The sequence below is a fragment of the Pseudomonas sp. TE3910 genome, from assembly GCF_056279025.1.
This window is the reverse complement of record NZ_JBWBQN010000001.1, coordinates 4906124-4960868: the sequence shown is the minus strand read 5'-3', so window position 1 is coordinate 4960868 and position 54745 is coordinate 4906124. Positions and strand designations below refer to the sequence as shown.

The 54745-nt window shown below is 61.0% G+C and carries 51 protein-coding genes (1 of these 51 only partly in view); 25 read left to right on the top strand and 26 right to left on the bottom strand.

Going from position 1 to position 54745, the window contains the following annotated elements; genetic code table 11:
* Positions 1 to 151: 151 nt before the first annotated feature.
* Together xdhC and guaD are read left to right on the top strand one after the other, a co-directional pair.
* A complete protein-coding gene (gene xdhC, locus ACZ9H3_RS22730; RefSeq protein ID WP_065760385.1) occupies positions 152 to 997 on the top strand; it encodes a xanthine dehydrogenase accessory protein XdhC in 846 nt (281 codons plus the stop codon).
* Positions 998 to 1007: 10 nt separating this feature from the next.
* Positions 1008 to 2312 carry a guanine deaminase gene (gene guaD, locus ACZ9H3_RS22725; protein WP_102052440.1) on the top strand — a complete coding sequence of 435 codons (1305 nt, stop codon included), beginning with the start codon at positions 1008 to 1010 and terminating at the stop codon, positions 2310 to 2312.
* Between the two features lie 4 nt (positions 2313 to 2316).
* Here the strand turns inward: guaD and aqpZ are convergent, their stop codons facing one another.
* Positions 2317 to 3015, bottom strand: coding sequence for an aquaporin Z (gene aqpZ, locus ACZ9H3_RS22720; protein ID WP_330523265.1), 699 nt, complete (start codon positions 3013 to 3015; stop codon positions 2317 to 2319).
* A 155-nt stretch (positions 3016 to 3170) separates the two neighbouring features.
* Positions 3171 to 3938, bottom strand: coding sequence for a GntR family transcriptional regulator (locus tag ACZ9H3_RS22715; RefSeq protein ID WP_065760387.1), 768 nt, complete (start codon positions 3936 to 3938; stop codon positions 3171 to 3173).
* Between the two features lie 357 nt (positions 3939 to 4295).
* Between ACZ9H3_RS22715 and ACZ9H3_RS22710 the strand changes: the two genes are divergently transcribed.
* The gene (locus ACZ9H3_RS22710) at positions 4296 to 5645 is read left to right on the top strand and encodes an NCS2 family permease (RefSeq protein WP_065760388.1); all 1350 of its coding nucleotides are present in this window, start codon (positions 4296 to 4298) and stop codon (positions 5643 to 5645) included.
* A gap of 65 nt (positions 5646 to 5710) precedes the next feature.
* Positions 5711 to 6337, top strand: coding sequence for a LysE family translocator (locus ACZ9H3_RS22705; protein WP_065760389.1), 627 nt, complete (start codon positions 5711 to 5713; stop codon positions 6335 to 6337).
* 45 nt (positions 6338 to 6382) lie between these two features.
* Here the strand turns inward: ACZ9H3_RS22705 and ACZ9H3_RS22700 are convergent, their stop codons facing one another.
* The 3 genes from ACZ9H3_RS22700 to uraH form a co-directional block, all read right to left on the bottom strand.
* Positions 6383 to 7858 (bottom strand): hypothetical protein, encoded by a 1476-nt coding sequence (locus tag ACZ9H3_RS22700; RefSeq protein WP_476222651.1) that lies wholly within the window; start codon positions 7856 to 7858, stop codon positions 6383 to 6385.
* Entirely contained in the window at positions 7848 to 11609 is a 3762-nt protein-coding gene (locus tag ACZ9H3_RS22695) for a hypothetical protein (RefSeq protein ID WP_476222649.1), read from the bottom strand. The genes ACZ9H3_RS22700 and ACZ9H3_RS22695 overlap by 11 nt, the downstream gene beginning before the upstream one ends.
* Positions 11610 to 11781: 172 nt before the next feature.
* Positions 11782 to 12135: a hydroxyisourate hydrolase gene (gene uraH, locus ACZ9H3_RS22690; RefSeq protein ID WP_065760391.1), complete on the bottom strand. Its 354-nt coding sequence runs from the start codon at positions 12133 to 12135 to the stop codon at positions 11782 to 11784.
* Between the two features lie 386 nt (positions 12136 to 12521).
* On the opposite strand from uraH, the gene puuE reads away from it, so the two are divergent.
* From puuE to ACZ9H3_RS22650, 8 genes are all read left to right on the top strand, one after another.
* Positions 12522 to 13451, top strand: coding sequence for an allantoinase PuuE (gene puuE / locus ACZ9H3_RS22685; protein ID WP_476222646.1), 930 nt, complete (start codon positions 12522 to 12524; stop codon positions 13449 to 13451).
* A complete protein-coding gene (gene uraD / locus ACZ9H3_RS22680; RefSeq protein ID WP_476222644.1) occupies positions 13448 to 13963 on the top strand; it encodes a 2-oxo-4-hydroxy-4-carboxy-5-ureidoimidazoline decarboxylase in 516 nt (171 codons plus the stop codon). Before puuE ends, uraD begins: the two co-directional genes overlap by 4 nt.
* Positions 13964 to 14053: 90 nt before the next feature.
* Positions 14054 to 15049, top strand: coding sequence for an allantoicase (alc, locus tag ACZ9H3_RS22675; protein ID WP_065760394.1), 996 nt, complete (start codon positions 14054 to 14056; stop codon positions 15047 to 15049).
* A gap of 96 nt (positions 15050 to 15145) precedes the next feature.
* Positions 15146 to 15649 carry an ureidoglycolate lyase gene (locus ACZ9H3_RS22670; protein WP_102052438.1) on the top strand — a complete coding sequence of 168 codons (504 nt, stop codon included), beginning with the start codon at positions 15146 to 15148 and terminating at the stop codon, positions 15647 to 15649.
* Positions 15650 to 15696: 47 nt separating this feature from the next.
* Positions 15697 to 17007, top strand: a complete 1311-nt coding sequence (locus ACZ9H3_RS22665) for a urate hydroxylase PuuD (RefSeq protein WP_330523262.1) — start codon at positions 15697 to 15699, stop codon at positions 17005 to 17007.
* Positions 17008 to 17095: 88 nt separating this feature from the next.
* Positions 17096 to 18451 (top strand): nucleobase:cation symporter-2 family protein, encoded by a 1356-nt coding sequence (locus tag ACZ9H3_RS22660; RefSeq protein ID WP_099773959.1) that lies wholly within the window; start codon positions 17096 to 17098, stop codon positions 18449 to 18451.
* 127 nt (positions 18452 to 18578) lie between these two features.
* Positions 18579 to 19364, top strand: a complete 786-nt coding sequence (locus ACZ9H3_RS22655) for an outer membrane protein OmpK (RefSeq protein WP_099773958.1) — start codon at positions 18579 to 18581, stop codon at positions 19362 to 19364.
* A 507-nt stretch (positions 19365 to 19871) separates the two neighbouring features.
* A complete protein-coding gene (locus tag ACZ9H3_RS22650) occupies positions 19872 to 20657 on the top strand; it encodes an outer membrane protein OmpK (RefSeq protein WP_476222640.1) in 786 nt (261 codons plus the stop codon).
* A 241-nt stretch (positions 20658 to 20898) separates the two neighbouring features.
* On the opposite strand, the gene ACZ9H3_RS22645 is transcribed toward ACZ9H3_RS22650, so the two are convergent.
* Positions 20899 to 21204 (bottom strand): hypothetical protein, encoded by a 306-nt coding sequence (locus tag ACZ9H3_RS22645; RefSeq protein ID WP_065759813.1) that lies wholly within the window; start codon positions 21202 to 21204, stop codon positions 20899 to 20901.
* Between the two features lie 256 nt (positions 21205 to 21460).
* Between ACZ9H3_RS22645 and ACZ9H3_RS22640 the strand changes: the two genes are divergently transcribed.
* The gene (locus ACZ9H3_RS22640; protein WP_476222638.1) at positions 21461 to 23407 is read left to right on the top strand and encodes an LTA synthase family protein; all 1947 of its coding nucleotides are present in this window, start codon (positions 21461 to 21463) and stop codon (positions 23405 to 23407) included.
* 37 nt (positions 23408 to 23444) lie between these two features.
* Here ACZ9H3_RS22640 and ACZ9H3_RS22635 read toward each other — a convergent pair whose 3' ends face one another.
* Entirely contained in the window at positions 23445 to 24353 is a 909-nt protein-coding gene (locus tag ACZ9H3_RS22635; RefSeq protein WP_065759815.1) for a DUF808 domain-containing protein, read from the bottom strand.
* Positions 24354 to 24507: 154 nt separating this feature from the next.
* Between ACZ9H3_RS22635 and ACZ9H3_RS22630 the strand changes: the two genes are divergently transcribed.
* Entirely contained in the window at positions 24508 to 25128 is a 621-nt protein-coding gene (locus ACZ9H3_RS22630) for a TetR/AcrR family transcriptional regulator (protein WP_065759816.1), read from the top strand.
* Positions 25129 to 25185: 57 nt separating this feature from the next.
* On the opposite strand, the gene ACZ9H3_RS22625 is transcribed toward ACZ9H3_RS22630, so the two are convergent.
* Positions 25186 to 25626, bottom strand: coding sequence for a GlcG/HbpS family heme-binding protein (locus tag ACZ9H3_RS22625; RefSeq protein WP_065759817.1), 441 nt, complete (start codon positions 25624 to 25626; stop codon positions 25186 to 25188).
* 257 nt (positions 25627 to 25883) lie between these two features.
* On the opposite strand from ACZ9H3_RS22625, the gene gcl reads away from it, so the two are divergent.
* From gcl to ACZ9H3_RS22580, 9 genes are all read left to right on the top strand, one after another.
* Positions 25884 to 27659, top strand: coding sequence for a glyoxylate carboligase (gcl, locus tag ACZ9H3_RS22620; RefSeq protein WP_065759818.1), 1776 nt, complete (start codon positions 25884 to 25886; stop codon positions 27657 to 27659).
* Between the two features lie 57 nt (positions 27660 to 27716).
* Positions 27717 to 28499 carry a hydroxypyruvate isomerase gene (gene hyi, locus ACZ9H3_RS22615; protein WP_476222634.1) on the top strand — a complete coding sequence of 261 codons (783 nt, stop codon included), beginning with the start codon at positions 27717 to 27719 and terminating at the stop codon, positions 28497 to 28499.
* A gap of 66 nt (positions 28500 to 28565) precedes the next feature.
* On the top strand, positions 28566 to 29459 hold the full coding sequence (locus tag ACZ9H3_RS22610) for a 2-hydroxy-3-oxopropionate reductase (RefSeq protein ID WP_065759820.1): 894 nt from the start codon (positions 28566 to 28568) through the stop codon (positions 29457 to 29459).
* Between the two features lie 143 nt (positions 29460 to 29602).
* Positions 29603 to 30883, top strand: a complete 1281-nt coding sequence (locus tag ACZ9H3_RS22605; RefSeq protein WP_476222632.1) for a glycerate kinase type-2 family protein — start codon at positions 29603 to 29605, stop codon at positions 30881 to 30883.
* On the top strand, positions 30873 to 32288 hold the full coding sequence (gene pyk, locus ACZ9H3_RS22600) for a pyruvate kinase (RefSeq protein WP_065759822.1): 1416 nt from the start codon (positions 30873 to 30875) through the stop codon (positions 32286 to 32288). The genes ACZ9H3_RS22605 and pyk overlap by 11 nt, the downstream gene beginning before the upstream one ends.
* 110 nt (positions 32289 to 32398) lie before the next feature.
* Positions 32399 to 33286 (top strand): urea transporter, encoded by an 888-nt coding sequence (locus ACZ9H3_RS22595; protein WP_330523254.1) that lies wholly within the window; start codon positions 32399 to 32401, stop codon positions 33284 to 33286.
* Between the two features lie 45 nt (positions 33287 to 33331).
* Positions 33332 to 34156 carry an ion transporter gene (locus tag ACZ9H3_RS22590; protein ID WP_330523253.1) on the top strand — a complete coding sequence of 275 codons (825 nt, stop codon included), beginning with the start codon at positions 33332 to 33334 and terminating at the stop codon, positions 34154 to 34156.
* A gap of 92 nt (positions 34157 to 34248) precedes the next feature.
* Positions 34249 to 35247 (top strand): sulfate ABC transporter substrate-binding protein, encoded by a 999-nt coding sequence (locus ACZ9H3_RS22585; protein ID WP_065759825.1) that lies wholly within the window; start codon positions 34249 to 34251, stop codon positions 35245 to 35247.
* Between the two features lie 609 nt (positions 35248 to 35856).
* A complete protein-coding gene (locus ACZ9H3_RS22580; RefSeq protein WP_330523283.1) occupies positions 35857 to 36183 on the top strand; it encodes a DUF3077 domain-containing protein in 327 nt (108 codons plus the stop codon).
* On the opposite strand, the gene ACZ9H3_RS22575 is transcribed toward ACZ9H3_RS22580, so the two are convergent.
* Together ACZ9H3_RS22575 and ACZ9H3_RS22570 are read right to left on the bottom strand one after the other, a co-directional pair.
* Positions 36180 to 37109, bottom strand: a complete 930-nt coding sequence (locus ACZ9H3_RS22575) for a class I SAM-dependent methyltransferase (RefSeq protein ID WP_476222628.1) — start codon at positions 37107 to 37109, stop codon at positions 36180 to 36182. The genes ACZ9H3_RS22580 and ACZ9H3_RS22575 overlap by 4 nt on opposite strands.
* A gap of 31 nt (positions 37110 to 37140) precedes the next feature.
* Complete coding sequence (locus ACZ9H3_RS22570) at positions 37141 to 38049, bottom strand: DMT family transporter (protein ID WP_476222626.1); 909 nt, start codon at positions 38047 to 38049, stop codon at positions 37141 to 37143.
* Between the two features lie 130 nt (positions 38050 to 38179).
* Here ACZ9H3_RS22570 and ACZ9H3_RS22565 point away from each other — a divergent pair, with 130 nt between their 5' ends.
* Positions 38180 to 38617 (top strand): Lrp/AsnC family transcriptional regulator, encoded by a 438-nt coding sequence (locus tag ACZ9H3_RS22565; protein WP_065759829.1) that lies wholly within the window; start codon positions 38180 to 38182, stop codon positions 38615 to 38617.
* 16 nt (positions 38618 to 38633) lie between these two features.
* Here the strand turns inward: ACZ9H3_RS22565 and ACZ9H3_RS22560 are convergent, their stop codons facing one another.
* The 9 genes from ACZ9H3_RS22560 to ACZ9H3_RS22520 form a co-directional block, all read right to left on the bottom strand.
* A complete protein-coding gene (locus ACZ9H3_RS22560) occupies positions 38634 to 39563 on the bottom strand; it encodes a phosphatidate cytidylyltransferase (RefSeq protein ID WP_065759830.1) in 930 nt (309 codons plus the stop codon).
* 1 nt (position 39564) lies between these two features.
* Positions 39565 to 40188 (bottom strand): lysophospholipid acyltransferase family protein, encoded by a 624-nt coding sequence (locus tag ACZ9H3_RS22555; RefSeq protein ID WP_065759831.1) that lies wholly within the window; start codon positions 40186 to 40188, stop codon positions 39565 to 39567.
* Positions 40189 to 40198: 10 nt separating this feature from the next.
* Positions 40199 to 40654, bottom strand: a complete 456-nt coding sequence (locus ACZ9H3_RS22550; protein WP_476222623.1) for a hypothetical protein — start codon at positions 40652 to 40654, stop codon at positions 40199 to 40201.
* Positions 40644 to 41969, bottom strand: a complete 1326-nt coding sequence (locus tag ACZ9H3_RS22545) for a phosphatase PAP2/dual specificity phosphatase family protein (protein ID WP_476222621.1) — start codon at positions 41967 to 41969, stop codon at positions 40644 to 40646. The genes ACZ9H3_RS22550 and ACZ9H3_RS22545 overlap by 11 nt, the downstream gene beginning before the upstream one ends.
* Positions 41969 to 43723, bottom strand: coding sequence for a bifunctional alpha/beta hydrolase/class I SAM-dependent methyltransferase (locus ACZ9H3_RS22540; RefSeq protein WP_476222619.1), 1755 nt, complete (start codon positions 43721 to 43723; stop codon positions 41969 to 41971). The genes ACZ9H3_RS22545 and ACZ9H3_RS22540 overlap by 1 nt, the downstream gene beginning before the upstream one ends.
* 8 nt (positions 43724 to 43731) lie before the next feature.
* On the bottom strand, positions 43732 to 44358 hold the full coding sequence (locus tag ACZ9H3_RS22535; RefSeq protein WP_099773944.1) for a CDP-alcohol phosphatidyltransferase family protein: 627 nt from the start codon (positions 44356 to 44358) through the stop codon (positions 43732 to 43734).
* Between the two features lie 206 nt (positions 44359 to 44564).
* Positions 44565 to 44975, bottom strand: a complete 411-nt coding sequence (locus ACZ9H3_RS22530; RefSeq protein ID WP_102052423.1) for a hypothetical protein — start codon at positions 44973 to 44975, stop codon at positions 44565 to 44567.
* Between the two features lie 49 nt (positions 44976 to 45024).
* Positions 45025 to 45366, bottom strand: coding sequence for an FKBP-type peptidyl-prolyl cis-trans isomerase (locus ACZ9H3_RS22525; RefSeq protein WP_065759838.1), 342 nt, complete (start codon positions 45364 to 45366; stop codon positions 45025 to 45027).
* 1106 nt (positions 45367 to 46472) lie between these two features.
* On the bottom strand, positions 46473 to 47405 hold the full coding sequence (locus ACZ9H3_RS22520) for a DMT family transporter (RefSeq protein ID WP_409278252.1): 933 nt from the start codon (positions 47403 to 47405) through the stop codon (positions 46473 to 46475).
* Positions 47406 to 47563: 158 nt separating this feature from the next.
* Between ACZ9H3_RS22520 and ACZ9H3_RS22515 the strand changes: the two genes are divergently transcribed.
* Positions 47564 to 48457: a LysR substrate-binding domain-containing protein gene (locus ACZ9H3_RS22515; RefSeq protein ID WP_476222615.1), complete on the top strand. Its 894-nt coding sequence runs from the start codon at positions 47564 to 47566 to the stop codon at positions 48455 to 48457.
* Between the two features lie 14 nt (positions 48458 to 48471).
* Here ACZ9H3_RS22515 and ACZ9H3_RS22510 read toward each other — a convergent pair whose 3' ends face one another.
* From ACZ9H3_RS22510 to ACZ9H3_RS22480, 7 genes are all read right to left on the bottom strand, one after another.
* A complete protein-coding gene (locus tag ACZ9H3_RS22510; RefSeq protein ID WP_330523244.1) occupies positions 48472 to 49338 on the bottom strand; it encodes a TylF/MycF/NovP-related O-methyltransferase in 867 nt (288 codons plus the stop codon).
* A 98-nt stretch (positions 49339 to 49436) separates the two neighbouring features.
* Complete coding sequence (locus ACZ9H3_RS22505; protein WP_476222613.1) at positions 49437 to 50375, bottom strand: 2-hydroxyacid dehydrogenase; 939 nt, start codon at positions 50373 to 50375, stop codon at positions 49437 to 49439.
* Between the two features lie 48 nt (positions 50376 to 50423).
* On the bottom strand, positions 50424 to 50837 hold the full coding sequence (locus tag ACZ9H3_RS22500) for a hypothetical protein (protein ID WP_476222611.1): 414 nt from the start codon (positions 50835 to 50837) through the stop codon (positions 50424 to 50426).
* A gap of 12 nt (positions 50838 to 50849) precedes the next feature.
* Complete coding sequence (gene ccmI, locus ACZ9H3_RS22495; RefSeq protein ID WP_330523242.1) at positions 50850 to 52058, bottom strand: c-type cytochrome biogenesis protein CcmI; 1209 nt, start codon at positions 52056 to 52058, stop codon at positions 50850 to 50852.
* Positions 52051 to 52527 (bottom strand): cytochrome c-type biogenesis protein, encoded by a 477-nt coding sequence (locus ACZ9H3_RS22490; RefSeq protein ID WP_330523241.1) that lies wholly within the window; start codon positions 52525 to 52527, stop codon positions 52051 to 52053. The genes ccmI and ACZ9H3_RS22490 overlap by 8 nt, the downstream gene beginning before the upstream one ends.
* Complete coding sequence (locus ACZ9H3_RS22485; protein WP_065759845.1) at positions 52524 to 53060, bottom strand: DsbE family thiol:disulfide interchange protein; 537 nt, start codon at positions 53058 to 53060, stop codon at positions 52524 to 52526. The genes ACZ9H3_RS22490 and ACZ9H3_RS22485 overlap by 4 nt, the downstream gene beginning before the upstream one ends.
* Positions 53057 to 54745, bottom strand: partial view of a heme lyase CcmF/NrfE family subunit gene (locus ACZ9H3_RS22480; RefSeq protein ID WP_065759846.1) — the 3' portion only. 300 nt of this gene lie beyond the right edge of the window; 1689 of the gene's 1989 nt are visible here — the last part of the coding sequence; its start codon lies off the right edge, out of view; its stop codon occupies positions 53057 to 53059. Before ACZ9H3_RS22480 ends, ACZ9H3_RS22485 begins: the two co-directional genes overlap by 4 nt.

Here is a 54745-nt window from a genome sequence, read left to right as displayed (position 1 = left end):
GACGCCCCGGCCACACCGGAGCGCGTGCTCTGGGGCTGCGAGCAAATGCGCAAGGCGATGGCGGCGCACCCGAGCACCGAAGCCGAGACAGCAGCACCATGACCGCCCTATCGCCCGCACAGCCTTACGGTCACCCAGGAGGTCACTGAACATGCACACCTGGATCAACGCCCTCGCCGACCTGCAGGCACGCGGTGAACCCTGCGTACTGGTCACCATCATCGAGGAGCGCGGCTCGACCCCGCGCAACGCCGGTTCCAAAATGGTGGTCAGTGCCGAGCAGTTGTTCGACACCATCGGTGGCGGCCACCTGGAATACAAAGCCCTGCACATCGCCAGGCAGATGCTCGCCGAGGGGCGCCAGGCGCCCCATCTGGAGCGTTTCAGCCTCGGCGCCAGCCTCGGCCAATGCTGTGGCGGCGCCACGGTGTTGCTGTTCGAACCGATGGGCCGGGTTCAGGCGCAGATCGCGGTATTTGGTGCAGGCCACGTCGGTCGGGCGCTGGTACCCTTGCTGGCCGCCTTGCCGTGCCGGGTTCGCTGGATCGACTCACGCGAGCAGGAGTTCCCCGAGGCGATCCCTGCGGGGGTCAGCAAAATCGTCAGTGAAGACCCGGTCGATGAAGTCGACGACCTGCCCGTCGGCAGTTACTGCATCGTCATGACCCACAATCATCAACTGGACCTGGAGCTGACGGCGGCCATCCTTAAACGCAATGACTTCACCTGGTTCGGGCTGATTGGCTCGAAAACCAAACGGGCCAAGTTCGAGCACCGCCTGCATGAACGTGGTTTCACCCCGGAGCGGTTGCAGCGGATGCGCTGCCCGATGGGGATTGCCGAGGTGAAGGGCAAGCTGCCGATCGAGATCGCCGTGTCCATCGCCGCCGAAATCATTGCCACCTACAACGCCAGCTTTGGCCAGCACGACGCTGCCGCCAATGCTGGCCCCATTGCCCAACTGCTGCCGCCCTCGCGGCGCAGCCAAGCCAATTGACGAGAGCCTCATGAGCGCAAAACCCAACGCCTACCGTGCCGCCATCCTGCACAGCCTCGACGACCCCGCCGAAGTCGGTGTGGACGCGTCCTACCAGTACTTTGAAGACGGCCTGCTGGTGGTCGAAGATGGCAAGATCAGCGCCATTGGCCACGCCAGTGAATTGCTGCCTACACTGCCGGCCGACCTGAACGTGGTGCACTACGAGAATGCCCTGATCACCCCGGGCTTTATCGACACCCATATCCATTTCCCGCAGACCGGCATGATCGGCTCCTACGGCGAGCAGCTACTGGACTGGCTCAATACCTACACCTTCCCCTGCGAACGGCAGTTCGCCGACAAGGCCCATGCCGAGCAGGTCGCGAAGCGTTTCATCAAGGAACTGCTGCGTAACGGCACCACCACGGCGCTGGTGTTCGGCAGTGTCCACCCCGAATCGGTGGACGCCTTCTTCGAAGAGGCGCAGCGCCTGGACCTGCGGATGATCGCCGGCAAGGTGATGATGGACCGCAATGCACCGGATTACCTGACCGACACCGCCGAGTCCAGCTACCTGGACAGCAAGGCCCTGATCGAGCGCTGGCACGGCAAAGGTCGCCTGCACTATGCGGTTACCCCGCGCTTCGCCCCGACCAGCACGCCAGAACAACTGGCCTTGGCCGGGCAACTGCTGGGCGAGTATCCCGACCTGTACCTGCACACCCACCTGAGCGAAAACCTCAAGGAAATCGAATGGGTCAAGGCACTGTTCCCGGAGCGCAAGGGCTACCTGGATGTCTACGATCACTTCCAGTTGCTGGGCGAGCGCTCCGTCTTTGCCCATGGCGTGCACCTGTGCGACGACGAGTGCAAGCGCCTGGCGGAAACCGGCTCCGCCGTGGCCTTCTGCCCGACCTCCAACCTGTTTCTCGGCAGTGGCTTGTTCAACTTGCCGCAAGCCGAACAGCACAAGGTGAAGGTCGGCCTGGGCACTGACGTGGGCGCCGGCACCAGTTTCTCGCTGCTCAACACCCTCAACGAAGCCTACAAGGTCATGCAGCTTCAGGGCGCACGGCTCAACCCGTTCAAATCGTTGTACCTGGCTACCCTGGGCGGCGCCAGGGCCCTGTGCCTGGAGGAGCGCATAGGCAACCTCACGCCGGGCCGTGATGCCGACTTCGTGGTGCTCGACTACAACGCGACACCGCTGCTGTCCTACCGCCTGCAGCAGTCGAACAGCATCGAGGAGACACTGTTCGTGCTGATGACCCTGGGCGACGATCGCACCGTCCGCGAAACCTTTGCGGCCGGTCGCAGCGTGCATCAACGCTGAGCCGCTAAGGCTCGCGCGCCAGGCCGCGATACAGTGCGCCGCCGATCACTGCACCGATCAGCGGCGCCACCCAGAACAGCCAGAGCTGCTGGAGTGCCCACCCACCGACGAACAACGCCGGCCCGGTACTGCGTGCCGGGTTGACCGAGGTGTTGGTGATGGGAATCGAGATCAGGTGAATCAGCGTCAGTGCCAGGCCAATGGCGATGGGCGCAAAACCTGCCGGCGCCCGTGAGTCGGTCGCGCCCATGATGATCAGGATGAACATGGCGGTCATCACCACTTCACTGGCAAAACCGGCAGCCAGCGAGTAGCCGGCAGGCGAATGTTCGCCATAGCCGTTCGAAGCCAGGCCCGATGCCACATCAAACCCGGCCTTTCCACTGGCAATGTAGTAGATCAGCGCGGCCGCGATGACGGCACCAATCACCTGAGCAATGATGTAGGGCAGCAGTTCCTTGGCCGGAAATCGCCCACCCACCACCAACCCGACCGATACGGCGGGGTTCAAGTGACAGCCAGAAATGTGACCGATAGCGAAGGCCATGGTCAGCACCGTGAGCCCGAAGGCCATGGCGACACCGACCAGACCGATACCGCTGGGAAGAGACGCAGCAAGCACAGCACTGCCACACCCACCCAAAACCAGCCAGAACGTCCCGACCAGTTCAGCGCCCATGCGTTTGCTCAGGGGCATCGACATAGATCAATCCTCAAGTAGTTGCACGCGTAAAGCGCAAGCCCAACTGCTTGATGAAGGTTTGCGGTGAAGTTCAGTTGAGAATCTAGCAGAGGATGGCGTGAGCGCCAGTAATCACAGGCGTGCTGAAATCACTGGCGCCCACCCTGGCAGACGCATCAGCCTTTGGTCGAGGCCGCGCTGCCACGTTTCTTGGTCTGCAGCAGGTGCGAGAACACCGCATGCAGGTCATCGGACGCGCTGTCCTCATCGAGGTTGAGCTTGCTGTCGATATGGTCCATGTGGTGCATCATCAGGTTGACCGCAAGCGTCGCATCACGGGCTTCGATGGCGTCGATCAACTGCATGTGCTCGTCATAGGAGCAGTGCGAGCGGTTGCCGCTTTCATACTGGGCAATGATCAGCGAGGTCTGCGACACCAGGCTGCGCTGAAAGCTGATCAGCGGGGCATTGCCAGCAGCCTCGGCCAGCTTGAGGTGAAACTCGCCAGACAGGCGAATACCGGCGCCGCGGTCGCCCCGGGAAAAGCTGTCGCGCTCATCGCGCACCATTTGCCGCAGTTCGTTCAACTGCTCGACGGTAGCGTGTTGAACCGCAAGCTCGGTGATCGCCCGCTCGACCAGACGCCGGGAAAAGAACACCTGGCGGGCTTCTTCTACCGTGGGGCTGGCAACCACGGCACCCCGGTTGGGCCGCAGCAGCACCACGCTTTCATGGGCCAGACGCGACAGCGCGCGGCGAATGATGGTGCGGCTGACACCGAAAATCTCGCCCAGGGCTTCCTCGCTCAACTTGGTACCCGGCGCCAGACGCTGCTCGAGGATAGCCTCGAAAATATGTGCGTAAACGATGTCGTCCTGGGTGCCGCTGCGGCCGGCCTTGCCAACACGCGCGGGTTTCTTGAGGGGTTGCAGCTGTTCGTTCATGGATTCTCGGGCAGATAACCGGCAATTGGATCCGAACTGTAATACCGCACAGTAGGTCGTTGGCAAGCCGTGAATAGAAAATTTAAGGGAATCGGTACTGCCACATTGTACACAGCCAGCAGCAATTCTGCAGGTAGCGATAGCCTTTATAGCTGTATTGCCAAATAATATGCACACACAACATAAAACATTATTTGATTTATTTGTATACAAAAGCATAATCGCAGCGTGCAACTTCCTGACTTCAAGGTCAATAAAGCAGTCCGGTCGCCTGCCACCCTACCCTCTCACAGAGCCCCCCAGTGCGTGCGCAGGCCTGGCTCTGCAAAACAAGAAAAGACTTGAGGAGTACATGCTGTGGAAAGCCGCAAATCCGAAGCCCCTACGCTGGATCTTGCCCCACCGCTCGAAACGAGCTGGCTGGAGCGGATTTTCAAACTCAAGCTGCATGGCACCACCGTCAAGACCGAGCTGATTGCCGGCATGACCACCTTCATCACCATGGCGTACATCATTTTCGTCAACCCGAACATCATGGCCGATGCTGGGATCAACCATGGTGCGGCGTTCGTTGCCACCTGCATCGCCGCCGCCCTGGGCTGCCTGTTGATGGGCCTGTACGCCAACTGGCCGGTCGGCCTGGCACCGGGCATGGGCCTCAATGCATTCTTTACCTACACGGTCGTCGGCACCATGGGTTACACCTGGGAAGCGGCCCTGGGGGCGGTGTTCGTTTCCGGCGTGCTGTTCATGCTGCTGACCTTGTCACGCGTGCGCGAGTGGCTGCTCAACAGTATCCCGGTCAGCCTGCGCCACGCCATGGGTGCCGGGGTCGGGCTGTTTCTCGGGTTGATCGGCCTGAAAACCGCCGGCATTGTCGTCGACAGCCCTGCCACCCTGATCAAGCTCGGCTCGCTGCACGAACCCGCACCCCTGCTGGCCGCAGTGTGCTTCCTGATGATCGCGATACTCAGCTATCGACGGGTGTTCGGCGCCATCCTGATCAGCATCATCACTGTCACGCTGGCCGGCTGGGGCCTGGGGCTGGTCGAATACGGCGGCGTCTTCTCGTTGCCTCCCAGCCTCGCCCCCACCTGGATGGCCATGGATGTGGCCGGGGTGTTCAACGTCAGCATGATCAGCGTGGTCCTGGCGTTTCTGTTCGTGCACATGTTCGACACCGCCGGCACCCTGATGGGCGTCGCGCAGCGCGCCAACCTGGTGAACGCCGAGGGCCGCATCGAAAACCTTTCCCGCGCACTGAAAGCCGACAGCGCCTCCAGCGTCTTCGGCGCGGTGGTGGGTGTGCCACCGGTGACCAGCTACGTGGAGAGCGCGGCCGGGGTGGCCGCAGGCGGGCGCACCGGCCTGACGGCCGTGGTCGTTGGCCTGCTGTTCATCACGGCCATGTTCTTCGCCCCTCTGGCGGGCATGATCCCGGCCTATGCCACCGCTGGTGCCCTGATCTACGTGGCCATGCTGATGATGGGCAGCATGGCCCACATCAACTGGGATGAAGCCACCGACAGCATCCCGGCGATCGTCACCGCAATCATGATGCCCCTGACCTTTTCGGTTGCCGATGGCATTGCCTTGGGCTTCATCACCTATGTCGCCCTCAAGGCCGGCACCGGGCGATACAGGGAAATCTCGGCGAGCCTGTGGGTGCTGTGCGCCATTTTCATCGCCAAGTTCATGTTTTTGTAACGGTTGTACCGCAGTAAAAACGGCCTCGCCTTCGGGTGAGGCCTTCGCACATAAGGAGAAAATAAATGAGTGTGGAAACCTGGCTGTTGTTCTGTGGCGCGGCACTGATCGTCATTGCGATCCCCGGCCCGTTGTCCTTGCTGATGATCAGCAACAGCCTGAACTATGGCCTGCGTCGCTCCTACCCTGCGTTTCTCGGCGGTGTCATTGCGTCGATCTGCCTGCTCAGCGCCTCGGCACTGGGGCTGGGGGCGCTGTTGATGGCTTCGGAGCAGCTGTTCAGCGTCTTGAAGATTGTCGGTGGCCTTTACCTGTTTTACCTCGCCTGGCAAAGCTGGCAGCAATCGCGCCAACCCTCGCAGGGCGCCAATGTGCCTGAGGCCATGCCGACGCCAGGCTTTCGTGGCCTGTTTCTGCGCGCCTTTGCGCTGGGCGCGAGTAACCCGAAAGACATCCTGTTCTTCGCCGCCTTCCTGCCGCAGTTTCTCAGTGCAGAGCAGCCATTGCTCAGTCAATTGCTGGTCTTGATCGCCACCTGGACGGTGCTCGACCTGGGGTGCAAGCTGGCCTACGGCCTGGGTGCGCAAGGTGCCGCCCGCTACCTGCGCTCCGGCAAGGGGCAGAGTGGATTCAACCGGATCAGCGCCGGGCTATTCGGGGGCGCGGGCGTCGCCGCACTGCTGAGCCGCTAAACCACTGCCTGCCCCGCTGCCGCCTGGCGGCAACGGGGCAGAACCTCAGGCGAACTGCGGCCTGATAAAGACCAGCCCTTCATCCCTGCCAGAAGCACTGACGCGCTTGCCCGCCATCAGCACGACCAGCTCTTTCGCCGCCCGGGCCTGGCGCAACGCCTGGCGCGTCTCGGCATCCATCGACGTCATCAGTCGTTTCAGCGTGCTGGACGAGAGCGGGTACACATGCGACGCGTGCGTTGGCCTGACGATCACCAGGTAGAGCCGGTCTGAGCCGTTGCAACGCACCAGCAGTTGCCCCGGCCCGAAGGCCTGGTCACTGAAGACCTGGCCCACAGTGTAATAGTTTGCCGTCAGCACATCCCGGACAACCGCATGCAGCGGGGCCCGTGCAAACTGTTCCTCTGAAACCACAAACTCCACCGCGGTAAACCGGGCCGTTTCACTGTGCAAACTGAACCCTGCCCCTGCTGCCACCTCCGGACGACCGCGCAGCCACCCGAACGGGTCGACGACGGATGCGCCATTTTTAGTCAGCGGGTTATCCAGCACACCCAACAACAGGTCCAGCTTGAGGACGCCGGCAGCGGTCAGCTTGCCGTTTATGCTGGCCGACTCCATCAGGCGCCGAGAGAACTGCTTGGTGCTCTGATCGGTCAATTGCGGGAAACGGCGCTTGATGGTGTACATCATGTGATCAACGCGAAGCCCTGAACCGAGCGACCAGACGCCATTGACGCGCTGCATCCGATGATAACGCGGCAGAACGCCGTCCAGGCTCGGAGGCGGCTTGAGTACCGCACAGTCGGCCACGAGCTCAACCCCGTCGTCGAGCACCTCGTAGTACGCATTATCCACCTGGATCACACGCCGCGCTGTGTTTTGAGCGCTCACGAAAATGCCCGAGTTGCTGGCAGTTTCAATCAGCGGGCCATCAACCGGGGTACTCCAACTGCGCCAGTCGAACATCTGTTGAACCCTGGAAACCCCGTGAAGGGGTGCAATGACGGGTACTGTCGCGCCTGTCGCTGGCGGCAGATGCTCGATGCTCCAGAATGGCAAGTAGCCTCGGCTTTCGAAGTGCAGCGCAAGCGCCCACTCCTTTGCGGCTCGCTCGCCCTCGGTGAAATTGAAACGACGCAGGAACGCCTCGGCTGCTGCCTGCGATTGCCCGGGCTCCGCGCGCTGAATCATCTTCCAGGCCGGGTCCGGTGTGCGACCTGGCAGGAACTGCAAGGCCCACTCAGGAAAGCGTTTGTGCTGAACAAACTGATCGGCCAGCAAACGTGCCAGGTCGGGATCATCGGCCGGCAGGCTGAAACGCCGCAAGACCTGCGCGGCCTCATCAAGGGTAAAGCGACGGAAAACCTCCAGGATCGCCTCCAGCGTCCATTGCGATGGCAGCCCGAGCTGGTTTGCAAGCACTTGCACGTCTTCGCGCGTCACCGTCTGCAAACCTTGCTGGATAACTTCAGCCGGAGTTTGCGGTGCACCGCCGCGCAACCCCACGTCAAACGACACTTCTCCAGTGTCCCAAGATATTGCGCCGCACCGCAGGACCGTAGCCACGGCGTCGCGTTTCGACGATGCGCCAGGGTTCAAGGGCCACGCCACCCTTGTACTGGACCTGATAATAGCGGCCCCGCGTATCGGTAATGTAGTAGTGCGGGAAGCCGTCCGCGCCAACCTCACCCTCATACACGCCGTTAAAATCGCCATCGGTGCGCAAGGTCAGGTCTTTAGGCCGCTGCTTGAGCGCAAACGAGCGATCAATGACCCTGTTCGACAGCGGCGGCGCAGCACCGTGCAGCGCATCGTTACCCGCCAAGGCGATCCGCGTGGTGCTGACGTCAGAGGCATGAGGCAGCATTTTCCAGAGCTTGCCCAGCCCCTTGAACCCGTGCTTCATGTCACCCAAGGCCCCCAAGGTATTGAAGGCCGACGACAGTGCGTGCTGCACGGCCTTGGCGCGATCACCATCGGCCAGTGCCTTGATCGCCGAGGCCGACTCCTTGAGGGCAAAAAACGCACCCACCGCAAAGCTGGCCGGTGGAAATGGCAGTGTTACTGCCGTGGCAACCAACTCGACCCCAGTCCAGGTAATACGGCTGATCATGTCGGCCCGACCGAGCTCCAGGTCCGCCACATCGGTCATCTTGCGTTCGATTCGCTGGTCGTGGAAGGCCTTCTGCAGGTTCATGATCGGCGCACTCGACAGCACCGGCCCCGCAGCTGCGCCACGCCTGACGGCGTGCAGCCTGTAGGACATCCAACGACCCAGCTTGTGGCGCATGCGGTCCTTGTAATAATCCCCCATGCCGGCATGGGCCAGGGACGCCTCGAATGACTGGAACTCACGGAATGCCAGGCCATCCGGCGCATCGGGGGTGTACAACAAGGCGGGCTGCCCGGTGTTCTCCGGCGCCAGCATGACGTAGTTGCCTTCTACGGTTTCCACCGTCCCCAAGTGCTCGTTCATCCACGACAGATGGCCCAGGTACGCCAGCCAGGGGTACTCAGCGGTATTGAATACCGCCTCAAGATTGAAGTTCAGCAGATGCACCGGATGCGCCAGGCGTGTCGGCGCATCCTCGCGCTGAAAAGAACTCAATGTTTGACTCAACCAGGCGTACTGCTCGCCAGTGATCTGCCCCATCAGCTTGCTGCGCAGGGCTGCAACCGACATCTGCAACTGTGTCAGCGTGACACTGGCCTGTCGGCGGGTGGCATAGCCCTCGTGCTCAGGGTTTAGCAGCGTATCGCGCAGCACTTGAATGTAGCGGTCCGCCACCCATTGGCCGCGAATAGCGCCCGAGACGTTCTCCGGCCGCAGGGGCGAGAGGTCAACACCTTCCGGGCCTTCAAACGTCGCAGAAGTATCCAGCGTGGCTTGCGTCAGGCTGATCGAGTCGTCATAGCCATTGCGCAACAAGTGGGTGAACGTAGCCCGCTCCCGGGGCGAGGTGATAATGATCGTGTCCGGGTCGACCGTGCCCGCGGGTGTACCCAGCAGCTGATTGATTTTTTCCGTGGCCTGGGCTTTGACGAAGCTTTCAAAATCCGGAACCTGCAGCAAGGACTGCTCGGTAAACCGTTGCGAGGCAGCGGCGACCTGAGTCTCCAGTGCATGCAACTGCTGCCGCTCAGCCAGCGGCGCATCGCGGTACCAGGCCGGCGTGTGGGCGTCAAAGCGCGCCTGGGTGAGCTCGACATCTAGCGCGACCAGGCGTTGCAAGGCAGTCGGATAGTCGACCTGAGGCGAGAGCGTAAGAAAATCGGCCTCGGCAGCCGGCTTCTGCGCCAGGGCACTCAACACGTTGTCCAAGGCGTTACGCGCGGCTTGTGGAACGCGTGCCAACAGGTAGTCGCGCAGTGCCGGCACAGCGGTCCAACCGACAATTTCGTGCAACAAGCGGCGCTCATCCAGCACCTTCAGCCACGGCTCGCGGCCAGGCACATCTGGGGCATAAAGCAACAGGCCGGCAGCTTCGCCATCGGCCTGGGTCAAGCAAAAGACCATGACATCCGCCAACTCGGCGCCGTTGATCTTTAACAGGTAAGCCGTCGCACGAAGCGCCGTCTGCTCGACAAACGGTGTGTGCAACACCCCGACTGCCTGAACCTGATCCTCGGCCAGGATGCCTTGAAAACCCGCAGCGCAGAGCGAGGCCTGTAGCCGTAGCGACATCACGACCTGCATGCGCTGGAGAACACCTGGCGTGATCGCTTCACGCCACTGTCGAGAAAATGTGCTCCTCAGTTGCAGCGGGGCAAGCACTGGGGCAAGCGTTGCAGGGGTCAACCCTTCGAACACCTGCTCAACCGGCAGGCCTTGATACTGCAAGGTGCTGCCCGTGATGAAATCAGAGGCCTGGGCTTCATCCCCAGGATGCAGCCCGTACAGGGCCAGGCTGCTCAACGATGCCTGCTCGGTATAGACCTCACGGGTTACCGGCAAACGACGCTCGGTGGTGACCCACAGTTGATCGGGGTCCAGGTCAACGCCCAGCGCTTCGCGCAGGCGCAACGCCACCGTGACACGGGCAAATTGCTCTGGCGACTCGGCTTTACCCAGCGCCTGACACAGATCCTCCTGGGCGTATTGATAGGCCTGCAATTTGTCGACGTAGCGCTGCCGCTCTTCGGTACTGCACAGTTTCATCCAATACGGTAACTGCCGGTAGGCCTCATAGGCCGCGTGCTCTGCGTGCCACACCACGGCCATGCCGGGTGGGCCGTTGACGATGATCCGCTGGGTAGCCGCTGCCAGCGCTTCGAACAGCACCTGATACGACGCGAAGGTCGTGCGGCGGGTTTGCAGAATGTCGATGATATCTGCCTGCTGACACTTCAGTTGGGCCTGTACAACGTCAGTCAGCAGGTGGCCGACGATCTCCCGGCACTGCCATTCGATACGACGCTGGCCGTCCAGTGCGCGTTGATGGCTCAAGCTCAGCAAGCCCACCCATTGTTCACGGCGCGGCAAGAGTGCATCGAACAGTTCGCCCAATGAGCCATGGCTGGAAAGCCCGTCACCCGGCAGGTACAGCAGCGTCGGAACAGCGTCCGCCTGCGATGCATCGGCCACCGGTTGCCTGCGAAGAATGAATGCACCGGCCAGGTGCGCGGCCTCTGCCCCCTCGAACAACAGGCTAAGGCTGTAGGCAAAAAAAGCCCTGCGGCTGTCCGCCGGGGTCGAAAGCGCGCTGCTCAACAACGCCTGCTCGTCCTTACTCAAGCGCCGTGCCGCGTCGAGGTGCAACGCCTGCGCCAGGGCATCAGCCAGTTGCTGGTCGCGTGAGGTGTGCTCCGCTGTCGCGGCGTTCCAGTAGGCAGTGACTGCATCCCGATACAGATAACCCAGCTTGAGCGTCAACGTGTCGATGGCCCCCTCCAGCCCGCGCGTGCCGGCCATGCGCGTTCCGGGTTGATCATCCTCGCGACCATCGGCGTAAATCCCTGACAAGCCCTCGTCATACACCGTTGCGGCACCCACCAGGCGCTCGCGCATTACCTGCTCGAGGGTCTTGTTCGTCTGCAAGGTGCAGTGCTCCGGGTTATCCGTGAGCGAAAAGGTTTTTACCCAGGTGTTTCGCGCATCCAGTTCAAGCTGCGGGTATTGACGCTTGAGCTCATCATCAAAGGCCGTTGCGAGCAGCGGCACAATGTCCGGCAGCGCGTTGCCGTGTTGTGTCCAGAGCGCCGCAGCCTTTTCCAACGCTGCCAACGCCTCAGTGTTGCTGAGCAAGTGAGGAGGAATTGCTACATCCATGGTCTGTGTCCCTGCTATCGAATGGCGCCTGCACACCCTGCGCAAGCGACCCAGCCGACATTTCAAAACAGCCGCTCAAACCATGTGAGATAAATAATGCTTTTCCTTCAGGCAAAAAAAAGCCCGCAGTGTGAGCGGGCAAGGACCTACGAAGATTCTGTTGGCTGACCTGCTAGCTTCCGCGGTAGGTCGAGTAGCTGTAAGGCGAAATCAGCAATGGAACGTGGTAATGATCCTGCTCGGCACTGATGCCAAAACGCAGAACGACCACATCGAGGAACGCAGGCTCTGGCAACTTCACGCCGCGTGCACGGTAGTAGTCACCGGCACTGAACTGCAGCTGGTAGACACCGCTGCGGTAATCGTCACCCTGGAGCAACGGTGCGTCGCAACGACCATCGCTGTTGGTCAGGGCAGTGGTCACCAGCTCTAGCTGCTGGCCTTCGACGCGGTAGAGCTCGACCTTGATCGAGCTGCCAGGGCAGCCATGCGCGGCGTCCAGTACATGCGTGGTCAAACGTCCCATAAGGTTGCTCGCCTCTTCTTGATCTGTGGGCAAAAAATACCCGTATCGCACCGCATGCAAGCACGGCAGCGTACGGCTGTTGGATTATTAAGACATTTTTATTGAAAATTGTACACAATAATTCCGACTTCTTTGTTAGCTTAGCCGCCTCGCCCAGCAAAGAGGCCATCAGTCGCAAACCCAAGCAGAACAATGACGAGCACGTCATTATCTGACCATTCCGGCAGATTTATTGCAGGGGCATGGGGTGGCGGGCCAGGAAAGAAATGCGAAAAAACAGGCTTACAAACTGACAATAAAGTTGTATACAATCACTCCATCAGCGTGGTCGATACACCACACAGGCCACTCTACCCCCGTTTTCACGTACAAGAAGGAAGACTGCAGTGAGCGCTGATTATCCTCGCGACCTGATCGGTTACGGCAATACTCCACCCCATCCGCGCTGGCCGGGGAACGCCCGCATCGCTTTGTCTTTCGTGCTCAATTACGAAGAAGGTGGCGAACGCAACGTCCTCCACGGTGATAAAGAGTCGGAAGCATTTCTGTCTGAAATGGTTGCCGCCCAGCCGCTGCAGGGCGCACGCAACATGAGCATGGAATCGCTCTACGAGTACGGCAGCCGCGCAGGCGTCTGGCGCCTGCTCAAACTGTTCAAGGACACCGGCATTCCGCTGACCGTGTTTGCCGTGGCCATGGCCGCCCAGCGCCACCCGGACGTGATCCGTACCATGGTTGAAGCCGGCCATGAGATCTGCAGTCACGGCTACCGCTGGATCGACTACCAGTACATGGACGAGGCCCAGGAGCGCGAGCACATGCTCGAAGCGATCCGCATCCTCACCGAACTGACCGGCGAGCGCCCATTGGGCTGGTACACCGGCCGCACCGGGCCAAACACCCGCCGCCTGGTGATGGAGGAAGGTGGCTTCCTCTATGACAGCGACACCTATGACGACGACCTGCCCTATTGGGAACCCAACAACCCGACCGGCAAGCCACACCTGGTGATCCCCTACACCCTGGACACCAATGACATGCGCTTCACCCAGGTTCAGGGTTTCAACTGTGGCGAGCAGTTCTTCCAGTACCTCAAGGACGCGTTCGACGTGCTGTATGCCGAAGGTGCCGAGGCACCGAAGATGCTCTCCATCGGCCTGCACTGCCGCCTGGTCGGCCGCCCTGCCCGGTTGGCAGCCCTCAAGCGCTTTGTCGAATACGCACAAAGCCATGAGCAGGTCTGGTTTGCCCGGCGCGTGGACATCGCCCGCCACTGGCATGCCACCCACCCTTTCAACGCCGAGAACGCAAAATGACCGACTTCAAGACGCTGAAGCCTTCGATCCTCGACCGCACTGCGTTCGTCGAAGCTTTCGCCGATATCTACGAACATTCGCCATGGGTTGCCGAGAAGGCATTCGACCTGGGCCAGCGCCAGGAGCTGGACCAGATCGAAAATCTGCACCAACGCATGAGCGATATCCTGTTGAGCGCCGACCCTGCCAGCCAGCTGGCACTGGTCAACGCTCACCCGGACCTGGCCGGCAAAGCGGCCGTCCAGGGCCAACTGACCGAAGCCAGCACTCACGAACAGGCTGGCGCCGGTATTCACCAATGCACGGCCGAAGAGTTCCAACGCTTCACCGAGCTGAACGACGCCTACAAAGCCAAGTTCAAGTTTCCCTTCATCATGGCGGTAAAAGGCAGCAACCGGCATCAGATCCTCGCCGCGTTCGAAACGCGCATCCATAACTCGGTCGAGGCCGAGTTCAAGGAAGCGCTGGCGCAGATCAACCTGATCGCCCTGTTCCGATTACTGCAGCTTTAGTGAGCGTGGCCCGAGTGCGCTCATGAACGCAGCGCGTACCCAGGGCCTTGCAAACATCCCCAGCCACCCATTCAAGGCAGACAAGAAAAAATGAAAGCATACGCCGTACCCTTCGAGAAATTCGTCAACCTGGCCGACGCGCGCCTGGGCACCAAGATCGTTTCGGTCACCGATGAGTGGTTCGCCGCTGCCGAGCGCCTGTTCCAGCCGACACCGGCCGTGTGGAAGGAGGGTGTGTTCGACGACAACGGCAAGTGGATGGACGGCTGGGAAACGCGCCGCAAGCGTTTCGAAGGCTTCGACAGCGCGGTGATCCGCCTGGGCGTTCCCGGCACCATCAAGGGCGTCGACATCGACACCTCGTTCTTCACTGGCAACTTCCCACCTTCGGCGTCCCTGGAAGGCTGCTTCGTCGCTGAAGGCGACCCGACCGAACAAACCCAGTGGGTTGAAGTGCTGTCGGCCGTCGAGCTGCAAGGCAACAGCCACCACTACCACGAAATCAACAACGACCAGGCCTTCAGCCACCTGCGCTTCAACATCTACCCGGACGGCGGTGTTGCCCGTCTGCGTGTCTACGGCGTGCCATTCCGTGACTGGTCGGCAGTAGGCGACAACGAGCAAGTCGACCTGGCAGCAGCGTTGAACGGTGGCCGTGCCCTGGCCTGCTCCGACGAACACTTCGGCCGCATGAGCAACATCCTCAACCCGGGCCGTGGCATCAACATGGGCGACGGCTGGGAAACCGCGCGCCGCCGCACCCCAGGCAATGACTGGGTCATCGTTGCCCTGGGCCATGCCGGCGTGGTCGAGCAGGTTGTCGTCGACACCCTGCACTTCAAAGGCAACTACCCCGACAGCTGCTCGATCCAGGGCGCATTCGTCAAGGGCGGTACCGACAGCCAGATCGAAACCCAGAGCCTGTTCTGGCGCGAACTGCTGCCAAGCCAGAAGCTGCAGATGCACGCCGAGCACAGCTTCCAGGAGCAGATCAATGACCTGGGGCCGATCACCCACATCCGGATCAACGTGTTCCCGGATGGCGGTATCAGCCGTCTGCGCGTACTGGGCAAAGTCGCGAAGTAAGCGCTGCCCCTGATCACCCACAACGCCGGCTCCCGAGAGCCGGCGTTGTGGGCAAGAGCGACAGCCCCAACAACATAGAATTAGAGACAGATCCGCATGCGCACTTTAGTGATTGAGCCCTTGACCAAAGAAGCCTTCGCCCCCTTCGGTGACGTGATCGAAACCGACGGCAGCGACCACTTCATGATCAACAACGGCTCGACCATGCGCTTCCATCGTCTGGCCACGGTAGAAACCGCGCAGCCCGACGACAAGGCGATCATCAGCATCTTCCGCGCCGACGCGCTGGAAATGCCCCTGACCGTCCGCATGCTGGAGCGCCATCCGCTGGGCAGCCAAGCGTTCATTCCGCTGCTCGGCAATCCCTTTCTGATCGTGGTCGCGCCACTTGGCGATGCACCTGTATCGGGCTTGGTCCGTGCCTTTGCCAGTAATGGCAGGCAGGGCATTAATTACCATCGCGGCGTCTGGCACCACCCGGTGCTGACGATCGAAAAGCGGGATGACTTCCTGGTGGTTGATCGCAGTGGTTCCGGCAACAACTGCGACGAACATTTCTTCAATGAGGATGAGCTGCTGATCCTCAACCCCCACCAATAAGAGAAGACTGATCATCGGAAATCGGTGATCGGAAAGAGGTACATACTGTGGAAGCACATCTGTTCGAGTGGCTAAACCTGAGCGTGCGCTGGGTTCACATGATCACCGGTATCGCCTGGATCGGTGCATCGTTCTACTTCGTCTGGCTGGAAAACAACCTGAACCGCGCCAACCCGCGCGAGGGCCTGTCGGGTGACCTTTGGGCCATCCACGGCGGTGGTATCTACCACCTGGAAAAATACAAGCTGGCTCCACCGAAAATGCCGGAGAACCTGCACTGGTTCAAATGGGAAGCGTATTTCACCTGGCTGTCGGGCGTGGCCCTGCTGTGCGTGGTGTTCTACTCCAACCCAACCCTGTACCTGCTGGCACCGGGCAGCGGCCTGAGTGGCGCAGAAGGCGTGGCCATTGGTGTCGGCTCGTTGATCGCCAGCTGGTTCATCTACGACTTCCTCTGCGACTCGCCACTGGGCAAACGCCCTGCCCTGCTGGGCCTGGTACTGTTCGTGCTGGTTATCGCGGCCTGCTTCGGCTTCAGCCAGGTGTTCAGCGGCCGTGGTGCGTACCTGCACACCGGTGCGATCATCGGCACCATCATGGTCGGTAACGTGTTCCGCATCATCATGCCGGCCCAGCGTGCGCTGGTCGCGGCCATCGAGCAGAACCGCACCCCCGATCCAGTGCTGCCGGCCAAGGGTCTGTTGCGCTCGCGTCACAACAACTACTTCACCCTGCCGGTGCTGTTCATCATGATCAGCAACCACTTCCCGAGCACCTACGGCAGCCAGTACAACTGGTTGATCCTGGCGGGTATCGCGGTGGCTGCGGTGTTGGTACGTCACTACTTCAACACCCGTCACGACAGCAACAAGTTCGCCTGGACCCTGCCTGTCGGCGCCCTGGCAATGATCTGCCTGGCCTATGTCACCGGCCCTTCGCCGATGCCGAAAGCGCCTGAGCAGGCCGCAGCGAAAATCGAGTACCAACCGCTGCCGGAAACCGCACTGGGCGGCAAGACTGCTGCTGAGAAAGCCGCCGAGCCGGCGCCAGCCAAAGTCGAGGAAGCGGCCAAGCCTGCCACCGCCTCGGTAGAAACCTCGAACTTCGACAAGATCCACAATGTCATTCAGGAACGCTGCACCGTGTGCCACTCGGCCAAGCCGACCAGCCCACTGTTCAGCACTGCGCCGGCGGGCGTGATGCTCGACACCCCGCAACAAATCCAGCAACTGGCACCGCGCATCCAGGCCCAGGCCGTTGCCAGCCAGATCATGCCGTTGGGCAACATCACTCAGATGACCCAGCAAGAACGTGAACTGATCGGCGCCTGGATCGCCAAGGGCGCTCCAACCAACTGATGCACCGGGCGGCTCGCAAGAGCCGCCCACCGGCGTCCTGCTCGGCGTCGCAGAACAATGAACAATAAAAACAAAACCGAGGTGTTGCATGTCAAAGTCACGCAAGGCGTCCATACCCGTTGCGCCCCCACGACAGCCACTGCCACTGCCGCAACTCATCCTGGTGGGTCTGCAACACGTATTACTGATGTATGGGGGCGCCATCGCGGTGCCGCTGATCATTGGCCAGGCCTGTGGCCTGACCCGTGAAGAAGTCGCCTTTCTGATCAATGCCGATCTGTTGGTTGCCGGTGTCGCTACCGTCATTCAGTCGTTCGGCATTGGTGCCGTGGGTATCCGCATGCCGGTCATGATGGGCGCCAGCTTCGCCGCCGTCGGCAGCATGGTCGCCATGGCCGGAATGCCCGGTGTAGGCCTGCAGGGAATATTCGGTGCGACCATCGCTGCCGGCTTCTTCGGCATGCTGATCGCGCCGTTCATGTCCAAGGTGGTGCGGTTCTTCCCGCCTCTGGTAACCGGTACCGTGATCACCTCCATCGGCCTGTCGCTGTTCCCGGTCGCGGTGAACTGGGCCGGTGGCGGCGCCAGTGCCGCACCCTTCGGCTCACCGGTCTACCTGATGGTTGCTGGCCTGGTGCTGGCAATCATCCTGCTGATCAACCGTTTCATGCGTGGTTTCTGGGTCAATGTGTCAGTGCTGATCGGCATGGGCGTTGGCTACATGCTGGCCGGCTCCATCGGCATGGTCGACCTTTCCGGGCTGGACCAAGCGCCGTGGCTGCAGGTGGTGACGCCCCTGCACTTTGGCATGCCGACATTCAGCCTGGCGCCAATCCTGTCCATGTGCCTGGTGGTGGTGATCATTTTCGTTGAGTCCACCGGCATGTTCCTCGCACTGGGCAAGGTCACCGACCGTGAAGTCACCCCGGGCATGCTCCGTCGCGGCCTGTTGTGTGATGCTGGTGCGTCCTTCATCGCGGGTTTCTTCAACACCTTCACCCACTCCTCGTTTGCCCAGAACATCGGCCTGGTGCAAATGACCGGTGTGCGCTGCCGGTACGTCACCATCGTTGCAGGCGCCTTCCTGATCATGCTCAGCCTGCTGCCCAAAGCTGCATTCCTGATCGCCTCGATTCCGCCCGCCGTTCTGGGGGGGGCCTCCATTGCCATGTTCGGCATGGTAGCCGCCACGGGTATCAAGATTCTTCAGGAAGCCGACATCGGCGACCGCCGCAATCAGTTGCTGGTGGCCGTCAGCGTCGGCATGGGCTTGATCCCGGTGGTACGTCCGGAGTTTTTTGCACAAATGCCACAGTGGATGGAGCCCATCACCCACAGCGGAATCGCCATGGCCACCGTGAGTGCGCTGATCCTGAACCTGCTGTTCAACATCCTCGGTGGTGTCGAGCGCGCAGCCCATAACGAAACCGCCCACCAGCATTGAACCGGCGGGCGGCGCTCGCCGCCCGGCATACCTCGAGCACGACCGTCGACCCGTAGAAGCGGGTCGATCGGGGCGCTTTGCGCCAAAAAACCGCAAACAAACAATAACAACAGCCGGGAATCACACCATGAAACGGATCACTTCATCTCTCCTGCTGGGCGGCGGACTGCTGGCAGCCTTGCCTGCAGTCGCGGGAGACATGCTGCTCTGGCAAACCAACAGCATCAGCTACCTCTACGGCAAAGACTTCACCGTCAACCCCGCCATCCAGCAAACGGTGACCTTCGAGCACGCCGACAAATGGAAATACGGCGACAACTTCCTGTTCGTCGACAAGACCTTCTACAACGGCGCAACCGACCGTAACAAAGGCAACAACACCTACTATGGCGAATTCAGCCCTCGCCTGTCGTTCGGCAAGATCTTCGACCGCAAATTCGAGTTCGGCCCAATCAAGGACGTGTTGCTGGCCATGACCTATGAGTCTGGCGAAGGTGATAACGAGGCCTACCTGATCGGCCCGGGCTTTGACCTGGCAGTTCCCGGCTTCAACTACTTCACCTTGAACTTCTATCAGCGCAACACCGAGGGCAGCCGCCCAGGCGATCGCGTATGGCAGATCACACCGACGTTCTCCTACACCATCCCCGCAGGCAAGTCCGACATCCTCGTCGACGGCTACATGGACTGGGTCGTTGACAACGACAGCACTCGCCGTGGCACCTACCACGCCAACCTGCACCTTAACCCACAGGTCAAATACGACCTGGGCAAAGCCTTGAACCTGGGCGCCAAGCAGCTTTACGTGGGCGTGGAGTACAGCTACTGGAAAGACAAGTACGGCATCGAGGACACCCAGCGCTTTGACACCAACGAGAGCGTCACCAGCTTCCTGGTGAAAATGCACTTCTAAAAGCTGACTGAGTGCACAGTATCAACCCCTTGCGCCCCTGAACAGGACACTCAAGGGCCGGCGCGCCAGCCCCACGCTGCGCGCCCTTCAATCGAGGGCAGGCCGCATCCTGCCCTCGTTTGCTGACGGCTCAGTCAATATCGCCGTCAGTCGGCGCCTCTGCGCACCTCCACCTCGCGGCATCCATCACTTCAGCGTGGACAGCTATCCGCCCAGCCAGTAATCTGCGCGCCCTTTTATACAGGGCAAGACTGCATGCGCCCGGGTTTGCTGAGCCACCCGTCAACAAATACAGGCGCTCGACAGACGCCTCGCCCGCTTGAAGCGCCTCTTTTCCATCGGTTCACAGCACGGTCGAACACGCTGATTGCGCGCGCCCCGAAAGGTTGGCGCAACCCTTGCTGTATCGCTGCACCGAACCGAAAAACCGACCATTAAGTCAACAAACGGCATCACTCGAGAATGCCGACAACAGAACAACGAGAAATCAACCTTTGGGAGCACACCATGCGTACCCGTAATAGCCTGATCCTCGCCGGTGGCCTGCTGGCTGCCAGCAGCGCCATGGCCGGCGACCTGCTGCAATGGCAGAACAACAGCCTGACCTACCTGTACGGCAAGGATTTCACCGTTAACCCGGAGATCCAGCAAACCTTTACCTTTGAACATGCGGACGCCTGGAAGTACGGCGACAACTTCCTGTTCATCGACAAGATCTTCTACAACGGCAAGAAAGACTCGAACGCCGGCCCTAACACCTACTACGGCGAATTCACCCCTCGCCTGTCGTTCGGCAAGATCTTCGACCAGAAACTTGAGTTCGGCCCGGTGAAGGACGTGCTGCTGGCCATGACCTACGAGTTCGGTGAAGGCGACAACGAGTCGTACCTGATCGGCCCGGGCTTCGACCTGGCGATTCCAGGCTTCGACTATTTCCAGTTGAACTTCTACCAGCGCAACACCGAAGGTAGCCGCGCAGGCGATAACGTCTGGCAAATTACCCCGGTATGGTCCTACACCATCCCGATGGGCAAATCCGACGTTCTGATCGATGGCTACATGGACTGGGTCGTGGACAACGACGAAACCCGCAACCGTGGCACCTACCACGCCAACCTGCACTTCAACCCACAGATCAAATACGACCTGGGCAAGGCCTTGAGCCTGGGTGAGAAGCAGTTGTACGTGGGTGTCGAATACGACTACTGGAAAGACAAGTACGGTATCAAAGACACCCCAGCCTTCGACACCAACCAGAACACCACCAGCCTGCTGGTCAAAGTGCACTTCTGATCGGTTGAGCCGCGACAGCCAGGGCCAAAGCGTTTAACAGCGCAGCCCTGGCACGTATCCAGATAATTGCGGCACGCCCAAGCACATGCTGTCATGAGCATTTAAAACGAACGGCCAGACAACTGGACGCTGTAAAAACACAAGTTTGTCTTTTCAGTTATACGCTTCCTGCCAATGTACAACTCACGACAATAGTCAAACACGTTACATAAATAGCGCGCGAAATGCGCCTGCGCATGATTTACCAGACAGTGCGCAAACGGCGGTATGCCACTCCGAATGCCAGCGTCGGCAACAATAGGCCGACGACAATCAAGCCAGTCATCACGACGGGTTTATCGAGTAATTTCAGGACATCGATCACCAGCGATCCAAGGCAGACTGCGAGCGCCAGTATTGGCACTGTCCAACGGCTAAACCTTTCCCATTGCGGAAAAAGCAAATGCGCGTTGAAGGTCAATAGCAAACAAAGGCACAACCATGCCAATGCCGCAAACATATAAATGCTCAAATGAACTACACCGTAGGCCACGGCACTACCGAGCATAAGAGGCTCCCTGACGCGACACGATATCGCGAACAACTTTTATTATCATTCACGCCATCCATGTGCGTGTGTTGCAGCCGCCGAGCGTAGTTCAGTTTTTCATCCATGCCTAGCAATGCATTGACGTTTTTTTCTCTTTGAGCCTGTTATGTTTCACCGCTGCCATGAACACACGACACAACACCGCCGCTGATGCGGCTGCAATACTGCTTTGCCTGCAAAGGCCAGGGCTTCAAGAAAGACAAAAGGAATTCATATGCGCGTTCCACAATCAGCGCCCCAGCGCTACCTCTTGCTACTGACCTCAGTATGGCTTGCGGTTTTTCTGCTCACCCGAGGCGTGCTGTTTTTCAGCCACTTGAACGAGGCCGGGAGCAATGTCTTCTCGATCTTCGGTATCGGGCTGCTGTACGACCTGAGCTTCCTGCTCTATGCCGCACTGCCACTGGGCCTTTACCTGCTGCTGTGCCCTGCGCGGCTGTGGCGCTCGCGAGCACATCAGGGGTTCCTGCAGGGCATCATGGTGTTGAGCGTGTTCGTGATGCTGTTCACTGCTGTTGCCGAATGGCTGTTCTGGGACGAGTTCGGCGTGCGCTTCAACTTTATTGCTGTCGACTACCTGGTCTATTCCGATGAAGTGTTGAACAACATCCTCGAGTCCTACCCGATCGGCCTGCTGCTGAGCATCCTGGCCGTTATCGCCATTGCCCTGAGCCTGGCACTGCGCGCACCGCTCAAGCGGGCCCTGAATGCACCGGTGCCCGCTTTTCGCCAGCGCCTGATGAGCTTTGCCGTACTGGCCGTGCTGGCAGGGCTGTGCGTGCAGGTGATCGACCAGGACCGCCCGCGTGGCCAAGGCGGCAATGCCTACCAACATGAATTGGCCAGCAACGGCCCTTACCAGTTCTTCGCCGCGTTCCGCAACAACGAACTCGATTACCCGCAGTTCTATAGCAGCCTGCCTGAGCAGGATGTCAACGCGCAGATCCAGAGCGAGCTGCGCCAACCCGATGCGAGTTTCGTCGGCAAGGAACCCCTGGATATTCGCCGTACCATCACCAGCAACGCACCGGCGCGTACACCCAACGTGGTCCTGGTGACCATCGAGAGCTTCAGCGCCAAGTACATGGGCAGCAACGGCGATAACCGCAACCTGACCCCAAACCTGGATGCGCTGCGCAAACAGAGCCTGTACTTCAACAACTTCTATGCCACTGGCACCCGCACCGACCGTGGCCTGGAGGCCATTACCCTGTCGATTCCGCCAACCCCTGGCCGCTCGATCGTCAAGCGCGTGGGCCGTGAAAGCGGCTTCGCCAGCCTTGGCCAGCACATGAGTGAAGCGGGCTACGACAGCGTGTTCGTCTATGGTGGCCGTGGCTACTTCGACAACATGAACGCGTTCTTCAGCGGCAACGGCTACCGGGTTGTTGACCAGAGCAGCGTGAAAGAAAGCGACATCAGCTTCAAGAACGCCTGGGGCATGTCCGACGAAGACCTCTACAACCAGGCCATGCAGCTGGCAGACGCCGATTTCGCCAATCAGGTGCCGTTCTTCCTGCAACTGATGACGACCTCCAACCACCGCCCGTACACCTACCCCGACGGCCGTATCGATATCCCGTCTGGCGATGGCCGTGAAGGTGCGGTGAAATACACCGACTACGCCATCGGTCGTTTCCTTGAGCAGGCCCGCAGCAAGCCGTGGTTCGACAACACCCTGTTCATCTTCGTTGCCGACCATACCGCTGGCAGCGCAGGTAAAGAGGACCTGCCGGTGCGCAACTACCAGATCCCGCTATTCATCTACGGGCCGAAGTTGATCGAAGCGCGTGAGGAATCGAAACTGGCCAGCCAGATCGACCTGGCGCCTACCCTGCTTGGCCTGTTGAACATGAGCTACACCTCGACGTTCTTCGGCCGCAACCTGATGCTTGAAGACACACTGCCACCGCGCGTACTGATTGGTAACTACCAGCACCTGGGCCTGTTCGATGGCCAGGACCTGGCCATCCTCAGCCCTCGCGACGGCCTGCGCCTTCATGAGCAGGCCCTGGGCGAAAGCCGTGAGGTGGTGGGGGACAGCAACAACCCGCTGATCAAGCGCGCCATTACCTACTACCAGGCAGCCAGCTACGGCTTCAAGCACCACCTGCTCGACTGGGTGCCTGAAGACAGCGAAAAGACAGCCGGTAAAAACTGACTGAGCTGACGCGGCGCCCGAGAACAGGGCGCCGCCCTTAGCCTCTTGCAGCCCGCCAGAGCTTGCTGGCCAGCGATACCACGGCCAGTACGGCGGCACCGGCAAGAATACCGATGCCAGCATTGAGCAGGCTTGAGGTCAGTACCCCGCCCCGCCCTTCACTGAAGGCTTCGACGGCATGATGCAGCGGCGCAACGCCATGCACCAGAATCCCGCCCCCGACCAGAAACATCGCCGCCGTGCCAACGACCGACAGCCCCTTCATCAAGTACGGTGCTGCCTGCAGAATGCCCTTGCCGATCGTCTGGGCGGCACGCCCGGTTTTGTGCGTGAGCCACAGGCCAAAGTCATCCAGCTTGACGATACCGCCAACCAGCCCGTACACCCCTACGGTCATGACAAAGGCAATACCCGACAACACGACGATTTGCTGTGTCAACGGCGCGCCAGCGACCGCACCCAGGGTAATGGCGATGATTTCCGCCGACAGGATGAAGTCGGTACGCACGGCACCTTTGATCTTGTCCTTCTCATAGGCCACCAGATCGACTGAAGGGTCGGCCACCGCTTCACTCAGGGCGGCATGCCCGGCATCGTCCTCGGCTGCACTGTGAAGAAATTTATGCGCCAGCTTCTCGAACCCCTCAAAACACAAGTAGGCGCCGCCGACCATCAACAATGGGGTCACCGCCCACGGAATGAAGGCGCTGATTGCCAACGCCGCAGGCACCAGAATCACCTTGTTCAGTAGCGAGCCCTTGGCCACGGCCCATACCACGGGCAACTCCCGGTCGGCGCGCACGCCACTGACCTGCTGAGCATTGAGCGCCAGATCGTCACCCAAAACCCCGGCGGTCTTTTTCGCCGCTACCTTGGTCATCACCGAGACATCGTCCAATACGGTGGCGATATCATCGATCAGCACCAGTAGACTGCTTCCTGCCATGCTTGCGTATCCAGAGAGTTGAAAGGCCCAAAGCATAGCGTGACTGTGCGTGAAAGTGGCAGCCTTGAGCCTCGCGCAAACCCGGTGCTACCATGCGCCACCGCCTGCCCAGGCCTGGGCCGCCTGCGGCCCGACACAAGGAACAGCGCCAATCATGAGCAGCATTCGCGAGCGCAACAAAGAGCTGATCCTGCGCGCAGCCAGCGAAGAATTCGCCGAAAAGGGCTTCGCCGCCACCAAGACCAGCGACATCGCGGCCAAGGCCGGGCTACCCAAGCCCAACGTCTACTACTACTTCAAGTCCAAGGAAAACCTCTACCGCGAGGTGCTGGAAAGCATCATCGAGCCAATCATGCAGGCCTCCACCCCGTTCAATGCCGAGGGTGAGCCTGAGGAGGTGCTGAGCGCCTACATTCGCTCAAAAATCCGCATATCGCGCGACCTGCCCTTTGCCTCCAAGGTCTTCGCCAGTGAAATCATGCACGGTGCGCCGCACCTGAGCCCGACACAGGTCGAGCAACTCAACCTGCAGGCCCGGCACAACATCGCGTGCATTCAGCGCTGGATCGACCGCGGCCAGATCGCCCCGCTCGACCCACACCACCTGATGTTCAGCATCTGGGCCGCAACCCAGACCTACGCCGATTTCGACTGGCAGATCTCCGTCGTCACCGGCAAAGCCAAGCTGGACGATGCCGACTATGAGGCCGCGGCACAGACCATCATTCGCCTGGTACTCAAGGGCTGCGCCCCCGACGCGCACACCACCGGTTGATCTGGGAGCAGTTCACCAGACGGGCGCCGCGCACGCGCTGACAACCCTCCGCTACCCTCAGGCTGCCACGCCCGCATCCGCGGTCAGCCCAACCTCCTCGATCGCACTGATCGCGCACTGTTCGTCGATGTCCGAGGTATCACCGCTGATACCGATCGCTCCCAGCACCACGCCCCTCTGATCACGGATCAGCACCCCACCCGGCGCCGGAACCACGGCGCCCTGGCCCAGGCCATTGAGCGCCGCGAAAAACGCCGGGCGCTGCTGCGCGTCCAGCGCCAGCAAGCGCGAGCCCTTGCCCAGGGCAATGGCGCCCCAGGCCTTCCCCATTGCCACCTGCGGACGCAGCAGGCTGGCACCGTCTTCACGTTGCAGGGCCAGCAGATGACCACCGCTGTCGAGCACCGCAATGGTCAAGGGTGCAGCCGAGATCTTGCGCCCGGCGGCAATGGCGCCGTTTACCAGGCTGACAGCGACTTTCAAGGTCAGAGCGTTCATGGACAGGTCCTCTTGTTGTTAGAAGCCCAGAGGGGCAAGTGAAAATCCAATACGACAAATAGAACACAATGGAGAATATTTTTGTATACAATAATTTTCGCCAGATGATCACAATCGGACAAAATGCCTTTTCTAGCGGCACGACGAGCAAAGCACTGGCAGCCGATGAAAATGGATTGACCAGAGCCACATACCGTGAATACACTCTGACGCAAAGCAATTTGTATACAATTACAAAACCAATGAGGCACAAAACCATGAGCAAAATGAGAGCAATTGATGCAGCCGTTCTGGTGATGCGCCGCGAAGGTGTTGAAACCGCTTTTGGCATCCCGGGCGCAGCGATCAACCCGCTGTACTCGGCGTTGAAAAAAGTCGGCGGTATCGATCACGTCCTCGCTCGCCACGTTGAAGGCGCCTCGCACATGGCCGAGGGCTACACCCGTACCAAGGCCGGCAACATCGGCGTGTGCATCGGCACCTCCGGCCCAGCCGGTACCGACATGGTCACCGGCCTGTACAGCGCCTCGGCAGACTCGATCCCGATCCTCTGCATCACCGGCCAGGCACCTCGCGCTCGCCTGCACAAGGAAGACTTCCAGGCCGTCGACATCACCAACATCGTCAAGCCGGTAACCAAGTGGGCGACCACCGTTCTGGAACCCGGCCAAGTGCCTTACGCCTTCCAGAAAGCCTTCTATGAAATGCGTTCCGGTCGCCCAGGCCCGGTACTGATCGACTTGCCGTTCGACGTGCAGATGGCCGAAATCGAATTCGACATCGAGGCCTACCAGCCACTGCCCGTGCACAAGCCTGCGGCCAACCGCGTGCAGATCGAGAAGGCCCTGGCCATGCTCGACAGCGCAGAGCGCCCACTGCTGGTCGCCGGTGGCGGCATCATCAACGCCGACGCCAGCGAGAAACTGGTTGAGTTCGCTGAACTGACCGGCATTCCCGTGATTCCAACCCTGATGGGCTGGGGCATCATCCCTGACGATCACCCACAGATGGTCGGCATGGTCGGTTTGCAGACCTCGCACCGCTACGGCAACGCCACCCTGCTGAAGTCCGACATGGTGCTGGGTATCGGTAACCGCTGGGCCAACCGCCACACCGGTTCCGTGGACGTCTACACCGAAGGTCGTCGCTTCATCCACGTCGACATCGAGCCCACCCAGATCGGCCGCGTGTTCAACCCGGACCTGGGTATCGTCTCGGACGCGGGCGCCGCGCTGGACATGTTCCTGGAAGTGGCCCGCGAGTGGAAAGCCGCCGGCAAGCTCAAGTGCCGTGGCGAGTGGCTGAAAGACTGCCAACAGCGCAAAGCCAGCCTGCACCGCAAGACCCACTTCGACAACGTGCCGGTCAAGCCACAGCGCGTATACGAGGAAATGAACCAGGTGTTCGGCAAAGACACCTGCTACGTCAGCACCATCGGTCTGTCGCAGATCGCCGGCGCCCAGTTCCTTCACGTCTACAAGCCACGTCACTGGATCAACTGTGGCCAGGCCGGCCCACTGGGCTGGACCATTCCGGCCGCGCTGGGTGTGGTCAAGGCTGATCCGACCCGCAAGGTGGTCGCACTGTCCGGCGACTATGACTTCCAGTTCATGATCGAAGAACTGGCCGTCGGCGCGCAGTTCAATCTGCCTTACGTCCACGTACTGGTGAACAACTCCTACCTGGGGCTGATCCGTCAGGCCCAACGTGGCTTCGAGATGGATTACTGTGTACAGCTGGCGTTCGAGAACCTCAACGCGCCGGAGCTCAACGGCTACGGTGTTGACCACGTTGCTGTGGTTCAAGGCCTGGGTTGCAAGGCGATCCGCGTCTTTGAGCCGGGCGAGATTGCACCAGCCCTGCTCAAGGCCCAGAAGATGGCCGAAGAGTTCCGGGTACCGGTTGTGGTCGAGGTGATTCTCGAGCGTGTGACCAATATTTCCATGGGTACCGAAATCAACGCCGTCAACGAATTCGAAGACCTGGCGCTGGTCGGCAACGATGCACCGACTGCGATTTCGCTGCTCGACTGATCGCACAAGCGGCCCCTGCCCTCGTGGCAGCGGGCCCTACTTTGCAAGGAGACAACCATGCCACGTTTCGCCGCCAACCTGTCCATGCTGTTCACCGAACAGGACTTCCTCGACCGCTTCAAAGCGGCCGCCGATGCCGGGTTCACCGGGGTCGAATACCTGTTCCCGTACGATTACAGCTCGGCTGAAATCAAGCAGCAACTGGACGCCAACGGCCTGACCCAGGTGCTGTTCAACCTGCCGGCCGGCGACTGGGCCAAGGGTGACCGCGGAATCGCCTGCGACCCGGCCCGTGTTGAAGAATTCCGTGCCGGTGTCGACCTGGCCATCGCTTACGCCAAGGTACTGGGCAACACCCAGGTCAACTGCCTGGCCGGCATTCGCCCACAAGGCCCGGATTGCGCCACGGTGAAGAAAACCTTCATCGACAACCTGAAGTACGCGGCCGACAAACTCCAGGCCGAGGGCATCAAGCTGGTGATGGAGATGATCAACACCCGCGACATCCCCGGCTTCTACCTGAACACCACCCAACAGGCGCTGGAAATCCAGGACGCCGTGGGCAGCAGCAACCTGTTCCTGCAGTACGACATCTACCACATGCAGATCATGGAAGGTGACCTGGCGCGCACGATGGAAACCCACCTGGCGCGCATCAACCACATCCAGTTGGCCGACAACCCGGGCCGTCACGAACCGGGTACCGGTGAAATCAACTACCGCTTCCTGTTCGAGCACCTGGACCGTATTGGCTACCAGGGCTGGGTCGGCGCTGAGTACAAGCCACTGACCACCACTGAAGCAGGCCTGGTCTGGCTGAAGACCCACAACGCACTCTAACGCGCACTCACGCCCCAGGGGCGCTGCGCGCCGGCCGTATGCATACAACTACAAGAGGCATTTCTCATGGCTAAAATCGGATTTATCGGCACAGGTATCATGGGCCGCCCAATGGCTCAGAACCTTCAGAAAGCGGGCCACAGCCTGTTCGTCTCCACCCACCACGACGCGGCCCCGGCTGAACTGCTCGCCGCTGGCGCCGTCGCCCTGGCCAACCCGAAAGAAGTGGCTCAGGAAGCTGAATTCATCATCGTCATGGTGCCGGACACCCCGCAGGTCGAAGCCGTCCTGTTCGGTGAAAACGGCGTAGCTCAGGGTGTTGGCCCGAACAAAGTCGTCATCGACATGAGCTCGATCTCGCCGACCGCAACCAAAGTCTTCGCAGAAAAAATCAAGGCCACCGGCGCCACCTACCTCGACGCACCGGTCTCCGGCGGCGAAGTCGGTGCCAAAGCCGCGACCCTGAGCATCATGGTCGGCGGTTGCCCGAATGCCTTCGAGCGCGCACTGCCACTGTTCCAGGCCATGGGCAAGAACATCACCCGCGTCGGCGGCAACGGTGACGGCCAGACCGCCAAGGTTGCCAACCAGATCATCGTCGCCCTGAACATCCAGGCCGTTGCCGAAGCGCTGCTGTTCGCCGCCAAGAACGGCGCAGACCCTGCCAAGGTGCGTGAAGCCCTGATGGGCGGTTTTGCCTCCTCGAAGATCCTCGAAGTGCATGGCGAGCGCATGATCAAGGGCACCTTCGATCCAGGCTTCCGCATCAGCCTGCACCAGAAAGACCTGAACCTGGCCCTGCAAGGCGCCAAAGAGCTGTCGATCAACCTGCCAAACACTGCCAACGCCCAACAGGTGTTCAGCACCTGTGCCGCCATCGGTGGTGCAAACTGGGACCATTCGGCACTGATCAAAGGCCTGGAGCACATGGCCAACTTCTCGATCCGTGGCGACAAGTAAGACCTGCTCTACCGTGAGATGAGGTGTCGTCACTACGGCCCTCACCGCCGCCAAGGCCGCCCTACCTGCGCCGGCCCTGGCGGCGATTGCAGACGACACCGCCCTCTCAGACAGACACAGAACAACACGATTGGGAGCCTGCCATGTCGGTCGATCCGCAACACTTTCTGCGCGAACTGTTCGCCACGGCCATCGAAGCCGCCCACCCGCGCCATGTCCTTGAGCCCCACCTGCCCAGCGATCGCAGCGGTCGCGTCATCGTCATCGGTGCTGGCAAAGCCGCCGCCGCCATGGCCGAAGTGGTCGAAAAAAACTGGCAAGGCGACGTCTCAGGCCTGGTCGTCACCCGTTACGGCCACCGCGCCAACTGCTCGAAAATCGAAGTAGTCGAAGCCGCCCACCCGGTACCCGATGCCGCCGGCCTGGCAGTGGCCAAGCGTGTGCTGGCGATGGTCAGTGACCTGAGTGCCGACGACCGGGTGATATTCCTCCTGTCTGGCGGTGGTTCGGCCCTGCTCGCACTGCCAGCAGACGGCCTGACCCTGGCCGACAAGCAACAGATCAACAAGGCCCTGCTCAAATCCGGCGCCACCATTGGCGAGATGAACTGCGTGCGCAAGCACCTCTCGGCGATCAAGGGTGGCCGCCTGGCCAAGGCCTGCTGGCCGGCCACGGTGTACACCTATGCGATTTCCGATGTACCGGGCGATCTGGCCACGGTCATCGCCTCCGGCCCCACCGTGGCCGACCCCAGCACCTCGGCAGAAGCGCTGGCGATTCTCAAGCGCTACAACATCCAGGCACCGGCCGCGGTCATCGACTGGCTGAACAACCCCGCCTCGGAAACCGTCAAAGCCGGTGACCCCGCCCTGGCCCGCAGCCACTTCCAGTTGATCGCGCGCCCCCAGCAGTCGCTGGAAGCGGCCGCGGTCAAAGCCCGCCAGGCCGGTTTCAACCCACTGATCCTAGGCGACCTTGAAGGCGAGTCGCGGGAAGTGGCCAAGGTTCACGCCGGTATCGCCCGGCAGATCGTCCAGCATGGTCAGCCATTGCCGGCACCGTGCGTGATCCTCTCTGGCGGTGAAACCACCGTGACCGTGCGCGGCAATGGCCGTGGCGGGCGCAATGCCGAATTCCTCCTGAGCCTGACCGAAAGCCTGAAGGGCTTGCCTGGCGTCTACGCCTTGGCGGGCGACACCGACGGCATCGACGGCTCGGAAGACAACGCCGGGGCCTTCATGACCCCCGACAGCTATGCCCGCGCCGAGACCCTGGGCCTGTCGGCTGCCGACGAGCTGGACAACAACAACGGCTACGGCTACTTCGCAGCGCTCGATGCCTTGATCGTTACCGAACCGACCCGGACCAACGTCAACGACTTCCGCGCCATCCTGATTCTTGAGACTGCCCAACATGACGCCTGACAAAAAAGTCAAAATCCTCGCCACCCTCGGCCCTGCGACCAATGGCATCGACGACATTCGTCAACTGGTCGAGGCCGGGGTGAATATCTTCCGTCTCAACTTCAGCCACGGTGAACATGCCGACCACGCTCAACGCTACCAGTGGATCCGCGAAGTCGAGCAACAACTGAACTACCCGCTGGGCATCCTCATGGACCTGCAGGGCCCCAAGCTGCGTGTTGGCCGCTTTGCCGAAGGCAAGGTCCAGCTGCAACGCGGCCAGGCCCTGCGCCTGGATCTGGACCCAACCCCGGGCGATCAACGCCGGGTCAACCTTCCACACCCGGAAATCATCGCCGCGCTGGAACCGGGCATGGACCTGTTGGTAGACGACGGCAGATTGCGTCTGCAAGTGACCGCCAAGCACGCCGACGCCATCGAAACCCAAGTGCTCAACGGTGGCGAGTTGTCCGACCGTAAAGGCGTCAACGTGCCACAGGCCGTGCTGGACCTGAGCCCGCTGACCGCCAAAGACCGCCGCGACCTGGCCTTCGGCCTCGACCTGGGTGTGGACTGGGTGGCCCTGTCGTTCGTACAGCGTCCCGAGGACATCCGCGAAGCCCGCGAACTGATCGGCGACCGCGCCTACCTGATGGCCAAGATCGAAAAGCCCTCGGCAGTCACCCAACTGCAGGCCATCGCCGAACTGAGTGACGCGATCATGGTTGCCCGGGGAGACCTGGGTGTAGAAGTGCCCGCCGAAAGCGTGCCGCACATCCAGAAACGCATCATCGGCACCTGCCGACAACTAGGCAAACCCGTGGTTGTGGCCACGCAGATGCTCGAGTCGATGCGCTTCTCTCCGGCACCGACCCGTGCGGAAGTCACCGACGTTGCCAATGCGGTAGCCGAAGGCGCCGATGCGGTGATGCTCTCCGCCGAGACCGCATCGGGCGACTACCCACTCGAAGCCGTGCAGATGATGAGCAAGATCATCCGCCAGGTGGAAAGCGGCCCGGACTACCAGGCGCAGCTCGATGTTGGCCGGCCCCAGGCCGAGGCGACCGTGTCCGATGCCATCAGCTGCGCAATCCGGCGCATCAGCAGCATCCTGCCGATTGCCGTTCTGGTGAACTACAGCGAGTCGGGCAACTCGACCCTGCGCACGGCCCGCGAGCGGCCACGCTCACCGATCCTCAACCTGACCCCGAACCTGAACACCGCACGCCGCCTGACCGTTGCCTGGGGCGTGCATTCGGTGGTCAACGACCGCTTGCGCCAGGTTGACGAAGTCTGCTCCACCGCATTGGAAATCGCCCAGGCGCAGGGCATGGCCGAGCGTGGCGACACACTGTTGATCACCGCCGGTGTGCCTTTCGGCAAGCCAGGATCGACTAACTCACTGCGGATCGAAACCCTGATCTGATAGCAAATCGCAGGCAAGCCAGCGCCTACCTGTGTGTTGGCGCTGGCTTGCCTGCGAGGCTTGTCTGCGATAGAGCAACCCCAAAATACGTTTCACCCAGACCGACTGCCATGTACACCAAGAATTTCGTGAACCCGTGCCCCGACTGGGCCACGGCCTTGCTCAACGGCTTCAGCCAGGTACTGCTGCAGCGCAACCCGCTGTGCGGCCTGTTCTGCCTGCTGGCCATCCTGCTGACGGCCCCCGACCTGATCGGCGGCGCCCTGCTGGGAGCGCTGGCCGGGCTGCTCACTGCCCAGCGCCGTGGCTACACCCGCAGCGACCGCCAAGCGGGCCTGTACAGCTACAACGGCGTCCTGATTGGCCTGCTGCTCAGCCACGCGTTGCCCTGGACGGCGATCCTGCCGCCACTAATCATTGCCGCAGGCGGCTTGAGCAGCATACTCGTTCACCAGTGGCTCAAGCGCGCGGGCCCCAACAGCTGGCTGCCAGCCTATACCGCACCGTTCGTACTGCTCGGCTGGGCCACACTGGCGCTTAGCGAGCCGGCCGTGAGCAACACAGCCGTCGATAGCAACCCGTTGTTCGCCCTCGCCCGTGGCATGGGCCAGATCTTCCTGCTCGACCAGCCTCTGGCCGGCCTGCTGATTGCCCTCGGCCTGCTGATCGCCAACCGTTACGCCGCTGCCTGGGCCCTGCTCGGCTCAGCCCTCGGCGGCAGCGTGGCACTGCTTGCTGGCGGTGAACCCCATGCGGCCTTCAATGGCCTCTATGGCTTCAACGCCGCACTCGCCGCGCTCGCCTTCAGCCAGACCCGAAGCCAGCCCTGGCGCCCACTGCTGGCCATCGCCCTGGCGATTCTGCTGCAACCGGGCTTCACCCACCTCGCTGTACCGGGCCTGACTGCACCGTTCGTGCTGGCGTGCTGGCTGCTGCATATCGGTATTCGTGTAGTGCGCCAGCCGCTTGCCCACGGCTCACGCCGCTTGCACAGCTAAGTACCAGCTCCTAGGCTCTGCTCCATACTTCACTGGATAGAGCCTATGGACACCCCTACGCGCTGGCGCGAACAGCTCTTCATCATCGTTTTTAAAACCGATACTGCCGCTGGGCGACGCTTCGACAGCATCCTGCTGCTGGTCATCCTCGCCAGCCTGGTGACGGTTATACTGGACAGCATCGACGCAATCCACCGTGACTACGCGGGGCTACTGGCGGGTATCGAGTGGGGCTTCACGGCCATCTTCCTGATCGAGTACGTGGTGCGCCTTTACTGCTCGCCGAGACCGCTGCGTTATGCAGTCAGCTTCTATGGCCTGGTCGACCTGTTGGCGATACTGCCGGGGATCATGGCCCTGTACTACAGCGATGCGCAGTACCTGCTGATCATCCGCATCATTCGCATGCTGCGCATCTTTCGTGTACTCAAGCTGAGCCCGTACCTGAAGCAAGCCAACTACCTGCTCGCGGCATTGGAAGGCAGCCGGCAGAAGATCATTGTATTTCTGCTCAGCGTTTCAACCCTGGTGACCGTCTTCGGCACATTGATGTATGTGGTCGAAGGCCCGGCACATGGTTTTACCAGCATTCCCACCAGCATCTACTGGGCCGTCGTCACCCTGACCACGGTAGGTTTCGGCGACATTGTGCCCAGGACGCCATTGGGCCAGGTACTGTCAACGTTGGTGATGATCACCGGCTACTCGATCATTGCCGTCCCCACCGGCATCTTCACCGCCGAACTGGCCAACGCCATGCGCGGTGAAAAGCTGCAACACCGCTGCCCGGTCTGCCAAAAAGACAACCACGAACAAGACGCCGCATTCTGCTCACGCTGTGGCAATGCACTGTTCAAGAAAAGCGAATAAACAAATCACTTTTTAATCTTTTATCGACTAAGGCCGAACCGCTATAGTCGCAGGCATAATGCCGCTAACCCCACTAGAACAAGGAATGCGCAGTGAAAAAACTCTTCAGTGCCTCGCTTCTCGCCGCAGGCCTGGCCTTGGGCAACCTGGCCCAGGCCGCGCCACCCCTGCTCAACGTCTCCTATGACGTGATGCGCGACTTCTACAAGGACTACAACAGCGCCTTCCAGAAGCACTGGGAAGCCGAGCACAAAGAGAAAATCGCCGTACAGATGTCCTTCGGCGGCTCGAGCAAACAAGCACGCTCGGTGATCGACGGCCTGCCTGCCGATGTCATCACCATGAACATGGCCACCGACATCAACGCCTTGGCCGACAACGGCAAACTGGTCCCGGACAACTGGGTGACCCGCCTGCCGAACAACAGTGCGCCCTTCACCTCGGCCACCGTGTTCATCGTCCGCAAGGGCAACCCGAAAGCCCTGAAAGACTGGCCAGACCTGCTCAAAGACGGCGTACAGGTCATCGTGCCTAACCCGAAAACCTCGGGTAACGGCCGCTACACCTACCTGTCGGCCTGGGGCTATGTGCTGAAGAACGGCGGCGACGAGAACAAGGCCAAGGCCTTTGTCGGCAAACTGTTCAAACAGGCGCCAGTGCTCGACACCGGCGGCCGTGCCGCAACCACCACCTTCATGACCAACCAGATTGGCGACGTGCTGGTGACCTTCGAGAACGAAGCCGAGATGATTGCCCGTGAGTTTGGGCGCGATCAGTTTGAAGTGATCTACCCGAGCGTTTCCGCCGAAGCCGAGCCACCGGTGAGCGTGGTCGACAAAGTGGTCGACAAGAAAGGCAGCCGTGCCGCCGCCGAAGAGTACCTGAAGTACCTGTGGTCGCCCGAGGCCCAGGAAATTGCCGCCAACAACTACCTGCGTCCACGCGACCCTGCCGTACTGGCCAAATACACCGACCGCTTCCCGAAAGTCGACTTCCTCTCGGTAGAGAAGACCTTCGGCGACTGGCGTACCGTACAAAAGACCCACTTCAATGACGGCGGCGTCTTCGACCAGATCTACACCGGGCAGTAAGCTAAGAACACTGCATTCTGTGTGAGCAGGCTTGCCTGCAAGTACGCGGCGCCTGTATCGCGGGCAAGACCCGCTCCTACAATCCCTGTTGGAGCTGGCTTGCCTGCGATGGTTTCGGTGGGGTGCCAATGAGTTCGCGGCGCCTGCATCGCGGGCAAGCCCGGCTCCTACAATCCCTGTTGGAGCTGGCTTGCCTGCGATGGCTTTGGCGGGGTGCCAACGAGTGCGCGGTGTCGGCATCGTTGGCAAGCCAACTCCAACAGGGTGCGTATCTGCCCTCTCACCTTATTGGCTGAACCCAGCCATAGGAATTATCCTACAACCTCTGTCCACCTCGAATGATTGCACGGGGAAGCGCTTCGCACGTAGTCTCGAACGGTCGCTGACGTTTCAGCGATCGGGTTTGGCGACCCGGGAATATATGCAGAGATGCCCCGATTTCGATGGTTGGCGTGTTAGACGTCTGCGTCGTTTTTATGGTGGCTGTGCGCGGGAGGGCTTAGGCCCTGCCGGATTTCCTGTGTTGACCGGTTCGCCAACCTGCGTACAGCTGCCACCCTTTCGTTTGGCGACGATTCAGGTGGTAGCTCCAGTTCAATACAGGAGTTCATCGTGAAAAAAATCGTCCCCGATCCCCCCGCGTTTCTTTTCGCCAAAACAGCCGAAACCACCTTTGGCGAGTGCGAAGGCCACCCGCCGTTGTTCACCGTGCGACCGGGCATCAGTGCTGAAGACGCACTGGTCCATGCGGCGCTTTACCTCAAGTGCGCCATCGACACGTGCCCTCAGGCCGTGCAGTACACCGACGAAACGGGCCGTGGCTTTGCCTGGAGCACGCTGCATTCCGTGCAAATGGCCAAAGGGCTGGTCGATGCCGTGCTAGACGGCATCGAAACCCACAACCTGAACGCGCACCGTGACGCGCAAAACCACTAGACGCCTCGGGTAAACACCAGTGCCTTGAGGCCGCCCGCCGGATCATTGTCGGGAAACTCCGGCGGGTTGCTTAGGCGCTCGACGAAATGCAGGTGTGGCGCTTCGGCGGCCATGCCTTCGATGAGAAACTCAGGGCCAATGGCTGGGTCGTTGACGCACGCCAGCACCACGCCCTGCTCTGTCAGCAGTTCTGGCAAGCGGCGCAGGATCTTGCTGTAGTCGTGGGTCAGGACAAAGCTGCCACGCTGGAAGGTCGGCGGGTCGATGATGATCAGGTCATAGGGGCCACCCTTGCGCACCTTGCCCCAGGACTTGAACAACTCGTGGCCGAGGAAGCTTACCCGCGCCAGTTCATGCTCATTCAACCGGTGGTTCTCGCGCCCACGGCTCAAGGCGGCCTTGGCCATGTCGAGGTTGACCACCTGTTCGGCGCCACCGGCAATCGCCGCCACAGAAAAACCGCAGGTGTAGGCAAACAGGTTCAATACGCGCTTGCCCGCAGCCTGTTCACGTACCCAGCGACGGCCATGGCGCATGTCGAGAAACAGCCCGATGTTCTGCTTCAGGCCCAGGTCGAGCTTGTAGCGCAGGCCGTCTTCGTCGATCAGCCAATGCTCGCTCGGTGTCCCCAGCAACCAATGCCCCGGGGTGTCCGGCAGATAGCGGTGTTGAATCAGAATCGCCTGCCCGGGCCACTGCGGGCCTGCCGCCAGCGCCAGCAGCATCTGCTCGAGGGCCGGCAACTGACCCTCAGGCGGTTCGCGAAACAATGACACCAACAACACGCCCTGCAACCAGTCGACGGTGATCTGCTCAAGCCCCGGCCAGCAGCGACCGCGGCCATGGAACAGGCGCCGGGTTTGCGCCGGAGCGGGGTTGAGGGCGTCGAGCAGGTGTTCGCGCAGGGTTTCGATAACAGAAGTCATGGCAAGGATCGAGGCTGTAAAGCGGCCTATTCTAACCCGACTCCCCCACCCCGGGCGCTGGCCTTGCCGGCTTGAACCACCAGCCCTGCTGCATACCGGCCGCCGCCAGCAAGATCGCGGCGACACCCAGCCACTGCAGCAGGCTCAGGCGATGGTCAAAGGCCAGCCAGTCAACGAAGATCGCCGCAATCGGGTAGATGAACGACAAGGCACCGGTCAGGGCGGTCGGCAGTTTTTGAATGGCGCCGTACAGCAGCACGTACATCAGCCCGGTATGAACCATACCCAATGTCACCAGGCTGGCCAGCTCGCTCGCTTCGTGCGGCAACCCGCTGGTGTTGGCCCAGGGCGCCAGCAGCAACACGCCGGTGCCGACCTGAATCAACGCGATCAGGTGCGGTGGCGTGCCGCTCAGACGCTTGATGATCAACGCGGCAACGGCATACAAGAATGCTGCCCCCAAGGCCAGGCCAATCCCCGCCAGGTAGTCATCTCCCGAACCTTGCTGAGCACCATGAGCGCTGACAATCGCCAGCATGCCGGCAAAGGCAATGCTCAACCAGAACACTTTCGGCAGGGTAATTTTCTCGCCGAGAAACACTGCGGCCAGTGCCACCAGCATGAACGGCTGGACGTTGTACACCGCTGTACCAATGGCAATCGACGCCCTTGAATAGGAGGCGAACAGCAACACCCAGTTGCCGACGATGGCCACGCCACTGAGCACCGCCAAGGCGAAGGTAGCCCGGCTGAGGATACCCGGGCGCAGGAAACCGAACAGCGCGCAAATCACCAGCAAGGTGCCGGCACCGAACACGCAACGCCAGAACACGACATCCAGCACCGGTTGCCCGGACACCAGCACAAACCAACCGATGGTCCCCGAAATCAACATGGCGGCGACCATTTCCAGCGACCCACGACGTATTGAACTGTCCATCACTCACCTCCGATACGATGGACAAAGTATGACGAGCGCCGAGGTGGCCATTCCAGCGGAAAAAGCAGGCTAAACTTGGCGTTAACCTTTTTTATCAAGGCACTTTTCCTTTTTGCCTAACGAGGCGGATATGACTGACGACATCGACCAACTGCTGATCAACGCCCTGATGGAAGACTCTCGACGCTCGCTCAAGGCACTGGCCCAGCTCAGCGGGCTGTCGGCGCCGAGTGTCAGTGAGCGCCTGCGCCGCCTGGAGGAGCGCGGCGTACTGAAGGGCTATACGGTGGACGTCGACCCACGCAGTTTTGGCTACCAGTTGCAGGCCATCGTGCGTATCCGCCCCCTGCCGGGCCAGTTGCAGGAGGTCGAACGGCAGATCCAGGCCATCCCCGAGTTCACTGAATGCGACAAGGTCACGGGTGACGACTGCTTCATTGCCCGCCTGCATGTGCGCTCGATGGAACAGCTCGATACCCTGCTTGACCGCCTCAACAGCCATGCCGAGACCAACACCGCCATCGTCAAGAAGACCCCGGTCAAGCGCCGTTTACCGCCGATGAATTGAATGGCCAATGGCCGGTTCAACTCCAGCCGTAGCGCACCAGGTGGAAAAACACCGGGGCGGCAAAACAGACGGAATCCAGCCGGTCGAGCATGCCACCGTGGCCTTCGATCATGTGCCCCCAGTCCTTGACGCCACGATCACGCTTGATGGCCGACATCACCAGGCCACCGGCAAAGCCCAGCAGGCACACCACCAACGCAAGCAGCGCGGCCTGCCAGGGCGCAAACGGGGTAATCCAGTACAGCGCCGCACCGATCAGGGTCGCCAGCGCGATGCCGCCGAAGAAGCCCTCGGTGGTTTTCGATGGCGACAGGTTGGGCGCAATCTTGTGCTTGCCCCACAGCTTGCCGCAGACGTACTGCAACACGTCCGACAGCTGCACCACGAGGATCAGCCAGGCGATCAGCAACAGGTTGCGCCCCTCATAGCCTGGAATATCCAGGGTCAGCAACGCGGGCACGGCGGACACGCAGTAGACCGCAATCGTCAGGCCCCATTGGACTTTCGAGGTGCGCTCCAGAAAGTGCGTGGTGTCACCGCCCAGTGACGACAGGATCGGCATCAGCAGGAACAGGTAGACCGGGATGAAGATCGAGAACAGCCCGTACCAGTCCATCCCGATCAACAGGTACTGCACCGGCAAGGCAAAGTAGAACGCGGCCACCAGCGCCGGATAGTCGCTACGCCGGGTAGGCGTCAGGGTCATGAACTCGCGCAGGGCATAGAACGACACGCCATAGAACAGCAGGATCACGCCAACCTGACCGATCATGAAGGCGATGCCGATCACCGCGACCATCACCCACCAGGCATTGATGCGGGCATTAAGGTTGTCGATCACCGGGTTCGGTGCCGAGGCCCGCCATTTCAGGAGTTGGCCGACGACCGTGGCCAGGACCAGAATGCCGCCAATACCGGCAAACAGTTGCAGTGTTGTGCTGTCCATTTCAGACCCCCTCCTTTGCCAGGGCCAACAAGGCGTCCCGTGATCGTTCAAGGAACATGGCCTTGCTCTCATCCGCCGCCAGCGAGATCGGTTCGCCGAAGTTCAAGGTGCATAACAGTGGCAACGGCAACACCCGGCCTTTGGGCATCACACGGTTGAGGTTGGCGATCCACACCGGAATGATCTCGATGTCTGGCCGTTGCCGCGCCAGGTGGTACAGGCCACTTTTGAACGGCAGCAAGGTTTCATCGCTGAGGTTGCGCGTGCCCTCAGGGAACAGGATCAGTGAGTCACCCTGCTCCAGCGCATCGAGCATCGCCTGCAACGGCTGGCTGTCTGGAAGCGCATGCTGGCGGTCGATCAGCACGCCGTTGAACACCCGCTGGATCAGGAAACGCCGCAACCGCCCGGTTAGCCAGTAATCGGCACCGGCCACAGGGCGGGTACGCTGACGCAAATGGGCGGGCAGCGAGGCCCAGAACAGCACGAAGTCACCGTGGCTGCTGTGGTTGGCAAAATAGATACGTTGCACCGGCTCAGGGCTACACCCCAGCCAGAGTGCACGTGCGCCGGTCAGCAGCCGCGCACCGGAGGTTATGGCGAAGGCAACCAGAGAAACAAGCATCGAGAATTCCTTACGCGATGAGGGAAAGCCACGGCATGCACAGGCACGCCAGGAGCACGATCAGGCATTGCGCACACACCCAGAACGCCTGGAACCGAAGCAAGCGCAATGCGCCCCGGCTACGTTCAAACAGGCTTCTGGAACCCGTTGCCGCGGGCTGTAAGCCCAGCTCGTACAGTGCGCTATCAAGGGCCTCGGCCTTCAGGTCAAAGGCCTGTGGCGGCTGTGCCAGGCAGGTGAACAGGTCGGCATCCAAGGCAACCCGCAGGGCGAAGTACTTTTGTACCAACCCACAGAACAGCAAGGCTGAGGCCAGCAGCGCAGCAAACAACGAAGGTGCAACCCCAAACAACGGCGCCAACCCGACAAGCAGCGCCACCCCTGTCAGCACCGTGGAAAACCGGTCCAGGTCACGCCCCCGGCGCAGCAGGTTGACGACCAGCTTCAAGTGCATCTCAGTAGCCATCGGACACCACCGTTGCAAGAGGCATAAGGGCCTGGCGCTGAGCCTGGGCCAGCACCACCTGCGGTCGTGCCTTGCGCACACAGGCCAGGGCGCTGTCGATGTCGCGGCAACGGCGGGTGTACAACAACCAGGCCGCCACCGCCGTTGCGCTGCGCGAGTAACCCAGCGCACAGCACACCAGTACCGGCCCCTGTTGGCGCAAGGCCTCGATGGCCTGCGCCGCCGCCTCGCAGCGGGCTGCGCTTGGCGCCGTCAGGTCGAGCACCGGGAAGCTGCGATAGGCCTTGCCACGGCTGTCGACCGGCAATTCCGCACACAGGTCTACGATCGCAGCAAACGGCTGGGCCTGCCCGGCGGCTGGAATTCGCCCAAGCCAGACGTTGTCAGCGACCTGAACGGGATGTGGGTGCTGCCGCGTCCATACCCGGGAGTTGACCCAGGCAGCCAGCAGGTAAGGCGCCAGTAACCCTTGCGCAGCGGCTGACAGCCGCCCGTCCGCACGCTTCTGAAAGCCTTCGGCACCGAACAGGGCGTAGTTCAGCGCCACCAACAGCAACGACAGCGCCGGCCACAGTAGCCACAGTGCGCTGCCTTTCAGGGTCAAGGCCAGCGCCACCAGCACCGCGCTGCCCAGACCGTAGCGCACAGCCAACAGCCGGCGTTTCGGGTCGGTCGCCAGTTGCAGCGTACGCAAGGGGCTTTGCCCCTCGCTGGGCCAGAGCCACAGGCAGAACAAGCCCGCGGCCACACCGGTCGGCACATCAATGAAATGGTGTTGCCAGGTAGTCAGGACCGACAGACCAATCAGCACGAACCAACCGTGCAACAGAACGCGCCAGACGCCACGGGTATACCGGGCAAAGCAGGCCCAGAGCACGACCAGTAAGGTGATGTGCAGCGAAGGCGCCTGATTGAAGGGTTTATCGAAGCCCATCAGCAGGTCGAACATCAGCCCGAACGTCCCTTCCAGTGGCGGGCGCTCGAAGGTGAAACGCAGGGGCCAGAGAAGAAAACAGGCAATGCAGATCACCTGCGCACTGAGCAGCCGCAGACCATGCCGGTCCATTTCGCGGCGACTGGCCGGTAGCAGGAATGACAAACCGTACAGCAGGTCAATCGACCAGTAAGGCACGATTGTCCAGGGCCATAACGGCAGGTGTTGTTCCCAGGCAAAGACCAGGCTACCAACATCATCACGCTGGCCGGTAAACCGGTTGGCGAAGCCGTAACTGGCGAAAAACAGTGGCCCGAGCAGTAACAGCCAGAGCACACCGCGCTTCCAAAGCCCGGCCTCCCTTGCCTCAACAGGCGCCATCACGACCCCCGTTGAGCCAGAGACACGGTGAAGATACCCCACTCGTCCACACGCTGGGTCACCTTGCGGAAACCGGCACGCTCAACCAGTTGGTCCATTTCAACCTGGCTGCGCCGACGCATCACCCAGGCCTGCCCTTCACGGTGGCTGGTCAAGGCGCGGGCAATGAATTCCAGTTGCGGGTGCCAAGGCTGCCCGGTGTACACCAGGTACCCCCCCTCTTCCACTGCAGCGGCCAGACCGGCCAGCGAATCACTCACCATGGCATTGCTGGCGAACAGCTCATAGAGCCCGGAAACCACGGCCAGGGTCTTGGGTTCCAGCGCGGCTAGGTCCTCGCGGTCGAAGGCATCGCCTTTGACGAAGCGGGCGATATCACCCAGCCCTTTCTGCTCGATCAGGGCCGAACCATCACGTACGTTGAGGTCGCTGTAGTCGCGCAGCAGGATCGACTCTGGCCGTTGCGCGCCCTGCTCCAACGATTCGAGGATATAGCGACCATGCCCGGCAGCAATGTCGACGATATGCACGGGGCGCTGCTGTTCACGCAACGATGCCATCGCCTGGCGCAACAGCTCCTCGACGTGCACCTTGCGCTGACGGATACCGCGCCAGCCAATAGCGTTCAGGTAGTTGCGGTCGATCAGGCGGCCCAGCGGCGAGTTGCCGGTGGGCTGGTTACGGTAGACGTAGTCCAGGGTACTGCCCGAATCGAAGCCAGTGTCGAAACCCAGCTTGACCCCGGCACTGAGGGTGGCCCCCAGTTTCAGCCCGGCGCGAGTCGCCCGCCAATACAGTTCACGCGGCGAGTTCAACGGCAGGGGTGCGGCCAGAGCTTCGGACTCGGCGCAGCTCCAACCGATCTGGTCGGCGTCGAGCAATGACGGCCTGACGATGGGCTCGGCGAAGTTGCGCAAAATGAAACGGCGCATACGCTGGGTAGCCTGTGCGCGCTCACGCTCCCCCAGGGTGTCGTGGAAAAAGCCTGGCAGGATGTGTTTTTCCTTGCACACGCTGCCCAGCCGGTCGAAGAACTGCTCTTGCGGTTTGCGGTGCACGACAAAGTCGGCACCGGAGATCAGCAGCTGGGTCGGTGTCTGGATCGACTGCGCATCGGCCACCACCCGCTCGGCGGCGTCATACAGCCCCAGCAGCATGTTGACCGAAATCGGCCGGGTAATCAGGGGATCGCTCTCGTAAGAGGCAATGCGTTGCGGGTCATGGCTGAGGAACTTGGCCTTGACGTAGCTGTTGACGAAGAAGTTGCCGCGCCAGGCGCGCATCAGCTTCAGGCCCGTACGGGCAAACGGTACATACAGCTTGACCTTGAAGGCCGGCGAAGCCAGAACCAGTGCACGTATTGGCGGCGCATAGTCGTGAACCCAGGTCGCGATCAATACCGCACCGACGCTTTGCGCAACCACCGCCATGTGGTCAACCGCAATACCGTACTGGTCACGGATATGCTCGATGAAGGTCTGTACATCGCGCACGCTGGTGGCAAAGCCAGGGCTGTCGCCTCGCGCACCTGGCGACTCGCCATGACCACGTGCATCCCAGGCAAACACATCGAAGTCCGGCAGGTCCAGCTCATCGGCCAGGTGAGCCATCCGGCCACCGTGTTCATGCCCTCGGTGGAACAGCACCAGCGCTCGGCGAGGCGTGGCCTCATCGCGCTGAACCGCCGGCCAGTGGCGGTAAAACAGGCTGACGTTGTCATGGGTACTGAAGGACTGCTGCAGGGCTTCGCGCATCAATTGATTCATTCCGTTGGATTGATGGAGGTGCAAGGATGTGCCAGCCCCTGGCGGACACGGTTGACGATGGTGTACACGAGCAGGGCCAATACCAGGGCCAACAGGCCGTTGATCCAGACGCTGCTCAACAGGCCGCTGGCGACACCTGCGCCCAGCACGCCAAAAACAAACGCACGGTCACTCTTGCCCATCGGCCCGTCGTAACGGCGCTCAGCCCCGACCATCAGGCCCAGTACCCCGGCGTATTCACTGATCACGGCCAACACCACCACCAACACCACCAGCAATGGCGACACCCCAACCAGCAGGGCAAACGGCAGGTACAAGGCACTGTCGGCGATCACATCGCACAGCTCATTGAGGTAAGCCCCCAGCCTGGACTGCTGACCGAACTCACGGGCCAGCATGCCATCCACGGCATTGAGGGCCATGCGCAGGAACATCCACACCGGTATCAGGGCAAACAGCCAGGCCCGGCTGGCAAACAGTGCCACCAGCAACCCAATGAGCAAGGAAACAACTGCCGCCGTCACAGTGACCTGATTGGCCGTCACGCCGCGCTGGTGCAAGCGGGTGACGAACGGACGCAGTACGCGCTGGAAGCGCGGTTTGAGGTGGTAAATCGAAAGCATCAACACTCATCCTTTAACTGATGCAAAACGACCCTGAAACCCTGCCTCGGCCGTACGCTGCCCTCTTGGCAACTGCCCGTAATGCCGCACAAGGTGTTGTTTCACGCCCCGAGTAACCTGGCGAGATCGCCAACAAGGGAAACAATTCCCCCATTCGACATTCCTGACACACTAACGGTCACAGAACAGGCAAAGGGCCATCAACCTCAACGAGGCACCGCGATGTACCACTTGGGCTTCATGCGCCCGAAATCCTGGCGCCGGTTGTGCTTGAGGGCTTTTTTTGAGTCCAGCACAAAACAGCCCTCTGCATCGCGCACGAAGACAACCCAATGCCAAAAAGGCCGGCCAGCCACCAGCCGCCACTTGATCGCCAACAGGGCGCGGTCGGGCAACGCCTCCCACCCGTCAAAGGGGTGCTGCTCAGGGGCCGCAACGATACCCAGTTCGCCGAGCAGACGGCGAACATAGTGGGTGTCCGACCACAGCGCGCGGTCCTCGGCAAAGATACCCAGCGCATTGGCCACCTGCCGCGCCTGGCCATAATCAATCTGTGCCAGGGCGGCACAGGCGGCAATGCCGCATCCGGTAGGTTCCTGCTGTACAACTGCGTCCATGCACGGTTTCTGCCTGCAAAAAAGTGTGGGGTGACCTTACGCTAGCCAATCAATCGTCGCGGGTCAGTACTTCCAGCAATTCGATCTCGAAGACCAGGTTCGAGTGCGGCTTGATCACCGGGCCCATCTTGCGTGCGCCATAAGCCAGGTGCGATGGCACGAACAGCTTGCGCTTGCCGCCAACCTTCATGCCCATCAGGCCCTGGTCCCAGCCCTTGATCACGCGCCCGGTGCCGATGACACACTGGAACGGCTTGCCCCGCTCATAGGAAGAATCGAACGGTGTGCCGTCTTCGAGAAAGCCGCGGTACTGGGTGGTGATCAAGGCCCCCTTGACCACGGCCTTGCCTTCGCCCACCTGGATATCGGTAATTTGCAGTTCGCTGCTCATGCTTGTCCTCGTTGAAACGTACGTACGCTATTGCCGCAGCCTTTTCTCAGGAATGCGCACGTTTGGCAAGCACCGACAAAAACCAGGGGCGATACAGGTTTGTAATTTGTGGCACCTGTCTCGCGAACTTATCCATTCCCTGAAGTGGCACCAGCGGCTGGTTTCGCCTCTTACGGCGACCCACTTTTGAACGGCACAAAAGTGGGCAAAACGCCCTGTCCCAACATCCGGCCCTCCGCTGCGCTTCGGGTTCCTTCCTTACGTCATCGCTCCCGCGTGGACGCGCCGACGGGCCATCCATGGCCCATCAGCACTTGCGAGGCATCCATGCCTCGCACCCCACTACGCGACGGCTCCACTCAGCCTACTGAAGGGACGACCTGCAGCGCCTGCTAATTCGCGCGCTGACAAAAAAAGCCCACGCAGAAAATCGACGCTATCCACTAAGGCGTCAGCCTTTCCGGCAATGCTTTTTTATGCGCTGAACCTGCAGGCACCGCCAAATCGTCCCTTCAGGAGGTCGAACGCAGGCCGTGCGTAGTCGGGTGCCAGGCAAGGATGCCTGGCAAGGGCTGAGGGCCAGGAAGGCCCTTCAGCGCGGCCCCGGCGGGAGCACTGCCGGAGTGAGAGGACCCGCAGCGCAGCGCAGGGCCGGATGTTGGGACGAGGGGTTTTGGTCACTTTTGCCCCGACAAAAGTGACACGCCGTAAAGGCGGAACGGGGTATCGGGCCCGACATCGCGAATGGATATGCCTGTTTGCATCAGCGGCGATACACGCTTGTGATGTGTGGCATTCACTTCGCGAACATATCCATGTCCTGCAGCGGCACCACCGGCTGGTTTCGCCTTTTACGGCGACCCACTTTTGAACGGCACAAAAGTGGGCAAAACCCTCGTCCCTACATCCGGCCCTGCGCTGCGCTTCGGGTTCCTTCCTTACGCCATCGCTCCCGTGTAGACGCGCCATACATGGCCCATCAGCACTTGCTACTTCGCGCACTGAAAAACAAAGCCCACGCAGGAAATCCACGCTCTGCACGAGTGCCACCATCCCCCATTGTCCCAGCCGATCTCGGCAATCTGTAAACCGGCAACACCCTCAGTTCAGGCAACGCTTACCGCCCGCTGGGGCTCATGCTGACGCATCGACCAGCACACGCCGCCAATCACCAGCACAATCGCGGCGGCTTCCAGCACGCTCGGGCCGCTGTGCCGCCAGATGAAGGCATACAGCAGGGCAAACAGCGTTTCGAATACGATCAACTGGCCGCTCATGGTCAACGGCATCCGCTTGGACGCGGCGTTCCACAGCAAGGCGGCCAACCACGAGCCAAACAAGGCGCTGCCCAGGCTGTAAAGCCAGAACAGGTTCCAACGACCAGCCGGCGCCTCGACGTGCAACTGAGCCGGTTGCCACAGCCAGATCGCAGCGACCAGCAGCAAGCTGAACAGGCCCGTGGCCACACCACAGAACACCGACCACTGGTGGCTGTCGAAATGCCCGGACTGCTTCAGGTAGCGGCTGTTGTGGACGGCGTACCAGGTCCAGCTCAGCAGCGCACCCAAGGCGTACAGCACACCAATAAACTTGTCAGCCATGGCGCCCGGCTCTACGGCGAAGGTTTGCAGGTTGATACAGAGCATGCCGGCGAGGATCAAACCTAACGGGCCGGCCAGCCGCGACAAGGCGATTGCGCCGCTGTCATGGCGACCGTACAGGGTGATGGTCAAGGGCAGTACCCCGACAATCAGCGAAGCTGGCGCCACGCCCAGGCGCTGAATCGCGGCCACCAGGCAGATGAAGTAGATCAGGTTGCCGATCACCGATAGCCGCGTGAGCATCCACAGGTCGCTCAGGGTCAATTTGCGCAAGGCCTGACGCAGGGGAATGGCAAGCACCAGCGAAATCACCCCGAACAGTACGAAGCGTGCGCAGCTGAGCAGCACCGGGCTGAACTCCGGCAACAACTGCGGCACCATCAGTACCATTCCCCACATCGCTCCGGCCACGCCGGCATAGGCCACACCCCGTTTCACCGCACACACCTCTTGATGGATTGATGCGCGCAGGCTAGCCGCTCACACGCCCCTCGACAAAAGATCATTCGGCATGCAGCCATTCCCATACGGAATACCTTTCCCCCTTCAGCCTTCGATCTTATGATCAGGGCATTCCGTAAACGCAGGCCTGGAACATGAGCCGCTTCAACCGACACTTGCCACCTCTCGACACCCTGATTGCCTTTGAAGCGGTCGCCCGCACCGGCAGCTTTACCCGCGCCGCCAGCGAGCTATGCCTGACGCAAAGCGCAGTCAGCAAGCAAATCAAGGTGCTGGAGGATCACTTGTCGGCGCCGTTGTTCGAGCGGCGCGCACGCGGTATTGCCCTGACCCAGGCCGGTACTGCCTTCAATGCCATCGTCGAGCCTATGCTGGAGAGCCTGCTGGCTAATGTGCTGCGGCTCAAGAGCGGCCATGGCAGCCGCAATGTCAGCGTTATCTGCACGCACGCTGTGGCGCAGTACTGGCTGTTCCCGCGCCTGTTGCGCTTCAACGAACAACACCCCGAACTGACGGTGAACATTCACGCCAGCAACGAGATCAGCGAGAGCGTGATCACCGACTACGACTTCGGCATCCTCTACGGTCATGGCCGCTGGCGCTCGCTGCAGGCCAACAAGCTGTTTGACGAATGCATCTATCCGATTGTCAGTGCCCAACGCCCACTGCCAGCGGTGCACTCACTCAGTGAGCTGCAGGCCTTGCCCCTGATTCAACTGGACGCCTCAGCCTGGAACTGCCTGGACTGGCACGACTGGTTCAACCATCAGGGCGTGCGCTACAAAGCACCGGCTGACGCAGTGACGTTCAACCAGGTCAATCTGGTGTTCGATGCAGTGATGCAGGGCATGGGTGTGGGATTGGGCTGGGAGTTCATGGCGCGCGAGCGGATCGACAGTGGGCAGATCCGCACGGTTTCGGACTTTGTCGTGCATACCGGGCAGGCTGACTACCTGGTGCACGACAAACAGGTGATGCCTTCGCCTGCGGCGAAGGTCTTTGCTGACTGGCTGATGGCGAACGGTTGACCCCGCCTAAGGCATCAAGGCTTGATGAGCAGGCCCTGACCGGTCGGCAAACTGGCAATAGAAAGGTCCATTTTCTTTGCCCAGGCATCCATCCCTTCCTTCTGCGGCTGATAGCCGAAGTAGGCGTAATCGTCGAGCAGTACAAAGGCACCGGGGACCAGGCGGTCCCAAAGATAATCGATAGCCGCCACTTCAGGTATCGTGCAGTTAAGATCAATGTGCAGAAACGCAATGCGGGTGGCCTCGATGTGCTCCAACGTATCAGGAATGCTTCCCGGGACGATGCGCACATTGCGCCACTCGGAGAAATTCTTTTTCACCGAATCGAGGTTGGTGGTGTAAAAGCCCGATTTGATTTCGCTCTGATTGCGTTCGATGACACCGCCGTTTTTTTCATTATCGGACAGGTAGCGCTCATCCAACCCGGTAAACGTATCCAGCAAGTAGAACTGCCTGCCAGTAGTATCCCAATCCAGGTCCTTCATGATTGCCGAACTCAGAAAGCCATAGTTGACACCGCACTCGACAAAATCGCCTTCGTGCTTGGCTGCCGAGCGAGCGGCCCACAGCCCGATATGGACGCGCCAGTACCACTTGTAATCAGACCCTGTCGCTTCGATGCCACGCTGATAGGCAGCAACGTAGGACGGGTCGATCATGAAGTCATGGTTGTGCTTCGAGGCAAGGCCGTCGTACTGATAATGACCTTCGAGCTTAGGGTGGAGCAGGCTTTTGTCACGGGTGGCAACAGCGCCATGCTTGTAAGGACGACCTTCACTTTTGCCAAATTTAAGGTAGTGCTGAGTCGGGTCCATGCCAGCGGCCCGAACATCGGCATGCAGCTCCAAATATACTTCGGGCGAAAAATCATCCGGCAACATCAGCAGACACTCCAGTCTAAAACTCGTTGAATATCAAGGCATAGAACGTATCGGCCACCATCAAAAAACCTTAAGCGACGGCCCATCAGCCAGCAATATCAGACGGTGACCGGGGTCAGAACAGGCTTGCCGGAAAAGAACGCCTGCAGGTTCTGCAGCACCAGACGCACCGTGTCACCCGCCGCTTCCGGCGACTGCCCGGCCACGTGCGGGGTCAACACCACATTCGGCAGTGCCTTGAGCGCTTCAGGTACCGCAGGCTCTTCATCGAAAACGTCCAGCGCAGCACCGGCGATGCGCTTTCGCTGCAACGCATCGACCAGGTCGGCGGTACAGACCACGCTGGCCCGGGCGATGTTCACCAGGAAGCCCCCTTCACCCAATGCCTCCAGCACCGTGGCGTCGATCAGGTGCCGGGTACTGGCACCACCCGGCGTGGCAACCACCAGAAAATCCGAGGCCTGTGCCAACGCCAGCACACTGTCGCAATAGGTGTAGGACAGGCCGCTACGTGGCTGGCGGCTGTGATAACTGACCTGCATGTCGAAACCAAGAGCGCCACGCTTGGCGATGGCCTGGCCAATCGCCCCCAAGCCGAGAATGCCCAGGCGCTTGCCGGCCAGCGACGGGCTTATTACCCGGTTCCACTCACCACGACGGGTTGAAGCATCGGCACGGGGGATATCACGAACCACCGCGCACAGCAGGGCCATGGCATGGTCAGCCACCGTCGATGCATTGGCGCCCGCCCCATTGGTGACGGTGATACCGCGTGCTGCCGCTGCCGCAAGGTCAACCTGCTCATAGCCGGCACCAATCACACAGATGATTTTCAAGTGTGGCAATGCCGCCATTTCATCGGCATACAGGCCCAGCGGCCCGCGCGTAAGCACCGCATCGATTTCACTGCCATGGCGAGCAATGGCCTCGCGCCGTAGCGCCGGCGTCTGCGCAAGAATCAGGTTGAAACCGTTGTTGCGCAGCAGGGGCAGGTAGTCGTCGACCGTTTCTACCAGCACCAATACCGTCTTTGTCATGCCTTGCTCCAGAACTGTCCGCGAGGGCGCATTGTGCGCCAGCACGGACTAGTTGGAAAAGGCCCGTCCCAGACCACCCGGAACACCGCTGCTATCGGTTTCCTGCCAAGGCCCCTGGAGGCTGGTCGACCAGCTCCAGCCGTTATTCCAGCGGTAGTAGGTGCGCTGCCGGTAGAAGGTGTTGGTCTGGCCTTCGAGCACGTAAACCCCGAGGCGCGGGTCCCAGTGGCTGGCACCGCCGGGTGGCGGTGCGAAGCTGGCCGAGGTGCGCGGCATCGGTTTCTGCGAAGGGGTAACGGTCGGCTTGCTCGGCACTGTGCCCGGGCGCGGCGTCGGCTTGATCACCGGGCTTGGTGGCTGGCGCTCAATAGGTGGTTCAGGGTAAGTCGAAGGCTGCTGCACCGTACACGCACTCAGGCCCAGAAACAGGGTAATCAGGGTGAGGCGTACGGTGCTGTTCATGAGGCTACTCGCTTAAGGATCCGGGCTGTCGATGGTCAGGTGCTGCTGCGCCTCGGTACTGCTGGCCAGCGGCGAACTGCGGCCGATCCACTCGCCCTTGGTCGGCTGGCCTGCGCGAGAGACGCGCGCAACCAGTTGGACTTCAGGAAAGTTCGACAGTTTCATGCTCGGCATCATTGCGTCGCTATCCGCCAATTCGACCTCGATGGGCAACTGGGCCACCGTCACCCGCTTCACTGCCAACGGCATGGGCGGGCCTTCACTCGCACGGGCAAAGATAAACACGCTGTCACCTGGCTGAACCTTATCCTTCAGCGCTGCCGCCAGTTCGACCCTTACCTTGAGCCGCGCCGGTGCCTTGTCGCTGGCGGCAGGGGTTGTTACGGGCTCAACACCGCTGGCCTTGAGCCTGTCGGCAGCTCGTGCCACGCCGCCTTCCAGCGCCGCACGGGAGGCATCACCGGCAGGCAGTTGCGCCAACAGACGGTTCCAGTAATCAATGGCCTGTTGATAGCGCTGGCCTTCGAACGCGGCAATACCCAGCAGCCCAAGGCTGGTGACTTCCTGCGGATCAGCCTTGAGGGCTTCGTCGGTCAGCCCCTGCAACTGCGGGGTCCACTGCTTGCCGTTGGCAAAGTAGAGTGCCTGCGCCCACTGCCCGAGCAACTCGGGCTGGCGCCCGGCCAGGCCCACGGCACGCTCGAAGGTCTTGGCGGCATCGGCAGAACGCTCTTGCGCCATGTAGGCACGACCAAGGAAGTACAGGCCCTCGGCCGAATCCGGCTGGGCAGCAACGGCGCGCTCCAGGCGTGCGGTCATTTCTTCCAGCGACTGCGGTGCCTGGGCAAATTCCTGGGTCAGGGCCACTTTGTCACTGGCGCCAAAATGCAGGTACAGGCCCAGGGCCATCAATGGCACCAATACCGCAGCCAGCAGTGGCAGTGGCTTGCCAAGGCGAGCCAGCCGTGCAGGCTCGGCATTTTCGGTATCGTCGAGCAGCTCGCGGGCCGCTTCGTCACGCCCACTCGCCAGTTGTTCGGCGCTAAGTACACCGGCAGCCTGTTGCGCCTGCAACTCGGCGACGCGCTCCTGATACAGGGCAACGTTCAGTGCGGTACGGTCTTCTTCCAGTTGCGCACGACGTCCGCGCAGCACCGGGATCAGCAAAAAGCTCAGGGCTACCAGTAACAGCAGGCCTGCAGCAAGCCAGAAATCAGTCATGGGTCTGTTCTTTTTCCAACAGTTTGGCGAGGCGCTCACGCTCCTCGGGAGAAAGGTCGGCGGTGCCGTTGACAACCGGCGTGCGGCGCTTGCGCACGATCACCGCAAGCACCACGACGCCGCCCAGCAGCAGTGCACCGGGGCCGAACCACAGCAACCAGGTACGCGCAGTCAGGGCCGGTTTGTAACGAACGAAATCACCGTAACGGTCAACCATGAAGTCGATGATCTGCTGGTTACTCTTGCCCTCGCCCAGCATCCGGAAAATCTCCCGACGCAGGTCGGCGGCAATGGGGGCGTTGGAGTCTGCGATGTCCTGGTTCTGGCATTTGGGGCAACGCAGTTCCTTGGTCAGGTCGCGATAACGCTCACGTTCAGCATCATCGGCAAACTGATAGGTATCAATTGCCGCCTGGGCCACGCCGGCCAGGCTCAGGCCCAGTACGGCCGCCGCTAGCCAGCGCTTCATTGCCGGCCCTCGTCGACAAGGCCTTGGTACAACGGGGCCAGTTGCTCGCGCCAGACAGTCTCGTCGACGACACCCACGAACTTGTGACGGATGATGCCCTTGGCATCGATCAGGAAGGTTTCCGGCGCGCCGTACACGCCCAGGTCCAGGCCCAGGGTGCCCTGCTCATCGCGGATATTGAGCTGATACGGGTTGTGGAAGTCCTTCAGCCACTTCAGCGCCGCCGCATTGTCGTCTTTGTAATTGACCCCGTAGATCCGCACGCCCTGTTCGGCCAGCTTGTTCAGCACCGGGTGCTCGACCCGGCAGGACACGCACCAGGTACCCCAGACGTTGACCAGTGCCGGCTTGCCCAGCAGGTCGGCCTGGGTCAGGGTGCTCTCGCCCTCCACGGCTGGCAAGGAGAAATGCGGGAACGGCTTGCCGATCATTGCCGAAGGCAGTTCAGCCGGGTCCAGGTACAACCCGCGATAGAGGAAGACCGCCACCAGCAAAAACACCGCCAGCGGCAGCACCATGATCCAACGCTTCATGCAGTTGCTCCAGACATGCCCAGTACTTCACGTACACGGCTTTTCACCTTGACCCGATAACGCCCATCCAACGCGGCCAGCAGGCCACCCAGGCCAGTCAGCAGACCGCCCAGCCAGATCCAGCGCACGAACGGTTTGACATGAACCCGTACAGCCCAGGCGCCGTTGTCCAGCGGTTCTCCGAGAGCAACATAGAGGTCGCGAGTGAAGCCGGCATCGATGCCCGCTTCGGTCATCACCGATTGCTGCACGGTGTAGAGGCGTTTCTCCGGGTGCAGGACGCTGATCTCACGCCCATCCTTGACCACCCGAACCGTGCCCTTGTCGGAGGTGAAGTTCGGCCCCTCGAAATGCTTGGCGCCCTCGAAAATGAAGTGGTAGCCCGCCAGTTCCACTGACTCGCCCGGCGCCAGGCGCAGGTCGCGCTCGGCACTGTTGTTGCTCGACAGCACCACACCCAGCGCGCAAACCGCCAGGCCGAAGTGAGCGACGTGCATCCCCCAGTAGCTGCGGGTGAGGCTTCGCATGCCCTTGAACACACCCTTGTGGCGGGTCTTGTCGAGAAGGTCACGCACGCCGGCAAGCACGATCCAGGCCGCCAGGGCAAAGGTGGTCAGTACTGGCCAATCGAAGTCATCCACGATCAGCCCGCCGATCGGCGCCAGAATGGCGCTGCCGACCAGTACCGGGGTGAGCATGCCCAGCAGCCATTTGCCGGGGGTGTCTTTCCAGCGCACGAGAACGCCTATGGCCAACACCACCATCAACAGGGCCATCAGCGGCAGGAACAGTGCATCGAAGTACGGTGGGCCGACGGACAGCTTCGCCCCGGTCAACGCGTCGAGCACCAGCGGATACAGCGTGCCGAGCAGGATCATCGAGGCCGCGACCACCAGTATCAGGTTGTTGGCCAGCAGCAGGGTTTCACGCGACCAAAGGGCAAAGCCAACCTGGCTCTTGACGACTGGCGCACGCAGCGCGAACAGGGTCAGCGAGCCGCCGACCACGCACAGCAGGAACATCAGGATGAACACACCGCGCTCCGGGTCGGAAGCGAAGGCATGCACCGAGGTCAACACGCCCGAGCGAACCAGGAAGGTACCCAGCAAGCTCAACGAGAATGCGGCAATGGCCAGCAGTACCGTCCAACTCTTGAACACGCCGCGTTTTTCAGTCACGGCCAGGGAGTGGATCAGGGCAGTGCCGACCAGCCACGGCATGAAAGAGGCGTTCTCTACCGGGTCCCAGAACCACCAGCCGCCCCAACCCAACTCGTAGTAGGCCCACCAGGAGCCCAGGGTGATACCAATGCCGAGAAAGGCCCAGGCGATGATGGTCCAGGGCCGCGACCAGCGCGCCCAGGCCGCATCAAGACGACCACCGAGCAACGCGGCGATGGCGAAGGCAAACGCGACCGAGAAACCGACATAGCCCATGTAGAGCATGGGTGGGTGAACGATCAGGCCCACATCCTGCAACAGCGGGTTGAGGTCACGACCATCGGTCGGTACCTGCGGCAACAGCCGCTGGAACGGGTTGGAGGTGACGATCAGGAACGACATGAAGCCCACGCTGATCATACCCATGATCGCCAGCACGCGGGCGAGCATCACCTGTGGCAACTGCCGGGAGAAGATCGACACGGCAAAGGTCCAGCCGCCGAGAATCAGTGCCCATAGTAGCAA

Bases quoted from the DNA above. Each gene is read 5' to 3' on its own strand.
- xdhC (WP_065760385.1), top strand. From the start codon at position 152: ATGCACACCTGGATCAACGCCCTCGCCGACCTGCAGGCACGCGGTGAA.
- guaD (WP_102052440.1), top strand. From the start codon at position 1,008: ATGAGCGCAAAACCCAACGCCTACCGTGCCGCCATCCTGCACAGCCTC.
- aqpZ (WP_330523265.1), bottom strand. From the start codon at position 3,015: ATGTCGATGCCCCTGAGCAAACGCATGGGCGCTGAACTGGTCGGGACG.
- ACZ9H3_RS22715 (WP_065760387.1), bottom strand. From the start codon at position 3,938: ATGAACGAACAGCTGCAACCCCTCAAGAAACCCGCGCGTGTTGGCAAG.
- ACZ9H3_RS22705 (WP_065760389.1), top strand. From the start codon at position 5,711: ATGAGTGTGGAAACCTGGCTGTTGTTCTGTGGCGCGGCACTGATCGTC.
- ACZ9H3_RS22695 (WP_476222649.1), bottom strand. From the start codon at position 11,609: ATGGATGTAGCAATTCCTCCTCACTTGCTCAGCAACACTGAGGCGTTG.
- uraH (WP_065760391.1), bottom strand. From the start codon at position 12,135: ATGGGACGTTTGACCACGCATGTACTGGACGCCGCGCATGGCTGCCCT.
- uraD (WP_476222644.1), top strand. From the start codon at position 13,448: ATGACCGACTTCAAGACGCTGAAGCCTTCGATCCTCGACCGCACTGCG.
- alc (WP_065760394.1), top strand. From the start codon at position 14,054: ATGAAAGCATACGCCGTACCCTTCGAGAAATTCGTCAACCTGGCCGAC.
- ACZ9H3_RS22670 (WP_102052438.1), top strand. From the start codon at position 15,146: ATGCGCACTTTAGTGATTGAGCCCTTGACCAAAGAAGCCTTCGCCCCC.
- ACZ9H3_RS22660 (WP_099773959.1), top strand. From the start codon at position 17,096: ATGTCAAAGTCACGCAAGGCGTCCATACCCGTTGCGCCCCCACGACAG.
- ACZ9H3_RS22655 (WP_099773958.1), top strand. From the start codon at position 18,579: ATGAAACGGATCACTTCATCTCTCCTGCTGGGCGGCGGACTGCTGGCA.
- ACZ9H3_RS22650 (WP_476222640.1), top strand. From the start codon at position 19,872: ATGCGTACCCGTAATAGCCTGATCCTCGCCGGTGGCCTGCTGGCTGCC.
- ACZ9H3_RS22645 (WP_065759813.1), bottom strand. From the start codon at position 21,204: ATGCTCGGTAGTGCCGTGGCCTACGGTGTAGTTCATTTGAGCATTTAT.
- ACZ9H3_RS22640 (WP_476222638.1), top strand. From the start codon at position 21,461: ATGCGCGTTCCACAATCAGCGCCCCAGCGCTACCTCTTGCTACTGACC.
- ACZ9H3_RS22635 (WP_065759815.1), bottom strand. From the start codon at position 24,353: ATGGCAGGAAGCAGTCTACTGGTGCTGATCGATGATATCGCCACCGTA.
- ACZ9H3_RS22630 (WP_065759816.1), top strand. From the start codon at position 24,508: ATGAGCAGCATTCGCGAGCGCAACAAAGAGCTGATCCTGCGCGCAGCC.
- ACZ9H3_RS22625 (WP_065759817.1), bottom strand. From the start codon at position 25,626: ATGAACGCTCTGACCTTGAAAGTCGCTGTCAGCCTGGTAAACGGCGCC.
- gcl (WP_065759818.1), top strand. From the start codon at position 25,884: ATGAGCAAAATGAGAGCAATTGATGCAGCCGTTCTGGTGATGCGCCGC.
- hyi (WP_476222634.1), top strand. From the start codon at position 27,717: ATGCCACGTTTCGCCGCCAACCTGTCCATGCTGTTCACCGAACAGGAC.
- ACZ9H3_RS22610 (WP_065759820.1), top strand. From the start codon at position 28,566: ATGGCTAAAATCGGATTTATCGGCACAGGTATCATGGGCCGCCCAATG.
- ACZ9H3_RS22605 (WP_476222632.1), top strand. From the start codon at position 29,603: ATGTCGGTCGATCCGCAACACTTTCTGCGCGAACTGTTCGCCACGGCC.
- pyk (WP_065759822.1), top strand. From the start codon at position 30,873: ATGACGCCTGACAAAAAAGTCAAAATCCTCGCCACCCTCGGCCCTGCG.
- ACZ9H3_RS22595 (WP_330523254.1), top strand. From the start codon at position 32,399: ATGTACACCAAGAATTTCGTGAACCCGTGCCCCGACTGGGCCACGGCC.
- ACZ9H3_RS22590 (WP_330523253.1), top strand. From the start codon at position 33,332: ATGGACACCCCTACGCGCTGGCGCGAACAGCTCTTCATCATCGTTTTT.
- ACZ9H3_RS22575 (WP_476222628.1), bottom strand. From the start codon at position 37,109: ATGACTTCTGTTATCGAAACCCTGCGCGAACACCTGCTCGACGCCCTC.
- ACZ9H3_RS22570 (WP_476222626.1), bottom strand. From the start codon at position 38,049: ATGGACAGTTCAATACGTCGTGGGTCGCTGGAAATGGTCGCCGCCATG.
- ACZ9H3_RS22565 (WP_065759829.1), top strand. From the start codon at position 38,180: ATGACTGACGACATCGACCAACTGCTGATCAACGCCCTGATGGAAGAC.
- ACZ9H3_RS22560 (WP_065759830.1), bottom strand. From the start codon at position 39,563: ATGGACAGCACAACACTGCAACTGTTTGCCGGTATTGGCGGCATTCTG.
- ACZ9H3_RS22555 (WP_065759831.1), bottom strand. From the start codon at position 40,188: ATGCTTGTTTCTCTGGTTGCCTTCGCCATAACCTCCGGTGCGCGGCTG.
- ACZ9H3_RS22550 (WP_476222623.1), bottom strand. From the start codon at position 40,654: ATGGCTACTGAGATGCACTTGAAGCTGGTCGTCAACCTGCTGCGCCGG.
- ACZ9H3_RS22545 (WP_476222621.1), bottom strand. From the start codon at position 41,969: ATGGCGCCTGTTGAGGCAAGGGAGGCCGGGCTTTGGAAGCGCGGTGTG.
- ACZ9H3_RS22540 (WP_476222619.1), bottom strand. From the start codon at position 43,723: ATGCGCGAAGCCCTGCAGCAGTCCTTCAGTACCCATGACAACGTCAGC.
- ACZ9H3_RS22535 (WP_099773944.1), bottom strand. From the start codon at position 44,358: ATGCTTTCGATTTACCACCTCAAACCGCGCTTCCAGCGCGTACTGCGT.
- ACZ9H3_RS22530 (WP_102052423.1), bottom strand. From the start codon at position 44,975: ATGGACGCAGTTGTACAGCAGGAACCTACCGGATGCGGCATTGCCGCC.
- ACZ9H3_RS22525 (WP_065759838.1), bottom strand. From the start codon at position 45,366: ATGAGCAGCGAACTGCAAATTACCGATATCCAGGTGGGCGAAGGCAAG.
- ACZ9H3_RS22515 (WP_476222615.1), top strand. From the start codon at position 47,564: ATGAGCCGCTTCAACCGACACTTGCCACCTCTCGACACCCTGATTGCC.
- ACZ9H3_RS22510 (WP_330523244.1), bottom strand. From the start codon at position 49,338: ATGTTGCCGGATGATTTTTCGCCCGAAGTATATTTGGAGCTGCATGCC.
- ACZ9H3_RS22505 (WP_476222613.1), bottom strand. From the start codon at position 50,375: ATGACAAAGACGGTATTGGTGCTGGTAGAAACGGTCGACGACTACCTG.
- ACZ9H3_RS22500 (WP_476222611.1), bottom strand. From the start codon at position 50,837: ATGAACAGCACCGTACGCCTCACCCTGATTACCCTGTTTCTGGGCCTG.
- ccmI (WP_330523242.1), bottom strand. From the start codon at position 52,058: ATGACTGATTTCTGGCTTGCTGCAGGCCTGCTGTTACTGGTAGCCCTG.
- ACZ9H3_RS22490 (WP_330523241.1), bottom strand. From the start codon at position 52,527: ATGAAGCGCTGGCTAGCGGCGGCCGTACTGGGCCTGAGCCTGGCCGGC.
- ACZ9H3_RS22485 (WP_065759845.1), bottom strand. From the start codon at position 53,060: ATGAAGCGTTGGATCATGGTGCTGCCGCTGGCGGTGTTTTTGCTGGTG.